Source organism: Posidoniimonas corsicana (assembly GCF_007859765.1).
GTDB classification, from domain to species: domain Bacteria; phylum Planctomycetota; class Planctomycetia; order Pirellulales; family Lacipirellulaceae; genus Posidoniimonas; species Posidoniimonas corsicana.
This window is the reverse complement of the sequence record NZ_SIHJ01000002.1, coordinates 747873-804553: the sequence shown is the minus strand read 5'-3', so window position 1 is coordinate 804553 and position 56681 is coordinate 747873. Positions and strand designations below refer to the sequence as shown.

51 protein-coding genes (2 of these 51 cut by a window edge) are annotated in these 56681 nt (G+C 66.2%); 24 read left to right on the top strand and 27 right to left on the bottom strand.

The features are described 5' to 3' along the window. From KOR34_RS19230 to KOR34_RS19215, 4 genes are all read left to right on the top strand, one after another. Window positions 1–46 carry the end of an MFS transporter gene (locus tag KOR34_RS19230; RefSeq protein WP_146567197.1) on the top strand. It extends 1307 nt beyond the left edge of the window, so the window shows 46 of its 1353 coding nt (coding positions 1308–1353); the start codon falls outside the window, past its left edge; it ends in the stop codon at window positions 44–46. 159 nt (window positions 47–205) lie between these two features. Beyond that, a complete protein-coding gene (lpxB, locus tag KOR34_RS19225; protein ID WP_146567195.1) occupies window positions 206–1417 on the top strand; it encodes a lipid-A-disaccharide synthase in 1212 nt (403 codons plus the stop codon). Window positions 1418–1554: 137 nt separating this feature from the next. Then, entirely contained in the window at window positions 1555–2286 is a 732-nt protein-coding gene (locus KOR34_RS19220; protein ID WP_146567193.1) for a M50 family metallopeptidase, read from the top strand. A gap of 743 nt (window positions 2287–3029) precedes the next feature. Beyond that, window positions 3030–3338: a hypothetical protein gene (locus KOR34_RS19215; RefSeq protein WP_146567191.1), complete on the top strand. Its 309-nt coding sequence runs from the start codon at window positions 3030–3032 to the stop codon at window positions 3336–3338. A gap of 142 nt (window positions 3339–3480) precedes the next feature. Here the strand turns inward: KOR34_RS19215 and KOR34_RS19210 are convergent, their stop codons facing one another. The 6 genes from KOR34_RS19210 to KOR34_RS19185 all read right to left on the bottom strand — a co-directional run bounded on the left by KOR34_RS19210 (window position 3481) and on the right by KOR34_RS19185 (window position 7754). Next, window positions 3481–4554 carry an Mrp/NBP35 family ATP-binding protein gene (locus KOR34_RS19210; RefSeq protein WP_146567189.1) on the bottom strand — a complete coding sequence of 358 codons (1074 nt, stop codon included), beginning with the start codon at window positions 4552–4554 and terminating at the stop codon, window positions 3481–3483. 45 nt (window positions 4555–4599) lie between these two features. Further along, the gene (locus KOR34_RS19205; RefSeq protein ID WP_146567187.1) at window positions 4600–5082 is read right to left on the bottom strand and encodes a hypothetical protein; all 483 of its coding nucleotides are present in this window, start codon (window positions 5080–5082) and stop codon (window positions 4600–4602) included. Further along, entirely contained in the window at window positions 5075–6481 is a 1407-nt protein-coding gene (locus KOR34_RS19200) for a helix-turn-helix domain-containing protein (RefSeq protein ID WP_146567185.1), read from the bottom strand. Before KOR34_RS19200 ends, KOR34_RS19205 begins: the two co-directional genes overlap by 8 nt. A gap of 165 nt (window positions 6482–6646) precedes the next feature. Beyond that, complete coding sequence (locus KOR34_RS19195; RefSeq protein WP_146567183.1) at window positions 6647–6970, bottom strand: calmodulin-binding protein; 324 nt, start codon at window positions 6968–6970, stop codon at window positions 6647–6649. A 143-nt stretch (window positions 6971–7113) separates the two neighbouring features. After that, complete coding sequence (locus tag KOR34_RS19190; RefSeq protein WP_146567182.1) at window positions 7114–7518, bottom strand: cytidine deaminase; 405 nt, start codon at window positions 7516–7518, stop codon at window positions 7114–7116. Window positions 7519–7541: 23 nt separating this feature from the next. Continuing rightward, window positions 7542–7754 carry a zinc ribbon domain-containing protein gene (locus KOR34_RS19185; RefSeq protein ID WP_146567180.1) on the bottom strand — a complete coding sequence of 71 codons (213 nt, stop codon included), beginning with the start codon at window positions 7752–7754 and terminating at the stop codon, window positions 7542–7544. Window positions 7755–7917: 163 nt separating this feature from the next. Here KOR34_RS19185 and KOR34_RS19180 point away from each other — a divergent pair, with 163 nt between their 5' ends. Next, window positions 7918–9402 (top strand): S1C family serine protease, encoded by a 1485-nt coding sequence (locus KOR34_RS19180; RefSeq protein WP_146567178.1) that lies wholly within the window; start codon window positions 7918–7920, stop codon window positions 9400–9402. 9 nt (window positions 9403–9411) lie between these two features. Here the strand turns inward: KOR34_RS19180 and KOR34_RS19175 are convergent, their stop codons facing one another. From KOR34_RS19175 to KOR34_RS19165, 3 genes are all read right to left on the bottom strand, one after another. Beyond that, window positions 9412–10008 (bottom strand): HAD family hydrolase, encoded by a 597-nt coding sequence (locus tag KOR34_RS19175; RefSeq protein ID WP_146567175.1) that lies wholly within the window; start codon window positions 10006–10008, stop codon window positions 9412–9414. Window positions 10009–10126: 118 nt separating this feature from the next. Beyond that, window positions 10127–10909, bottom strand: coding sequence for an MBL fold metallo-hydrolase (locus KOR34_RS19170; RefSeq protein ID WP_146567173.1), 783 nt, complete (start codon window positions 10907–10909; stop codon window positions 10127–10129). 71 nt (window positions 10910–10980) lie between these two features. Then, window positions 10981–11859: an SDR family oxidoreductase gene (locus KOR34_RS19165; RefSeq protein WP_146567172.1), complete on the bottom strand. Its 879-nt coding sequence runs from the start codon at window positions 11857–11859 to the stop codon at window positions 10981–10983. Between the two features lie 129 nt (window positions 11860–11988). On the opposite strand from KOR34_RS19165, the gene KOR34_RS19160 reads away from it, so the two are divergent. Both KOR34_RS19160 and KOR34_RS19155 read left to right on the top strand, forming a co-directional pair. After that, window positions 11989–12438, top strand: coding sequence for an ATP-dependent zinc protease family protein (locus tag KOR34_RS19160; protein ID WP_146567170.1), 450 nt, complete (start codon window positions 11989–11991; stop codon window positions 12436–12438). A gap of 48 nt (window positions 12439–12486) precedes the next feature. Beyond that, window positions 12487–13716: a RimK family alpha-L-glutamate ligase gene (locus KOR34_RS19155; RefSeq protein WP_146567168.1), complete on the top strand. Its 1230-nt coding sequence runs from the start codon at window positions 12487–12489 to the stop codon at window positions 13714–13716. A gap of 57 nt (window positions 13717–13773) precedes the next feature. Here the strand turns inward: KOR34_RS19155 and KOR34_RS19150 are convergent, their stop codons facing one another. From KOR34_RS19150 to KOR34_RS19140, 3 genes are all read right to left on the bottom strand, one after another. Beyond that, window positions 13774–14628, bottom strand: coding sequence for a peptidoglycan-binding protein (locus tag KOR34_RS19150; protein WP_146567166.1), 855 nt, complete (start codon window positions 14626–14628; stop codon window positions 13774–13776). 48 nt (window positions 14629–14676) lie between these two features. Continuing rightward, entirely contained in the window at window positions 14677–16287 is a 1611-nt protein-coding gene (locus KOR34_RS19145; protein ID WP_146567164.1) for an N-acyl-D-amino-acid deacylase family protein, read from the bottom strand. Between the two features lie 187 nt (window positions 16288–16474). Next, window positions 16475–16900 (bottom strand): hypothetical protein, encoded by a 426-nt coding sequence (locus KOR34_RS19140; protein ID WP_146567163.1) that lies wholly within the window; start codon window positions 16898–16900, stop codon window positions 16475–16477. A gap of 368 nt (window positions 16901–17268) precedes the next feature. On the opposite strand from KOR34_RS19140, the gene KOR34_RS19135 reads away from it, so the two are divergent. Together KOR34_RS19135 and KOR34_RS19130 are read left to right on the top strand one after the other, a co-directional pair. Continuing rightward, window positions 17269–18552 (top strand): pectate lyase family protein, encoded by a 1284-nt coding sequence (locus KOR34_RS19135; RefSeq protein ID WP_146567161.1) that lies wholly within the window; start codon window positions 17269–17271, stop codon window positions 18550–18552. 140 nt (window positions 18553–18692) lie between these two features. Next, a complete protein-coding gene (locus KOR34_RS19130; protein ID WP_146567159.1) occupies window positions 18693–21383 on the top strand; it encodes a hypothetical protein in 2691 nt (896 codons plus the stop codon). A 7-nt stretch (window positions 21384–21390) separates the two neighbouring features. On the opposite strand, the gene KOR34_RS19125 is transcribed toward KOR34_RS19130, so the two are convergent. The 4 genes from KOR34_RS19125 to KOR34_RS19110 form a co-directional block, all read right to left on the bottom strand. Then, window positions 21391–22854 (bottom strand): alpha-L-fucosidase, encoded by a 1464-nt coding sequence (locus KOR34_RS19125; protein ID WP_146567157.1) that lies wholly within the window; start codon window positions 22852–22854, stop codon window positions 21391–21393. A gap of 157 nt (window positions 22855–23011) precedes the next feature. Beyond that, complete coding sequence (locus tag KOR34_RS19120; RefSeq protein WP_146567155.1) at window positions 23012–23608, bottom strand: hypothetical protein; 597 nt, start codon at window positions 23606–23608, stop codon at window positions 23012–23014. Window positions 23609–23680: 72 nt separating this feature from the next. Further along, entirely contained in the window at window positions 23681–24190 is a 510-nt protein-coding gene (gene ruvX / locus KOR34_RS19115) for a Holliday junction resolvase RuvX (protein ID WP_146567153.1), read from the bottom strand. Between the two features lie 11 nt (window positions 24191–24201). Further along, window positions 24202–25284 (bottom strand): mannose-1-phosphate guanylyltransferase, encoded by a 1083-nt coding sequence (locus tag KOR34_RS19110; protein WP_146567151.1) that lies wholly within the window; start codon window positions 25282–25284, stop codon window positions 24202–24204. A 689-nt stretch (window positions 25285–25973) separates the two neighbouring features. Here KOR34_RS19110 and KOR34_RS19105 point away from each other — a divergent pair. Beyond that, window positions 25974–26402, top strand: a complete 429-nt coding sequence (locus KOR34_RS19105; protein ID WP_146567149.1) for a hypothetical protein — start codon at window positions 25974–25976, stop codon at window positions 26400–26402. A 141-nt stretch (window positions 26403–26543) separates the two neighbouring features. Here KOR34_RS19105 and KOR34_RS19100 read toward each other — a convergent pair whose 3' ends face one another. Next, complete coding sequence (locus tag KOR34_RS19100) at window positions 26544–27587, bottom strand: thiamine phosphate synthase (protein ID WP_228714699.1); 1044 nt, start codon at window positions 27585–27587, stop codon at window positions 26544–26546. A gap of 21 nt (window positions 27588–27608) precedes the next feature. Further along, entirely contained in the window at window positions 27609–27905 is a 297-nt protein-coding gene (locus KOR34_RS19095) for a hypothetical protein (protein WP_146567146.1), read from the bottom strand. 295 nt (window positions 27906–28200) lie between these two features. On the opposite strand from KOR34_RS19095, the gene KOR34_RS19090 reads away from it, so the two are divergent. From KOR34_RS19090 to KOR34_RS19040, 11 genes are all read left to right on the top strand, one after another. Continuing rightward, complete coding sequence (locus KOR34_RS19090) at window positions 28201–28833, top strand: hypothetical protein (protein ID WP_146567144.1); 633 nt, start codon at window positions 28201–28203, stop codon at window positions 28831–28833. Window positions 28834–29046: 213 nt separating this feature from the next. Continuing rightward, window positions 29047–31620 carry an ATP-dependent Clp protease ATP-binding subunit gene (locus tag KOR34_RS19085; RefSeq protein ID WP_146567142.1) on the top strand — a complete coding sequence of 858 codons (2574 nt, stop codon included), beginning with the start codon at window positions 29047–29049 and terminating at the stop codon, window positions 31618–31620. A 645-nt stretch (window positions 31621–32265) separates the two neighbouring features. After that, window positions 32266–32742 carry a transposase gene (locus KOR34_RS19080; protein WP_228714698.1) on the top strand — a complete coding sequence of 159 codons (477 nt, stop codon included), beginning with the start codon at window positions 32266–32268 and terminating at the stop codon, window positions 32740–32742. 158 nt (window positions 32743–32900) lie between these two features. Continuing rightward, a complete protein-coding gene (locus tag KOR34_RS19075) occupies window positions 32901–33890 on the top strand; it encodes a family 43 glycosylhydrolase (protein ID WP_146567140.1) in 990 nt (329 codons plus the stop codon). Window positions 33891–34133: 243 nt separating this feature from the next. Further along, window positions 34134–35168: a TolB family protein gene (locus KOR34_RS19070; RefSeq protein ID WP_197531589.1), complete on the top strand. Its 1035-nt coding sequence runs from the start codon at window positions 34134–34136 to the stop codon at window positions 35166–35168. A 151-nt stretch (window positions 35169–35319) separates the two neighbouring features. Beyond that, on the top strand, window positions 35320–35931 hold the full coding sequence (locus KOR34_RS19065; RefSeq protein ID WP_146567137.1) for a hypothetical protein: 612 nt from the start codon (window positions 35320–35322) through the stop codon (window positions 35929–35931). Then, window positions 35921–36253, top strand: a complete 333-nt coding sequence (locus KOR34_RS19060) for a hypothetical protein (RefSeq protein ID WP_146567135.1) — start codon at window positions 35921–35923, stop codon at window positions 36251–36253. The genes KOR34_RS19065 and KOR34_RS19060 overlap by 11 nt, the downstream gene beginning before the upstream one ends. A 165-nt stretch (window positions 36254–36418) precedes the next feature. Next, window positions 36419–37282 carry an MlaE family ABC transporter permease gene (locus KOR34_RS19055; protein ID WP_146567133.1) on the top strand — a complete coding sequence of 288 codons (864 nt, stop codon included), beginning with the start codon at window positions 36419–36421 and terminating at the stop codon, window positions 37280–37282. Beyond that, on the top strand, window positions 37282–38094 hold the full coding sequence (locus KOR34_RS19050) for an ABC transporter ATP-binding protein (RefSeq protein WP_146567131.1): 813 nt from the start codon (window positions 37282–37284) through the stop codon (window positions 38092–38094). The genes KOR34_RS19055 and KOR34_RS19050 overlap by 1 nt, the downstream gene beginning before the upstream one ends. Before the next feature lie 39 nt (window positions 38095–38133). Beyond that, window positions 38134–39246, top strand: a complete 1113-nt coding sequence (locus KOR34_RS19045; protein ID WP_146567129.1) for an MlaD family protein — start codon at window positions 38134–38136, stop codon at window positions 39244–39246. 46 nt (window positions 39247–39292) lie between these two features. Beyond that, the gene (locus KOR34_RS19040; protein ID WP_146567127.1) at window positions 39293–40276 is read left to right on the top strand and encodes a hypothetical protein; all 984 of its coding nucleotides are present in this window, start codon (window positions 39293–39295) and stop codon (window positions 40274–40276) included. 107 nt (window positions 40277–40383) lie between these two features. Here KOR34_RS19040 and KOR34_RS19035 read toward each other — a convergent pair whose 3' ends face one another. Beyond that, complete coding sequence (locus tag KOR34_RS19035; RefSeq protein ID WP_146567125.1) at window positions 40384–40704, bottom strand: polyhydroxyalkanoic acid system family protein; 321 nt, start codon at window positions 40702–40704, stop codon at window positions 40384–40386. A 378-nt stretch (window positions 40705–41082) separates the two neighbouring features. Further along, window positions 41083–41724: a PEGA domain-containing protein gene (locus tag KOR34_RS19030; RefSeq protein WP_146567123.1), complete on the bottom strand. Its 642-nt coding sequence runs from the start codon at window positions 41722–41724 to the stop codon at window positions 41083–41085. 298 nt (window positions 41725–42022) lie between these two features. On the opposite strand from KOR34_RS19030, the gene KOR34_RS19025 reads away from it, so the two are divergent. The 3 genes from KOR34_RS19025 to KOR34_RS19015 all read left to right on the top strand — a co-directional run bounded on the left by KOR34_RS19025 (window position 42023) and on the right by KOR34_RS19015 (window position 47399). After that, the gene (locus tag KOR34_RS19025) at window positions 42023–43291 is read left to right on the top strand and encodes a PP2C family protein-serine/threonine phosphatase (protein WP_197531588.1); all 1269 of its coding nucleotides are present in this window, start codon (window positions 42023–42025) and stop codon (window positions 43289–43291) included. A 39-nt stretch (window positions 43292–43330) separates the two neighbouring features. Next, entirely contained in the window at window positions 43331–43660 is a 330-nt protein-coding gene (locus KOR34_RS19020) for a hypothetical protein (protein WP_146567119.1), read from the top strand. Window positions 43661–44069: 409 nt separating this feature from the next. After that, window positions 44070–47399: a S8 family serine peptidase gene (locus KOR34_RS19015; protein ID WP_197531587.1), complete on the top strand. Its 3330-nt coding sequence runs from the start codon at window positions 44070–44072 to the stop codon at window positions 47397–47399. On the opposite strand, the gene KOR34_RS19010 is transcribed toward KOR34_RS19015, so the two are convergent. The 7 genes from KOR34_RS19010 to KOR34_RS18980 form a co-directional block, all read right to left on the bottom strand. Further along, window positions 47382–48665 carry an O-antigen ligase family protein gene (locus KOR34_RS19010; RefSeq protein WP_146567115.1) on the bottom strand — a complete coding sequence of 428 codons (1284 nt, stop codon included), beginning with the start codon at window positions 48663–48665 and terminating at the stop codon, window positions 47382–47384. The genes KOR34_RS19015 and KOR34_RS19010 overlap by 18 nt on opposite strands. A gap of 155 nt (window positions 48666–48820) precedes the next feature. Continuing rightward, a complete protein-coding gene (locus KOR34_RS19005; RefSeq protein ID WP_146567113.1) occupies window positions 48821–50713 on the bottom strand; it encodes a sugar transferase in 1893 nt (630 codons plus the stop codon). Between the two features lie 3 nt (window positions 50714–50716). Continuing rightward, window positions 50717–51865, bottom strand: coding sequence for a DegT/DnrJ/EryC1/StrS family aminotransferase (locus KOR34_RS19000; protein ID WP_146567111.1), 1149 nt, complete (start codon window positions 51863–51865; stop codon window positions 50717–50719). A 48-nt stretch (window positions 51866–51913) separates the two neighbouring features. Beyond that, window positions 51914–52795 carry a sulfotransferase family protein gene (locus KOR34_RS27580; RefSeq protein ID WP_146567109.1) on the bottom strand — a complete coding sequence of 294 codons (882 nt, stop codon included), beginning with the start codon at window positions 52793–52795 and terminating at the stop codon, window positions 51914–51916. A gap of 12 nt (window positions 52796–52807) precedes the next feature. Then, window positions 52808–55063, bottom strand: a complete 2256-nt coding sequence (locus KOR34_RS18990) for a glycosyltransferase (RefSeq protein WP_146567107.1) — start codon at window positions 55061–55063, stop codon at window positions 52808–52810. Window positions 55064–55191: 128 nt separating this feature from the next. Beyond that, window positions 55192–56337 carry a non-hydrolyzing UDP-N-acetylglucosamine 2-epimerase gene (wecB, locus tag KOR34_RS18985; protein ID WP_197531586.1) on the bottom strand — a complete coding sequence of 382 codons (1146 nt, stop codon included), beginning with the start codon at window positions 56335–56337 and terminating at the stop codon, window positions 55192–55194. Window positions 56338–56393: 56 nt separating this feature from the next. Beyond that, on the bottom strand, window positions 56394–56681 hold the final stretch of the coding sequence (locus KOR34_RS18980) for a polysaccharide biosynthesis C-terminal domain-containing protein (protein WP_197531585.1). Its footprint extends 834 nt past the window's final position; only the last 288 of its 1122 coding nucleotides appear in the window; its start codon lies off the right edge, out of view; its stop codon occupies window positions 56394–56396.

The window sequence follows — 56681 nt, the reverse complement described above, 5'->3', positions numbered from 1 at the left end:
GGCGTTCGTCCAGACGCTCCGGCTGCCCGAGCCGCGGCATGGGTAGGTTGGTGGTTGGTGGTTGGTGGTGCGCCTGCTAGCGGCCCTTCCAGCCAACTAGCCGTGTCCAAACTGCCGTTCCGCCGCTGCTTGGTTTCTGGGATACTCCCCGCCCGATCTAGCTTGCCCAGCCCACCACCTACCCGGCAACCGTGTCGCGGCGCGCATGAACATCTTCTTCTCCGTCGGCGAGCCCTCGGGCGACCTGCACGGCGCCAACCTGATCCGCGAGCTCAAACGCCGCCGCCCCGACTGGCGGATGGTCGGCTACGGCGGGCCCAAGATGGAGCAGGCGGGCTGCGACTTGCACACCGACCTCACGCAGTTCGCCGTGATGTGGTTCCTGCAGGTGATCCTCAACTACCACAAGTTCCGCGCGCTAGTCCAACGCGCCGATCGCTACTTCGCGGAGCACCGGCCCGACGCGGTGGTGCTGATCGACTACCCGGGTTTCAACTGGCACATCGCCAAGAAGGCCAAGGCGCACGGCATCCCTGTTTACTACTACGGCGCCCCCCAGTTGTGGGGGTGGGCTGGCTGGCGTGTGAAAAAGATGCGCCGCAACGTGGACCACGTGCTGGTGAAGCTGCCATTTGAGGAGCAGTGGTACCGCGACCGGGGCTGCAACGCGACCTACCTTGGCCACCCGTACTTCGACGAGTTGCGTGCCCAGCATCTCGACGAGCAGTTCGTTGCATCACACCAGGCCAACGGCCCGCTGGTGACCATCCTGCCGGGTTCGCGCACTCAGGAGGTGCGTTCGAACCTGGTGTGGCAGCTCAAGGCGGCGGAGAAGATCCGCGCGCGCTCGCCTGGCGTGCGGTTCGCCATCGCGGTGTTCAAGGAGTCGCAGCGCGCACTGGTCGAGACCGAGCTCGCCAAGTCGGGCGTTGAGGCCGACGTGCACGTGGGGCGGACGCCCGAACTGATCCGCGCCGCGACCTGCTGCCTGGCGGTGTCGGGGTCGGTGTCGCTGGAGCTGCTGTTCCACACCAAGCCGACCGCCATTGTGTACAGCGTCTCGCCGTTGGCCTTCTTCGTGCAGAAGTTCTTCCGCCGGGTCCGCTACATCACACTGGTCAACCTGCTGACCGCCGAGGAGCTGTTCCCCGAGGAGGTAGGCGTGTTCGACCCGCACGACCCGCGCGACGCGCACGTGTTGATGCCGGAGTACCTGACCTGCGAGGACCCGTCCGACGCGCTCGCCGGGCACGCCGCCGGATGGCTAACCGACGAGGCCGCCCGCGAGGAACTGGTCGCGCGGATGGCGGAGCTCAAGGAGCGCATCGGGCAGGGCGGCGCTTCGGTCCGCGCTTCGGAGTACCTGATCGACACGCTCGAACCGGCGGCGCCAGCCGCGGTTAGCGACGCGGCCTAAGCACGCGGCGCCGCATCGTTTATTGTTGTCAGATCGGACAGCCGAACTACGAGAACAGTCTTCCCGTTGTCGGACTCGGTGTCCCCGTTTGTCGGGCTGCCTTAGTCCTCCGTTTCAGGCTCAAGAGAGTCCGCCGCATGATCCTCTCCGAACCGAGCCCCACGCCCGCCGACCTGCATTTCCGCCTGCTAGGCTTCCCGGTGCGCGTGCACCCGTTCTTCTGGATCGTCTGCCTGCTGCTGGGCAGCAACCCCGAGCCACGCTCCGTGGCGATCTGGGTGACGGCCGTGTTCGTGTCGATCCTGGTGCACGAGCTTGGGCACGCACTGCTGCAGCGTCACTACGGTGGGCGGTCGCGGATTGTGCTGTACGGGATGGGTGGGCTGGCCATCAGCGAGGGCGTGCGTGACACGCCTTGGCGGCAGGTGCTGATCTCCCTGGCGGGCCCGTTCGCAGGGTTTGCCTTTGCGGCGCTGTTGGCCGCGGCGCTCGTCGCTACGGGCGTGCCGATAGCCATGCGGTTTGTGCCTTTTCCGATTGTGGCGGTTGCGCCCGTCGACAGCGTGTTCATGAACGAGCTGCTGCGGGACCTGTTCTGGATTAACATCATGTGGGGTGTGCTCAACCTGGCGCCCATCTACCCGCTGGATGGGGGGCGTGTGTCGCGGGAGCTGCTCACCATGTGTCTGCCGGCGCACCGCGGCGTGATCGCATCCTTGTGGCTGTCGTTGGGGTGCGCTGCGGGCATCGCGTTGTACTTCTTGTCGTTGGGGGGAGGCCTGTGGACGGTGTTGATGTTCGGCGTGCTCGCCTACAGCAACTACCAGATGCTTCAGGCGTATCAGCAGTCGCGCGGCAGAGGTTGGTGAGCGCGCGTTGGTTGTCGCGCGTAACGTTGCGCGATGTTTCCGGAGCGTTTCGTCCGGTTCGTCGGCACGCTTAACAAAAAAAGTGCAAAATTTTTTTGTGCTCAAGTAGCGTTGCGTTGCGTGTCCAAGCCCGCTGGCCAAACGACGCGCTGCGACGCTCTTAACAATGGCGGCGACGCCATTCTTTGCTGAACGAGCAAAGCTCTAAGGCGGACCAATCGGCCGCGCATTAGCAACGCAGTGCGTAGTGCGCCGCGCGGTAGGTGACGCACCGAAGCCCTGTTTTTCCAGTGCTTTTTATGTGTTCGCGCGTTGCGCACACGCCGCGCAACCTTGAGCGGGCGTTGCTGCGCGGACTTGTGACCATGGGTGTCGTGATCAGCAGCGACACGTCGTCTTGGTTAGCGCTCGCGATGCGCGCGTCGCGTTGCAGTGGTGTTGCCGCCGCGCGCAACGCGCGGCGCACGTTGGTTGCGCAGCGTTGCGCGGGGCGTTTTTTTAATCAAAACGTGTTGCACTGTAGGCGCTAATTCGTACAACTACCGACAGATGCAATGCCGATGTTTGTCAAGGATAGTTGCCCACAAGTAAACGACGTTTGCGTCGACTGCTAATGGGCGGCTTGGCAGACACCGGCGGGTCGACCTGGAAGGCCGACCCCTTTGTTACGGACGACCGTCGTCCGCGCTAGTACTTGCGCAGCGGGCGGCGGGCCGTTCAGTCTCTTTTATGGAGGAGTTGTTGTGGCCAAGAAGAAGAAGGTCGCCCGTAAGAAGGCGGCGCCCAAGAAGAAGGCGGCTAAGAAGAAGTCTGCCAAGAAGAAGGTAGCGAAGAAGAAGACGGCCAAGAAGAAGGCCGCCAAGAAGAAGACGAAGAAGAAGGCCGCCAAGAAGAAGACGGCCAAGAAGAAGAAGGTAGCGAAGAAGAAGACGGCCAAGAAGAAGGCCGCCAAGAAGAAGACGAAGAAGAAGGCCGCCAAGAAGAAGGCCGCCAAGAAGAAGACGGCCAAGAAAAAGACCGCCAAGAAGAAGGTGCGTCGGAAGAAGAAGTAGGGCGGCGTCGTCCCGGACGCAAAACGCCCGCTGAAACAACGAAAAAAGGCCGGTCCCGCTCAGCGGTTCCGGCCTTTATTCGTTGGTGGAAAGCTCTTCTGGAGCCACCCCGGCTGGGCCGCTCCGCACCGCAGCTGGGCGGTTACAGCACCGGCAGCGAGGGCATCGCCGGGGCCCGCTCGTGCTCGCGGGCGATGTTGCGGACCATCTGCCGGGCGATCTGCTCGAAGTAGCCGGCGGTCTGCGCGTCGTCCAGGTTGCCGGAGGTCTGTCCGTCGTCGCCGCGCTGGCGGATCGCGATGTTGATCGGCAGCTCGCCGAGGAAGGGCGCCGAGAGCTCCTCGGCCTTCGCGCGGGCGCCGCCCGTGCCAAAGATGTCGTAGCGCTTGTTGTTGTCGGGGCAGAGGAAGTAGCTCATGTTCTCCACCACGCCCAGCAACGGGATCTTCACCTTGCGGAACATGGCGATCGCCTTGACCGCGTCCAAGAGCGCAACCTCCTGCGGCGTGCAAACCACCACGGCGCCGGTCAGCGGCAGCAGCTGCGAGAGCGTCAGCGCGATGTCGCCGGTGCCGGGCGGCATGTCGATGATCAGGTAGTCGAGGTCGCCCCAGTCGGTGTCCTTGAGGAACTGCGTGATCGCGCCGTGCAGCATCGGCCCCCGCCAGACCACGGCCTCCTCCTTCGGGACCAGGAAGCCCATGCTCATGAGCCGCAGCCCGTCCTTCTCGATCGGCTGCAGCCGCTTGTCCACCGCGACCGGGCGTTCGTTGGTCCCCAGCAGGTGCGGGACGCTCGGCCCGTAAACGTCTGCGTCCATCAGTCCCACCTTGGACCCGGCTTTGCAAAGAGCCAGCGCAAGCGACGTCGCGACCGTGCTCTTACCGACGCCCCCTTTGCCCGAGCCGACCGCGATCACGCTCTTGGCGCGCAGGCCGATCTGTCCGATCGGTTCGGCCGGCCGCTCGTGCGGAGCGGTCTGCACTTCAATCTTCGCGCCCGCGGGCAGCCGCTCGGCGAGGAAGTCGTGGCAGTGCTGCGTGACCTCGTCGGCCAGGATCGCCGACCAGCTGGTGAGCCCCAGCGTGACCTTCACCGCCTGCCCGTCGACTTTGACCTCCCGAACCTGGTCCATCTTCTGAACGCCGCGGCCGGTCTCGGGGTCCTTGAAGTCGGCCAACAGTTGCAGCACGGATTCGGGCGTCAGGTCAGACATTTCAGGCGGCACAATACGGGGAGCGGTGGGGTGGGGAGCAACAACTCACCCTACCGGCCATGGTTCGGGTTGCCAAGGCAGCCGCCGCCAGACCCGCTCGTGCGGCGGCAGCACGCGGTCGGCCGAACGGCGGGCCGCGTCCAGCGAACGCCCGACGGCGGTCAGCAGCGGAGGTACCGCGCGGGGCGATTCGACCGCCAGGCAGGCGCCCGCCTCAAGGGCCGCGAGCTGCAGCAGCCGGCGGTCCGCCTCGGCGGCGTCGGGGCCGAGCGAGAGCAGAGCCGCACAGCCCACACTTGGCAGCCGGTTCAGCCGCCCCAACTGCTCAAGGGACTCAAAGACGTTGTCGGAGCGAACCTCGAGGGCAACAAACAGCGGCGCGTGGGCGTCCAGCTCCGCGAGCACGGGCAGTGAGTCACGCCGCCGAACGCGAGGCCGCGGGTTGGTGGTGCGGCGCAGGCGGGACTGGATCGCGGCGGTCCACCGCTCGCCCTGCTCGACGATCAGCAGCCAGCCGGAGTCAGTCATCGGCGTCCCCTGGGGAGTTGCCGCCTTGGTTCACCGAGGCATCTTGAGTCTCGCTACTATCGGGTTCTACGAGGCTCTCTAGGCGACGGTAGAAACGCTGGCGGGTGAGCCCCAGCAGGCGGGCGGCTTCGGCCTTGTTGTGGTTGGCCTTGTCGAGCGCCCTCTCGATGAGCTCGCGTTCGATCCGGCGGAGCAGGGCGTCGAGGTCGACCGACTCGGGCCCGTCGGCGCCCAGGCCGGCGGCCAGCGCGGCGTGGCGGACCACCGGCGGCAGGTGCGATGCCTCGATCTCCACGGCGTGCGGGCTGTCGGCCACGCACGCGGCGTGGGCGGCGGCGACCGCCTCGCCGAGCTGCGCCGCGCCGTTCGGCCAGTCGTAGATGGAGAGCAGGTCCACCGCCTCCGGGTTGGCCCGCCCTACCCGCGCGTCGGTCAGTGAGTTGGCCCGCTCCAGGTAGTACTGCACCATGATCGGCAGGTCCGCGTCGCGCTCGGCGAGCGGCGGGCTGTGGAGCGACAGCGTCGCGACCAGCGCCCGCAGCGGCGGCGCCAAGCTATCGGCGCCGGCGGTCGCGGTGGCGAGCAGCCGGTGCGGCCGCGCTTCTAATAGCTGGTCGGCGATCCGGCTCTGGTCGCTGGAGGCAGCGGCGTCGGGGGAAAGGAGCAGCACGGTCGCACGGTCCTGCAGGCGGCCGGCGTGTTGATTGAGCAGCGCCGCGGCCGCGTCGGCGTCGAGACGCGCAAAGTCGATCGGCAGCAGCGGCGCCTGCGGGTCGTGGGCGCCGTAGTGGATGGCGCGGGCCAGGGCGGCGGAGTCCTGGCCGCACGGGCTGGTCACGAGCGCGCCCGCGGCGGACCGGAGCGCCAGGTCGAACTGGCTGCGGAGCAGCCGCGCGGCTGGGCTGTCGCCGAGCAGGAGGGCGGTGGCGTCCGGTTCGTTGCGGCCCCGGCGGAAGCGGCGGATGTCGCGGTGCAGAACGTCCTCGGCCGGCTGCTCGGAGAGCGACGCCGCGAGTTCTTGCGGCGTGAGGTCGCGGTCGTCGAGCACGGCCACCACCGCCCGCCGCGGCGGCTCGGCCTCAAGCTCGAACGACGAGAACACCGCTTGGCGGTGCCGCAGCCGGCCGTCCTGCCCCATTACCGACAGGGCGCCGCCGGCGGTGGGCTGCTGAAACGCGAGCGGCGGCGGGCAGAGCCCGGTAAGCGGCCCGGTCGACGCGCCCGGAGGTCCGCCCTCGGTCGGCTCGCTGTGGTAGGCCACTTTGCGGCCGACGACCGACTCGACCGGCAGGCTGACCCACGCGCACAAAGCCGCGTTGGCGTAGGCGACCACGCCATCGGGCGTGACGGCGTACGCGGGCGCGCGGGACGCGTCGTAGAGTTGTCGGAGGTCGTGCATCCGGGGCCCGCACGCGGAGGGTCGTCAAGGGGCGGCGCCCCGTTTGCCCTCGATTGTAACTACCCGCGCCGCGGGCCGCGCGGAACGCGTCCGGCAACGAAAACAGCCCCGACCTCGCCGAGGTCCGGGGCCGTCTCCTGTGCGGTAGAGGTCTTCAGCCGGAGATCAAAAGACGTCCAGGTTGAAGTGGTGCCCCTGGTGGTACCGGCGGGCGCTCGGGTAGTAGTTGTGCCAGCGGCGGTTGTAGGCCGGGATCCGCATCTCGGGCGGGTACCGGTAGTACAGGCTGTCGGCGCTGCGGTAGTACTCGCTGCCCCAGTAGTTCTGAGGGTAGTACACGTACGGGTAGTGGTAGAACCGCTGCCAGTCGGTGCTGCTGGCGGTGCCGCCCCACGAACGGCCGTAGGCCTGCTGGGCTTCCGCCCGGTCGGACGCCACGCCCGCTAGCACGACCGCGACGAACGCGGCTGCAAAGATCCTGCGGATCATCAGAATGTCCCCCCAATCGATTAACTCGCCCGGACGCGGCGCGCGGCCTTGGCTGTGACAAAGCATCGACCGGCCGGGCGACCGGAATTGAGGGAAAATCCGTCACAACCGTCACAGCCGGCCCGTCGGCCTGAGAGGCGGCGCTACAGGAAGATGTTCCGCCAGTAGTGCGGCTGCAGCTCGCGGAGCGTCTTGGCTTGCCAGCGCGTGGCGTCGCCCGGCGCGGGGACGGCGGCGACTACGTCGGGCCCCCAAGTGGCGAGCCGCTCCTGGCAGACGCCGCACGGCGTGAGGATCAGGAAAGGCGCGTCGGGCGCCTCGCGGCTGACGCACACGCTGGCCGCGACCGTCGCTTTGCGCCGGTAGGCCTCGCAGATGGCGCCGGTTTCGTGGCAGAGGTTGACGGCCTCGTTGGGCGTCTCGAGGCAGACGCTGGTTAGGATCTGGCCGTCCGCCAGCCGCAGGGCCGCCGCGCCGCCGTTGCCGGCAGGGAACCGCGCCGCCGCCTGGGCGATCGCGGCGTCGACAAGCTCCTGATCGAGTGCCATCGGACGCGTCTTCTGGGGGTGGTCTAACCTCCCAGGAAGATATCGAACACGTTGCCCAGCGTCGAGCTGCTGGAGCGGTAGATCTCGGTGTAGCTGCAGTGGGAGCACGTGACTGTGCTGAACTTTTTGTTCTGCACGTCGAACATCTTGGCGAGCCGGCCGCCGGTGGCGCGGAACTCGCCGACCTCGAACTGCTCGTGGTGGCACTTGGGGCACTGCCAGTTGTCGTGGTGCATGGGGGCTCCGGTGGTGGGAGGGTGAGCGGGCAGCAGGGTATTCGTCGGCGGCGGGCGGATCTTCCCTCCCTGCGCCCGCCAAGTTAGACCCGGCTCCGCCGCGTGGGTACACTGGGCGTCGTTGCCGGCCAGACGCGCCCACCGACCACCCTCGAGAAACTCCATGCCACGCACCCCTGGGCTGACCCTGGCCGTCCTGGCCGCCGTTCTGTTGCAGCAGGGCCACGCGGCGGCTGCCGGCGTGCGGGACTCGGTCGTGCGGATCGAGGTCACCAGCCGCGCGCCCGACTTCTACCGGCCGTGGTCCAAGAAGAGCCCCAGCAGCTCGTCTGGGTCGGGCGTGATGATCGAGGGGAACCGGATCCTGACCAACGCGCACGTGGTGCAGCACGCGTCACAGATCCAGGTGCAGCAGCACGGCGCGTCCGACAAGCACGCCGCCCGTGTGGTGGCGGTTGGGCCGGGCATCGACCTCGCGGTGCTGGAGCTGGAGGACGCGTCGGTCGCGGAGTCGATCCCGCCGATCGCGATGTCCGACGAGCTGCCGAAGCTCCGCCAGTCAATCACCGCCTACGGCTACCCCATGGGCGGAGAGGAGCTGTCGATCACCGAGGGAGTTGTCTCGCGGATCGAGTTCACGAGCTTCTACTACGAGGGGCTGGGGCTCAGGATCCAGGTGGACGCGGCGCTTAACCCGGGAAACAGCGGCGGGCCGGCGCTGTCCGACGACAAGCTGATCGGCCTGGTGTTCAGCAAGATCAACGAGGCGGACAACATCGGCTACCTGATCCCGGTCGAGGAGATCCGTGACTTCCTGGCCGACGTCGCCGACGGCTCGTACGACGGCAAGCCCGCCCTGTACGACGACGTCAACACCACCGAGAACCGCGCGCTCCGCGAGCGGCTCGGCCTGGACGGCGACACCACCGGCGTGGTGGTCGAGGCCCCCTACGGCGACGACAGCGTCCTTAAGCGGTGGGACGTCATCACGCACATCGGCCCGCACGAAATCGACAACCAGGGCTACGTCCGCCTGGGCGACGAGCTACGCCTGCGGTACCTGTACCAGGCGCCAAAGTGCGCGGAGGACGGCAAGGTACCACTTACGATCTTCCGCGACGGCGAGTCGCTGGAGGTCCAGGCTGACGTGCACCGCGGGCGGGACCTGGTGCTGCCGATCGTCGGCCACGGCTACCCCGACTACTTCATCTGGGGGCCGCTGGTCTTCACCACCGCGACGCAGGAGGTCGCCGTGCGCGGCGGGCCGAGGATGTGGGCCAGCTTCATGGCGACCGACAACCCGCTGCTCGGCCGGCTCCGCGACCTCAAGCGGTTCCCTGATGAGGAGCTGGTGATGATCCCCAACCGGCTGTTCCCCCACCGCATCACCCGCGGCTACAGCAACGCCACGCTGGCGGTGGTCGAGTCGGTCGACGGCCAGCCGGTCAGGAACCTGCCGCACCTGGTGAGCCTGCTCCGCGACGCGTCGGGCGAGTTCGTCGAGATCGACCTGGCGGGGCGGTACGAGTCGCTGGTCTTCCGCCGCCGCGAGGCGCTCGAAGCGACCGAGGAGATCCTGACCGACGAGGGCATCCGCCGGCAGGGCTCGCCGGAGCTGCTCAAGGTGTGGGAGGCGTCGGACGAGTAGGCCGGCGGACTACACCGAGCTGCTGCCCCACATCGGCTGGCGGACGTCGACCGCGTCCATGCCGGCGCGGCGGGCCGCCTCGAGGCCGAGCTCCGAGTCCTCGAACACCAGGCACTTGTCGGCCGGCACGCCGAGCTGCCGCGCGGCCTCGAGGAACACGTCGGGCTCCGGCTTGTGACGCTCGGTGTCCTCGGCCGTGACGATCGCGTCGAACCAGTCGGCCAGGCCGATGTGCGCGAGCTGGCGGTCGATCACCCAGCGGAAGCCGCCGCTGGCGACCGCGATCTTCCGCCGCCCCTTCTCCTGCTTGGCCACCTCGACCACGGTCTCGAGCGGCGGCACCTGGTGCAGCAGCTCGACGAAGTTCGACTCCTTCTCGTGCGCCACCTCATCGACGTTGAGCTGCTTGCCGTTCTCGGCGCCCATCGTGGCGACGATCTTGTCGCTCGGCATGCCGCCCATGGCGTAGAAGCGTTGTTCGGTGAACTCGATGCCGTGCGCGTCGAACGCCTGCTTCCACGACAGGTAGTGCACCGGCATCGAGTCGGTGAGCGTGCCGTCGCAGTCGAAGATGACGCCGAGGACGTCGTCGGAGATTTCGTACATAGGGAGGGTGGCGGGCAAGGGGGGAATGGGGGAGGGCTGCGAAGCGTCGCGGCTCCGCCGCGCGATCCGATGGTGGGACCGAGCTGCGGCGCATATTCCGCGGCGCCCGCCAACCATCCTACTCCGGATTCTTCCCCGCGGAGAGCTCCCGCTCCCACTCGTCCATCAGCGGCCAGTCGGTCGCGCAGGTGCCGAAGTCGGCCATGTGCAGGTAGCCCTCGAGCCGCTCGATGGTCTTGTCGATCAGCGCGTTGTCCTTGCGGAACGCCGGGCCGTGGCTGGGCAGCAGCCACTTGACGTCGGAGTCGCGGATGCGGGTGAGCGAGCTGATGAAGTCGGGGATGCTGCTGCCGTGGTGGGCGTCGATTGCGCCGACGCAGCCGTCGCGGAACAGGTTGTCGCCGGAGAACAGCAGGTCGCCCATGCGGAACGACAGCTGACCGTCGGTGTGTCCCGGCGTGTGCCAGACCTCCAGCGTCAGGTTGCCGACGGAAAGGATATCGCCGTCGTTGAGTTTGTTCTCACACTTGACCGGCGGCATCGCCAGGTCGATGCCCTGGGCCTCGATCTTAGCGAAGGTGGAGATGACGTCGCCGGCCTCGAGCTTGGCGGCCGCCACGGGGTGGCAACTGACGGTGGTCTTGAGCAGCTGCTTCGCCTTGGCCAGACCCTGGATGTGGTCGACGTCCGCGTGCGAGGCGAGCAGCGTCACACACCGGGAGAACGGGAAGTCGAGCTGTCGGATCAGCTCGATGCAGTCCTCCACCGCGTCCTCGTACCCGATGTCGATCAGGGTCCACGCCTGGTCGTCGTAGATCAGGTAGACGCTGCAGGTGATGCGCTGACGAGCCTGGTGGTTCAGCTCAATGACGTTGGGGAACAGGGGCGTACGCTGGATCATCCGTGGTCGTGGTTGGCGTGATAGCGGGCCGGTGAGGGGCGGCGCGGGGCCGCCGTGGGCAGACTACACTTCTAACCGTTGGGCCGTGGATTGCCAAGGATGCCGGCCAAACCCTCCCGGTAACTCGGGTAGCGGAACGGGGTTTTTAGCTCGGCCACCAGTCGGCGGTTGCTGACCCGCTTGTCCGCCGCGGCCCGCGCCGCGCGGGGCGAATCCGGCTCCGGGGCGACAAACCTCGGGGGATCGGCGCCCACCAGCCGTGCAACCTCGCGGTAGTAGTCGCCACGCTGCACCGGCTGGCCATCGGAAACGCAGTACAGTTGCGACACGTTCTCAACCACCGCGGCCTGTTCCACAATCCGCGCCGCATCGTCGACGTGGATCAGATTCAGCCACCCGTCTGCGGGCGCGGGGATTGGTTCGCCGCCGGAGAGTTGCTGCAAGAACGGAACGCGGCCCGGGCCGTAGATGCCCGCGAGGCGGAGCGCAACGCCGCGATCGGCGAACCGGCTTTCGTGCAGCGTCTGCTCCGCCGCTAGCGACGCGCGGCCGCCGTCGCGTAGCGGATTGGCGGGGGTCTGCTCGTCTACCCAGTCGCCGCCGGCCGGGCCGTAGACGCCGGTCGTGCTGATGTAAACGACGCGGCGGGTCTGAGCGGGCAGCGCCTGGAGCACGTTCCGCAGCCCGTCCGCGTACACCTGCTGGATAGAAGGCGCGGCCGCGCGGTCGTAGCCCACCGCGTACAGCAGGGTGTCAACCGGCGCGTCGCCCAGCGGCGCGAGCGTAGCGGGCTGGGTGACGTCGCCGACGACGGCGCGCAGGCCGAGCGTATCAAACTCTACCTGACGGCCGCTGTCGCGCGTCAACGCGACGACTTCGTGTCCCGCGTCGCGCCACAAAGCCGCCACACGCTGCCCAAGGTAACCGCAGCCAATCACGAGGTGTCTCATGGCGTTACTATAGCGTGGGGAGGCAAGGCGGCGCACGCCGACCGGGCCGGAGGTACCGCTGAGGGTCGTGTAGCGGTAGAATGCGGCTAACGTTGGCGACAATCGAAAACCGTGGGCCGCACCGACGCCTTGCCGAGATCGACGAGAAAACGCGAGCTGTCGCCCGTGGGGTGGCGCGAGTGGGTCCGACTCGACCCGCTTGGCGTCCCGGCGATCAAGGCGAAGGTCGACACCGGCGCCAGGACCTCGTCGCTGCACGCGTTCAAGCTCAAGACGTTTGACGTCGACGGGGCGCCGCACGTACGGTTCCTGGTCCACCCGGTGCAGCGCAAGAGCCAGCCGTCGATCGAGTGCGAGTGCCCGGTGTACGAGTTCCGCAAGGTCCGCAGCTCGTCGGGGCACGAGGCGCTGCGGCCGGTGGTGCTCACGGACGTGTGGGTCGCCGGTCAGGTGTTCGAGATCGAGCTCACGCTCGCCAACCGAGACCAGATGGGCTTCCGGATGCTGCTGGGCCGCGAGGCGCTGCGGCGCCGGTTCCTGGTCGACTCCGGGCGGTCTTACGTCGGCGGCCGCCCCTAGGCCGACGCCCCGCTCCTGCTAATCACGCACCCCCATTGGCGGTCTGACATGAAACTCGCAATCCTCTCCCGCAACCGCAACTGCTACAGCACCAGCCGGCTCCGCGAGGCCGCCGAGCAACGCGGCCACAAGGTGAAGGTGCTGGACTCGCTGAAGTTCTCCATCGACCTGGAGCAGGGCGAGCCCGACCTGTACTTCCGCTCCAAGCAGCTCAGCCACTACGACGCCGTGCTGCCCCGCATCGGCGCGTCGATCACCTACTTCGGCACCGCGCTGGTGCGGCAGCTCGAGCAGATGGACGTGTTCTGCGCGAACTCGTCGGCTGGCATCACCGCGTCGCGCGACAAGCTGCGGACCATGCAGGTGCTCAGCCGCCACCAGCTGGGGATCCCGTCCACCACATTCGTGCGCGACCGCAAGGACATCCTGCCCGCCATCGAGCGGGTGGGCGGCGCGCCGGTGGTGATCAAGCTGCTCGAGGGCACGCAGGGCGTGGGCGTGATCCTGGCCGAGACCGTCAAGGTCGCCGAGGCGATCATCGAGACCCTGCACTCCACCCAGCAGAACGTGCTGGTGCAGAAGTTCGTCAAGGAGAGTAAGGGCAAGGACATCCGCGCGTTTGTCGTGGGCGACCGGGTGGTCGCCGCGATGCGGCGGGTGGCGCAGGGCGCCGAGTTCCGCAGCAACGTGCACCGCGGCGGACGAACCGAGCCGGTGGTGCTCGACGAGACCTACTGCGAGACCGCCGTCCGCGCCGCGCAGATCATCGGCCTGCGGATCGCGGGCGTCGACATGCTGGAAGGCGCCGACGGGCCACAGATCATGGAGGTCAACTCCTCGCCCGGCCTGGAGGGGATCGAGCTCTGCACGCAGCTCGACATCGCCGGCGCCGTGATCGACTACATCGCCGCCCAGGTCGACTTCCGCGAGATCGACCTCCGCCAGCGGCTGACGGTCAGCCGGGGCTACGGCGTGTCGGAGATCCACGTGCCCGAGGGCTCCGACTTTGTCGGCAAGACGATCGACGAGTCCGGCCTGCCCGACCGCGACATCAATGTGCTGACCCTCTACCGCGGCACCACGGTCATCCCCAACCCGCGGCTCAAGCGCACGCTGGAGCCGGGCGACCGGATGCTCTGCTTCGGCAAGCTTGAGCAGATGCGGTCGATGATCCCCGACCGCGTGCGGAAGAAGCGGCGCCCGAAGGTCAAGGAGCTGCCGGAGACCGAGGTCGTCGCGGACGCCGAGCAACGCGCCGCCGATGCGCAGGCGGACTAGCCGCCAGCGGCTTTAGGCCTGCGGCGCCAGGAAGCCGCGCTGGTCCGTCGGAGGGCGTCATTCATTCGGCGCCGGGCCGCGGGGCGGCTTAATATCGACGTGGATGTGGTTGTCGTGCACGCGGCCCTGCCGGTCGGGGATGCAGAGCGGCCGCCGCTGGCCCGCGACGGTGACCGTCTCGGCGGCGAGCACGCGGTCGTTCAGCCGCGCGCGTTCGAACAGCGGCTGCTGGTGCAGCGCGACCAGCATCGCGCGGGCGGCGGCGCGGTCGTACTCCGGCGAGTCGACCGTAATCCCCCCGGCGCGGCCGTCGGTCCTCGGGAGCCGCAGGTCGACCATCGATCCGGTCTCGTGCCCCAGGTGGTCCGGCGTGTCGCGGCCGACGTCGCGGCTGGCGTCGTTCACCACGATCGGCGCCGCCCGCGGGTGGGCGGCGCGGTAGTTGGTCTGGTAGTGGGCGCCGGCGCCGATGAGCGTCTCGGCCAGCCAGTGGACTCCGTGGTCGTGGTCGTCCTGGACCTGCTCGACGAGCTCGTAGTTCTCGAACCCCTCGCCGCGGGCCGGCATGAGTCTCCACTTGGGCGAGTCGGCGTGCTGCAGCCAGGCGTGGGTGGGGCCGTTCACGTTGACCACGCCGTCGGCCCCGTCGCCGCCGACGGTCTCGCGGTTCTGCACGATCGACTGGAACAGCCGGATCGTGTGGATGGTGAGCGTGTCCATCTGATCGCCGGTGGGGACCCACACGTAACCCAGCGACCGCAGCCGGTCCTTCACCGCGGACACGTCCGCCGGGCGATTGGGCGCCGGTGGCGCCCCGACCGCCGCTGACAAGGGAAGCTCGTGCTGCGCGGGGGCAATGCCGGGAAGCCCGCAGCAGGCGGCGGCGATAGCGGTGAGTAGCAGCTGATTCATCGTGAGGTCTAGTGACTTGCGTGGAGCGGCGGTGTCGGCGCGGTTGATTCAGCCCGCCTTGGGCTTCGGAAGTTTGCGGAGCGGCCGGCCTGCCGTGACGTCCTGGACGGCGCCGTCGGCGATGGCGAGCCGCCCGTTCACCAGCAGCCACCGCACGCCGGTGGAGGGCTCGGTGGGCGCCTCGAATGTGGCGTGGTCGCGGAACGACGCGGCGTCCAGCACCACGATGTCCGCCGCCTGCCCGGCGCGGAGGTAGCCGCGGTCGGTCATGCCAAGGATGTCGGCCGGCAGGCCGCTGGAGCTGCGGATCGCCAGTTCCAGCGGGATCACCTCTTCCTCGATCGCGTACCGCCCGATCCGGCGGGAGAACGTGCCGAAGCTGCGGGGGTGGGGCTTGGTCCCGTCGGGCACCTTCACGCTGCCGTCCGACGCAGTGGCGACCCACGGCAGCGTCATCACCCAGCGGACGTCGCGCTCGTCCATGCTGAAGCTCACGCCCGCCTCGTCGCCGGAGCGGACCACGTCGATCGCCACATCGACCGGCTCGCGGCCCTCGTCCTTGGCGATGTCGCGGATCATGCGGCCGACGTACCGCGGCAGGCTGGGGCACTCGGCCACCATGATGCCGCCGCGGGCCTCGAGCAGGTCGGCCATGATGGGCCGCAGGCGGGCGAGCTGTTCGGGGTCGTTGAGCCGCGCGGTGAGGTCGGAGCGGCTCCCCTCGCGCTCCTCGTCCGGCAGCAGCATCGCCGCGACCGACGTGCTGCTGGCCGCGTACGGGTACTGGTCGGCGGTGACTGTCAGCCCTTCCTCCCGCGCCCGCTGCAGGACCGCGGCGGCGGCGCGGACCTTGCCCCAGTTGCGGCGCTTGCTGGCCTTGAAGTGCGACACGTGCACCGCCGCGCCGGACAGGCGGCCGATCCGGACCGCCTCCTCGACGGACTCGACCAGCTCGTCGCCCTCGTCGCGGATGTGGCTGGCGTAGATGCCGTTGTAGTCGGCCACGACCTCGGCCAGCGCGGCGATCTCCTCCGCCTCGGCGTAGGCCGACGGTACGTACTGCAGGCCGGTGCTCATGCCCCACGCGCCCGCCTGCATCCCCTCACGCACGAGCGCCTGCATCCGCTGCAGCTCATCCCCCTCGGGCGGGCGGCGTTTAGTCCCGATCACCTTGCGACGCACCGAACCCTGCGGCACGAGGTGCGCGACGTTCACGCCCGACGGGGTCTCATCGAGTTGGCCGTAGTAGGCCTCGACGTCCCGCTTCCCGCCGCCGCAGTTTCCGGTGACGATGGTCGTGCAGCCCTGCGTCAGGTAGCAGACCGACTCGCGGGTCCGGTCCGCCAGGATCCGGGGGACGCGGCCGGCGTCGCTCTCGGATTCGATGGTCTGGTCGCTGTGGTTGTGCAGGTCGATGAAGCCGGGCGCCACGATCAGCCCGGTGCAGTCGACCGTCTGGCCCACTTCGCCGACCTCGAACTCGCCCACCGCGGCGATCTGGCCATCGCGGACCGCGACATTGCCGACGCGTCCGGGCCCGCCGGCCCCGTCGTAGACCGTGCCGCCCGACAGCAGCAGGTCGGCGTCGACCGACGCGGCGTGGCTAGGGGCGGCGGTCAGCGACAGCAGGACCGCGAGGGTGAGACAACGGATGGTCATCCGAACGACTCCACTTGCTATGGGTTGCATCGCCTGGAAGTGATCCAGGATAGCGGAACCGGCCGGGTGAAGGGTCCGATTGCGCTAGGGCGTTACGATGCTGCGCTGAATCGTGAAGGGCTGCATCCGCCGCAGCGGCGATGCGTGAAGTGGTGGAGCATCGGTTTCAGGGGGCGTTCACGATCGCCTACCGTGTCGGCCGTGTGGCGTCCTTTCTTCTCCAGCACAGGAATTGCCGGTTGTCGGTGCAGCCCATGGCGTCTGAAAATGCCTCGTAGTCAAACCCAGGCAGCTGGAAAAGCTTGTCCAGCAAGGGCGCATCCCCGCTGGCGCCTTGTGGGATTGAGCATGGACTGGCTCCGCCGTCCGGTACAAGCACCCACCAAACATCCATGCCGAAGGGACCTGAATCATTGGTTTGGATTTCAACTTCGGCCAGGTCTTCCCACCGGATCGCTTGTTCGCGACCATCTGGAAGCACGCAGCGTACCTGTTTGGAGTCGACTAACACGGTGAAGAGGGACTCTGGCGTCGCGTGCTCTTTCAATGGCTGGCTGCGAGGTGTTCCCACCCATATGTCGAGCGTGATCAGTCGTCGCAGGTAGGTGAGCATTATTGGTGGGCGCCTGTGGTTGACTGGTCTCCCCGTCAGCATGACATCGTTTTGGGGGCGCCGGTTCAGGCGCGACGGTCGCGTCACGGCGAGGCATTCCCATCATCACGGGCATGGACGCACGCCGCTGCCTCAAATCAGACTCCGCTGATCCGCCCACAGAGAATCGCACTCGCGTGCTGTCGAACGCAGGCAGCGGCGGCGCCTGGGGCTGTTTGCGTCGACGGATGCTTGTTTTGCGTCATCGGAGTCGCCTGAGGCGGCGCTGAGTTTGACCGTCTTTGAACCAGCTTGCTACGCTGGAACCAGACGGGGCAGGCGAGCCGTTTCTGGCCGTCAGAGGTGGAACAGAGCACCTAACGAGATCTATGAAGCACCAGATGGCAACAGGCGGGGTTGCGCGCCTATCACTCATCGCGGCGTTGCTCGCCGCTCAGCCGGCCGCCGGCGTCACCTACCAGGCGTCGGGCTTCGCGTCGGTGGCCGCGTTGGGCCGCGCCGGGACCAACGGCGGCGGCGATGGTCCGGTGGTGGTGGTCGACAACCAGGCCGCGCTCGAGCACTACCTGGCGGGCGACACGCCCCGCACGGTCGCCATCCGCGGCAGCATTGAGATCAGCGAGTTCGGCAAGGAGCTGACCGTCGGCTCCAACAAGACGGTGCTGGGCCTGGGCGACGACGCCGAGTTGGTCTACGGCGGCCTCCGGGTGATCAACGAGTCGAACGTCGTGATCCGCAACCTCACGATCCGCGACAGCTTCGTCGAGGGCGACTGGGACGGCAAGACGCAGGACTTCGACGGCATCCAGGTCGACAACAGCCACCACGTCTGGATCGACCACGTGCACCTCACCCGCATGGGCGACGGGCTGATCGACCTCCGCCAGGGCGGGCTGGACTACGTGACGATCTCCAACAGCATCCTCAGCGAGCACAACAAAGCGCTGGGCGTTGGCTGGACGGATGAGTCCGACCAGCACGTCACGATCCACCACACCTGGATCCACGACACCCACCAGCGGAACCCGTCGTTCGACAATGTTATCGGGCACTTCTACAACAACCTGATGGAGGACGTCACGAGCTACGGCCTCAACCCGCGGAACAACGCGGTGGTGGTGTCGGAGAACAATATCTTCGACAACGTGAACCGCCCGTACAACATCGACGGCGACGCCGAACTCGTCGCGCGGGGCGACGTGCTGACCAACTCGCCCAACGCCGACACGCCGACCGGCGACGCGTTCGACCCCCGCGAATTCTACGACTACACCCTGACCGACACCCGCAGCCTCCGCGACTACGTGATGGCCAACGCCGGCCCGCAGGCGGCCATCGGCGTGCTGCCGCTCTTCGGCGACTACAACGACGACGGCCAGGTCGACGCCGCCGACTACACCGTGTGGCGGGACAGCCTGGGCGCCCAGGCCGGAGCGCTGCCCAACGACCCGCACCTCGGCCCTATCGGCGACGCCCAGTACCAGACCTGGCGCGCTAACTTCGGCCAGACGCGGGAGCCGGCGACTTTCCCATTCGCCCCCACGGCGGCGCCCGAGCCAGCGGCGGCGCTGCTGCTGATGCTGCTGCTCGCGGCGGCCGCGATCCGCTGGACGCGTCGCCCGGTTCGATTGCCCGTGGCGGCTGCCGCGTAGAACGGGGGCGCCGCGTGAGCCACGCGCCAGGGGCTCTCCGCGAGTGTGCCCGGGGACCCCCGCTGCTGCTACAATGGTGGGATGCCGAGTCAGGGCGGTTCCGCCGCGGGTTCGGCCTCTTCTCCTTCTCAACGGTACCGATGCAACGGTTGGCGCTCGTCATTGCCGCGTGGTGCGTGAGTGGTCTCGCGGCGAGTGTTGCGCAGACCGTGATCAACGTGCCTCCGGACGCCGATCCGGGCGCCATCGGCGCCGATACGATCCTGAACCTTGGCGACGGCGGCGTGCTGGCGGATGGTTTCACCGCGGGCGAGGGGAGCCTGCTGAACATCGACGGCGGCGCCACGCAGGGCCTGCTGGTGCTGGACCCTGGCAGTGTGGCGAACTTCCGTGGCGGGGCGTTCGCCGATGGGCTGATCGCGAATCAGGGCAGCTCGGTCGCCCTGTACGGCGGCGACTTCCGCGTCGACGGCGTGCCGGTCCCCACGCCGGACGGGGCGCCGGTGGTGATCCCGGACCAGGGCCTGCTCAGCGGGACGCTGGCTGACGGCGTCCCGTTCGCATTCTCTCGCCAGGAGAACCCATCGCGGCTGAACGCCGACTTTACGTTCGTGCCCACCGAACTCCCGGCGATCGGGCCGACGCTGATCACGGCCTCGACCGACCTGGTCCCGGCCGGCATCCGCGCGGGGCAGACGCTCGTGGTCGACGACGGCGCCGTCGTGGGCGACAACTTCAACGCGGGCTGGGGCAGCACGGTCCACATCCAGCCGGGCGGCCAGGTCGGCCGCAACCTCGAGGCGGTCGGCGCGACGATCAACATGACCGGCGGCGTCACGGCCGGCGCGGTCGAGCTGTTTCACGGCGCCACGCTCAACATGTCCGACGGCCATCTCTCCCCCAGCAACGACGTCTTCTCCGGCGGCCGGGCCAACCTGTCCGGTGGAACGGTGCCGCTCATCTGGGTCTGGCGCGACGGCTACCTGGCGGCGACGGGCGCCGCTCGGGTGGTCAGTCTACGTTACTTCGCAGGGGCGTCGATCGAGGTGGACGGCAACGCCGTGGTCAACTCACTCGAGTTTCAACGCACGAACGAGTGCTGCCGGTCCACAACAGTTGACATCCGTGGCGGGGCGGTCGCATCCCCGGTCGAGTTTGCAGGTCCCGGGGCGATCACGATGTCGGGAGGCGAGGCCCAACTCTTAGGGGTTGGCCCGGGCCAGAGCCTACGCATGTCTGGTGGGTCGACCGGTTCGATCAGCATCCGAGGCGGAGCGGTCGACATCAGCGGAGGTTCGGTAACGCGAGGCCTCAGCATTACGGAGGGCTCCGCCGTCGAGGTCTCGGGCGGCGTCATTGGACCCGATACACTCGTGTGGGACGGCGCAACGCTCTCGGTAACCGGCGGTGAGTTCGATGAGGGCTTCCTGGTCGATCACGGCGGCGCCGCCACCATCACGGGCGGACGATTCGGTGACCGGTTCCGGGCGAACGCGGGCAGCGTCGTCAGCATCCAGAACGCAGAGATCGGCGATCAACTCCGAGTCGAACCCGGGGCGACAGTAACAATCACCGACAGCTCACTGGGCATGAACGCGGATGTGTCGGGCGTGGAGATCGCGCTGCACGGGCAGAGCATCGGCAGTGGGCTCTTCGCGACCGATTCGTCAATCGAGATGCGGGGCGGAAGCCTGGGAGCGGGCGCGTTAATCAGGGAATCGACCGTCTTGATTGAGGACGCTGACGTTGGCGAGCAGTTCGAGGCGAGAGCATCCGATGTGTGGATCGCCAACTCCCGCCTTGGTCGCTGGTTCAGGGCGCCGCAAGGGGGCGAGCTGTCTCTTGTTAGCGTCGAATCGCCTGGCAACCTCATCGCACACACTCAGCGGGCCCGTCTGGCCAACGTGACCATCGGGCCAAACACCGCGATCACGGTTTCCAGTCAGCCGGGGAGCGGTGAGATCACCGACTCAACCTTCGGCGAGAACACGAGCCTGGTCGGCGACATCCATGTCAGTGGCAGCTCGTTCGGCGACGACCTCAACATGCAGTTCGGCCGCATCACACTCAACGGACAGTCGATCGGGGAGGGGGCGCTCATCAGGGCCGAGCTGAACCTGCTGGATGGGGTGATCGGCAGCGGCTTGAGGACGGTCGAAGGCTTCCCCGTTGACATCGCCGGCGGGCGGATCGAGGAGGGCTACGTCGCGGCGAATGGACCGGTCAATCAAACCGGCGGCGAGATCGCGGGCAACGTGTTGTTCTGGTACAACGTGCCGTTCACAATGTCCGGCGGCGCCATCGGCGACGGGCTCAACTTCTACAACGGGGCGCAGCTGAACCTGATCGGCAGCGGCTTTGCATTGGACGGGGCGCCCATCGAAGGCCTCACGCCCGGCGAGCGCGTCGAGATCGACGCGCGGGACGTCACCCTGTCGGGCACGCTCGCGGACGGTTCGCCGGTCGAGTTCCTGTTGGACCCGAATCAGAACAACGGCGGCCACTACATCCCGGCCGGCGCGATGGTCACGGTCACGCTGTTCGAAGGCCTGCCGGGCGACTTCAACGGCGACGCTGTGGTGGACGCGGCCGACTACACCGTGTGGCGGGACTCGCTGGGACAGATTGTCGGGTTTGGCGAGGGCGCCGACCACAACTTCAGCGGCCGCATCGACGACGGCGACCTCTACGTCTGGCGGAACAACTACGGCCGCTCGCTGGCTTCTTCGGCGCCGGTCCCGGAGCCCGCGTCGGCGCTGCTGACGATCGCGGCCGTGCTCGCGGCGCCACGCCGGCGGGCTGTCGGTCGCTTGGTGCGAGGCCCGCTGTAGCCGCCCGCTACGGCGCCGCCTCGTCAGGCATGCGGAACAGCCCCACCTCTGAGATCGCCGGGCACGCGGCGGCGTCGGTGATGCGGATCCGCACGCGGCTGGTTGTGGTGTCGGGCGTCTGCAGCAGTAGCTGGGCGCCGATGCTGGTCGCCCTGCCGACCGTCTGCCACGCGCCGTCGACCCACGCGTCGACCTCCAGGGCATCAACGCGTTGGCCCAGCGGCAGGTGCTCGCGCACCCGCACGACATTGAAGGTCACCGGGGCCGCTAATTCGAGCACGAGCTCGGCGGAGGTGACCGGGTCGTCGGTCGACCAATACGTGTTGCGGCTGGCGTCGAGCACGTTGCCGGGGGCGAACCGCGGGTCGTCGCCGCGGGTGTTGCTGGTTGTGGCCCTGGCGCCGTGGGCCAGGTCGGTAGCGAAGGTCTGGTCGAGCCGGTTCTTCCAGGCGGCAAGCGACTGCACATCCCGCTCGGGGATCTGGCCCCGCCGGTCCGGGCAGAGGTTGAGCAGCAGGTTGGCGCCGCGCCCGACCGACTCGAAGTAGATCTTCATCAGGTCGGCGGGCCGCTTCACCCGGTCGTCCTCGCTGGCGTGGTAGAACCAGCCCGGGCGGATCGACACGTCCACCTCGGCGGGCCGCCAGTGCTCGCCGCCGCGCTCGCCCTGGTTGAGCACCTTCGTGTCGGCGTGGCCCGGCCAAACGCCGTCGCCGCTGACGGTGTGCCAGCAGGGGTCGCCGGCGGCGCCGCGCTCGTTGCCCACCCAGCGGATGTCGGGGCCGGCGTCGCTGAACATGCAGGCGTCGGGCTGCAGCTCGCGGACGATGCTCTGGGTGTTCTCCCAGTCGTAGTAGGTGCGGTTGTCGATCGAGCGTCGCTCGCGTGCGCCGCCGTAGTAGCCGTCGCCGCCGTTGGCGCCGTCGAACCAGACCTCGAAGATCGGGCCGTAGCCGGTTAGCAGCTCGCGGAGCTGGTTGCGGTAGTAGGTCAGGTACTCGGGCCTGCCGTAGTCGGGGTGGTTGCGGTCCCACGGCGAGAGGTACACGCCAAACTCCAGCCCGTGCCGCCGGCACGCGTCGGAGATTTCACGCACCACATCGCCCTCGCCGCCCCGCCACTTGCTCTGCTTCACGCTGTGGGTGGCGTGCTCGCTCGGCCACAGGCAGAAGCCGTCGTGGTGCTTGGCGGTGAGGATCAGACCCCGGAGCCCCGCCCGCTTGGCGGTCTGGACAATCTGGTCGGCGTCGAAGTCGGTGGGGTTGAAGGTGTCGGGCGACTCGTCGCCGTAGCCCCACTCGCGGTCGGTGAACGTGTTGACAGTGAAGTGGACGAAGCCGTAAGTCTCCAGCCCGTGCCAGCGGAGCTGCCGTTCGGTCGGCGTGGCGCCGTAGGGTCGGGGCGGCTCGGTCGCCTGAGAAACGGTGGCTGAAAGGAGCAGCGAGCCGACCAGCAGGAGCGACGGTCTCATGATTGGGCCTAACGTGAGGGCGCTGGGATGCGATGGGCGAGCCCGCTTGGCGGCTCGCCCCGCCATTGTTGACCCTCGCACCGCCGATCACAAGTTTGGCCCTTACGCACGCGACCAAGGCTGTTGCTCCCCGCAGAATTCAATCCGCTCAGGAGGCTCACTCGGGCGGGGCGCGGCGGTCGTTCACCGCCACGCCTCGTTCGGTAAGCAGCGGCAATACGTGTCGCAGCAGTTCGGTGCGGACCGGACCGGACATTCCTACATACTCCACCTCGCCCCCGACGCGGTGGAACTCGACCATCGTGACCAGCCGCCGGCCCTTGCCGGTGCCGCGTCGTCGTCGTCGTCGGGTCTCGTAGATCTCGACCCGCTCCACGTCTGCCAGCGGCACACGCCTGGTGTAGCCCTGGCCCAGCACACCCTCTCCGAAGGCGATCTGCTGGTTGCTGGCGGTGCTCGCTTCAAACGGCCCGGTCACCGCGGCCGCGGCGGACCACAGCAGGCCGATGGCGAGGAGCATCCACGCCGGTCGACGCGCTTTGCCACGGGCGACCCCGCCGAATAGCAGCACGGCCCCTGCCGCCGCTGTCAGAACGCCCAGTGCGATCCCCGGCGACCAGGCGGTCCAGTCGGGGGAGGCGGTAAGCTGATCGCCGGTCGTGGCGAGGCTCACGTTTGCCTTGTTCCACCAGCCGGCGAGCAGGCAGCCCAGCCACGCGATGGCAATCGGGACAAGAAGGTAGGTCGGTTTCATGCGGGCGTTGGAAGGCGTTGGCGAGGCGGAAAGGGAAATGATTCGTCGGCAAGGACGCGATCTTGGTCCCCGCTAGCCGATCGACCCAGGGTCGTCGTTGCCCTGCGCGCCGGACTCCAGGTACGCGGTCAGCATGATCTGTGCGGCCAGCGCGTCGAGGCGGGCCTTGCGTTTCTTCTTGGTCAGGTTGGCCGCCTGCAGGATTTCCTCCGCGTGGGCCGAGGTGTACCGCTCGTCGAAGTAGTCGACCGGCACGCCGGTCAGCTCGGTCAGCCACTTGCCAAACTGGCGGGCCTCGTGGCTCTTCTGACTCTCCTCGCCGCTGAGGTGAACGGGCAGGCCGACGACCCATCTCGCTAGTCGCTCTTCTTGGGCGAGCTGCTTGAAATACTGCGCGTCGAGCCGATCGCTGCGGCGGGTGTAGTTCTCGTACGGCGACGCCATGCGGACCTCCAGGTCGCCGATGGCGATGCCGATCCGCACCGTGCCGTAGTCGATGCCCGCGACGCGTTTCGAAAGGGGAAAGGGGGAAGGCGAAAGGGGAGCGTCAGCTCCGCTATCCTCCCCTTTCGCCTTTCCCATTTCCCCATTGCTCATAGGTGCTCCGCCCAGCCGCGTGACTCGAGCTCTTTCACCACCTTGCGGATGCTCTCCTCGTCGTGCTTGCTGGCCACGAGCGTGGCGTCGGGCGTGTGCACCACGATGCAGTCCTTCAGCCCGAGCGTGACCACCAGGTGGTCGTCCGAGCTGCGGACGATCGACCCCTCGGTGTTGAAACCCAGGTGCTTGCCGACGATGGTGTTGCCGCTCTCGTCGGCGCCCAGCCGGCGGGTGAGCGACTGCCAGCCGCCGAGGTCGTCCCACTCGAAGGGCGCCTCGATCACGGCGACGTCGGTCGCGTGCTCCATCACTGCGTAGTCGATGCTGATCCCCTCGATGGCGGTGAACTCCTGGTCGAACACGGCGTCGCGGTCCGGGGTGTTCCACGCGTCGACGATCAGCTCCAGGTGCTCCAGCATGGCCGGCTGCCGCTCGCGGAGCGCGTCGAGGATGGTCGACGCCCGCCACACGAAGATGCCGCTGTTCCAGTAGAAGTCGCCGGTGTTCACATACTCGGCCGCGGTCTTGGCGTCGGGCTTCTCGACAAACCGGGCGACCTTGAAGGCCGGCGCGCCGCTGTCCGGCAGCCGCTCGCTCCGCTGGATGTAGCCGAAGATCTCCGCCGGGTAAGACGGCTTGATGCCGAACGTGACGATCCGCCCGGGGCTCTCGTTGATCAGCGACTCGGCCTGCTTCACCGCGTCTTGGAACGCGTCGTCATCGGGGATCACGTGGTCCGCGGGGCAGACCAGCATCGTGGCGTCGGGGTCGTTGGCCACGCGGGTCACCAGCAGCGCCGCCAGGCCGATGCACGGCGCGGTGTCACGCTTGCAGGGCTCGCCCACCACCGCGCCGGCGGGCAGATCCGGCAGCTGCTCCCGCACGCCGTCCACCAGCCGGCGGTTGGTGACCACCATCCGCCGCTCCGGCGGGATGAGGGCGCCGAAGCGGCTGCTGGTCTGGCGGATCATGGTCTCGTCGCCGACCAGGCGGAGCATCTGCTTGGGGGTGGCGGAGCGGCTGGCGGGCCAGAAGCGGGTGCCGGAGCCGCCGGCCATGATGATCGCGTGGAGCATTGGGAGAGGTAGTTGGTGGTTGGTGGCCTGAGGTTGGTGAAGGAGATGTAGGATAGCAGGGAACGGTGGAGAGCATCAGTACAGCGGGCGGCAGCAGAGAGGGCAGAGCAGCGATGCGGCCTGTCTCCTCTGCTTTCTCCTGTTCGAGTAGTTCAACTCCCGGCGTAGCAAAACCGTGCGGCAGCGACTTTCGCCCGCGAGAAGGTTCGTCAGCCGACAGAGTTCGATCGGGCGACAGTCGGCGTCGCTTGCGACACTAGGCGATCGAGTCGCAAGCGTACGTCGGCGCCGGGGCGCCTCTTGTGCTGTGCACACCAACTGCCGTTCGAAGGAGCCATCCTGCTGGCCAGCCGTCACGCGAACGAAAGTCGCTGCCACACCGGTGCGCAAGAGTTTCACGCCTGTGCAGGTTTCATAATAGCCGTGACGATTGCGGGGCATCGGTCCGGGCTGGGGCGGAGCGCCGAAAGTAGCCAAGCGGGCTGTCTGTGGCGGTTTCTAGTCAAGATCTGCATTTGGGCGGAGATTGAACCGATTGAAGGGCGGTCTGGGAGGCGTGGAGGGCAGAGACGCTAAAGACACGTGAGACGGGTCCGAAGCGTCTGTGTGATACAATCCTCTTGTGTTGAAACCACAAGCGTTTGCCGATGCCGACTCGAGTCCACAAGAGTAAAGTCAGGCGGCTGTCTATGCCCCAGGAACCTACAAGTACTTCGACTCTGACGCTAATCCAAGACGATCAGGCAGAACTCCAACTCGATCCGGTTGACGCCGCAGATACACCCGAATCCGTGGCATTTGACATTTCTTTCGTGTGGAACATGCCGTTCCAGCAGCATCGCTTCGCAATCCGCAAGTGTTGGTTTCTCAATCAATCACTACGTGCTTTTGAAACGCAGCTCGGAACTCTGTTGAACTCGACGTACGGATTCGCATCATTGAAGAACATGAGCGATCACCCCGTACTTGAAGTTTCGCTTGATGGCGATAACGTCAGTTACATTTTCACGGCCACCGACACGACCAAACTGGGCAAACTGCGGTTCACGATGAACACCTACACACTTGAGATCGAGCATATGTATCGTCAGCTTCGCAACTACCCAAAATGGTGGTGACTCGCCACCGGTTCCTCGCTCCGGATGGTGTGTTAACGGCTAAGCGGCGTTAGCCGCGTCGGCTTCATCGCCCTGCCCACTATCGGTAGTCGCGGAACCGCACGTCCCTAGAACTGCTAGCCCGCTCTCCAATCCGTTAGGTCAGTTCCCAGCTGCGAGCCCAGCGATCAGCTCCCGCGCAGCCGCCCCTGGGTCCGCTGCCGCGGTCACCGCCGAGGCGACCGCGATGCGCGTGGCGCCGGCGTCTAGCACCTGCGGCAGGTTCTCGGCGTCGACGCCGCCAATGGCGAACGTGGGCAGGCTCACCTCGGCCGAGACGGCGCGGAGGTAGTCGAGCCCCGCGAACTCGTCGAACCGCTTGGTCCGCGAGACGAACGTCGGCCCCGCGCCCAGGTAGCTGGCCCCGTCCCGCACCGCCCGCCGCGCGTCGTCCAGGTTGTGGGTCGACACGCCGACCAGCGCGTCCAGCCCGACCGACCGCCTGGCGTCGTAGACCGACAGGTCGTCCAGCCCCAGGTGCACGCCGTCGGCGCCGCTGGCGGCGGCGATGTCCGCCCGGTCGTTGATGATGGCCAGCGTCCCAGACCCGCGGGTCAGCTCCACGAGCGCCCTGGCGTGCCGGGCGAGGTCGCGGTCGGCGAGCGACTTGTCACGCAGCTGCAGCATCCCCACGCCCGCGTCGACCAGCGACCGCGCAAGGCCGAGGAAGCCGTCCTCGTCCGATTGGCCATCGATCAGCACGCACAGCCGCACGCCGGCCAGCCGCTGGCTGCACACGCGGCCCGTGTCGATCGCTTTCTCCAGCGTGTAGGCCTGGTAGCGGAGCCGCTCGGCCTCGGCGCCCAGCCGCGGGTCGACCAGCTTGCCGTACTCCTCGATGCTGCGGAGCGACTGCTCCACCCGCTTCAGGCTGGCGGCGCAGACTTCCCACGCCGACCCGCGGCGGCGCTCGGACTCGGTGTCGATGCGCGTGCCGACATCGCCCGGGGTGTCGCGGGCGGCGTGGCGGCGTTCGCCCGGCAGGTGGGTTTGCCCGAGCTGCGACAGGTCGTGCCGCAGCCCTTTCGCGAGGCCCGACAGGTGCGCGTCGCCGAGCACAAACCGCGTGTAGTCCTCCACCACCCGCAGCCCCTCGGCGGCGCGGTTCAGCGAGGCGTCCAGGATCCGTGCCGTTGCCGCGTCCAACTTTTCTCTCGCTCTCTCGATTTACTGCTGACGTTCGATGAAGTACGCCGCGATCGCCGCCGCCGACGCCAGCGGGACCAGCAGCAGCTCGATGCCGAGCATGATCATCAGCTGCCCGGTCTTGTTGCCCCGCGCGCCGGCGAGCGCCATCGCCCACATCGTGATCACGCTGCTGGTGAAGAACGCGAGCGGCAGCGAGATCAGCAGCGACTGCCGGAGCGACAGGCCCAACCACTGGCTCACCGCGATGCCCAGCACCATGACGCTCAGCACGACAAAGCAGGAGCGGACGATGAAGCTGGCGGTTCGAGGGGTCATCCAGGGGGGATACGGGGTTTGGGTTCTGGCGGGCGGAGGAAGCGATCTCGCCCCGATCGACTCCCTCCGTTATCTTCCGATGGGTTGGCAGGGAAAAGGCGCGAACCTGCCAAACCGCGCAGATTCTCAGCGGCCGCTCAGGGCCGCGGCCAACGGAATTGATGCGCTATGCTATTGTACCTAACTCGTTGCAATGCCAAGGCTTGTCGGCGCCAACCGGCGGGACGCAACCGCGCCGCGGCCGGTTTGGCCCCCGGATTGCAACGGACCTCTTCGGACACAGGAGCCCCGGTCGATGAGTAAGCCGCCGCGCAGACGCCGTGCTCACTGGTTGGCCTACCTGTGGCCCGGGCTGCCGCACCTGTGGATTAGCGGGTCGCTGGCCGGCCTCGCGCTGGCCGTAGCCTTTACGGTGCTGCTGAATGTCCTGATACTGACGACCGTCGTTTGGCCCCAGTGGCTTGCGCCGCAAGTCCAGGCGGCGTGCGGGGTTTCGGTGGCCGTGCTGTGGATCGCCGCGCTCGTTGAGACCCGCGGCGAACTGCGTCGGCTCGCCCTCCAGCGTGAGACCCGCCAGCAGTTCGCGGCCGACCCGGATGCGGGCCTGTCCGAGCTGTCGGAAAACCGGCGTTCGGACGCGCTGCTGCAGCTCGCGCAGCGGCACTACCTGCGCGCCGAATGGTCAGACGCTGAGCGCGTGCTGCGGACCCAGCTGAAGCGGGACGCGCAGGACGCCGACGCCCAATTGCTGCTGGCGGATGTCCACCGGCGGATGGGGCGGAACGCCGACGCGTTGCGACGGTTAAGACGATTGAGCACGAAGGAAGAAGCCGACCGGTGGCGGTTCGAGATCGGGCGAGAAGTGGCCCGTCTGGAATCAGCGTCCGAGGCGGCACAACACGAAGAGGCCCCGCGACCGGCTGCATAAATCCCCCAGATTGGCGAGGTCGGATGGCTCTATCGCCCCCAGCCGCCTAGAATTCCGTATAGCAATTAGAAAGCCACACAAAACCCCAGCCACGCCCGCGGCGCCGCCTGCAGCGCCGCTCATCCCCAGCCCCGTGGGAAACCACTGCGGGGCCGCCAAACCCGGCGGCAGCCGGGCGCGGCTTACGAGCACCGGACACAACGGAGAGACGCAATGTACGAACGCTTCACCGATCGCGCCCGCAAGGTGATGCAGCTGGCCAACCAAGAGGCCCAGCGTTTCAATCACGAATACATCGGCACCGAGCACGTGCTGCTCGGCCTCATCAAGGAAGGCAGCGGCGTCGCGGCCAACGTGCTGAAGAACCTGGACGTCGACCTACGCAAGATCCGCCTGGAAGTCGAGAAGCTGGTCCAGAGCGGCCCCGACATGGTCACCATGGGCAAGCTGCCCCAGACCCCGCGGGCGAAGAAGGTCATCGAGTACTCGATGGAAGAGGCCCGCAACCTCAACCACAACTACGTCGGCACCGAGCACATCCTGCTGGGCCTGCTGCGTGAGCAGGAGGGCGTGGCGGCGCAGGTGCTGATGAACCTCGGCCTGAAGCTCGACGAGGTCCGCGAGGAGGTGCTCAACCTGCTCGGCCACGGCATCGAGGGCGGCGAGAGCGAGCGCGGCGGACGCGGCGGTTCGCCCGGCGAAGAGGGCGAGGAGGAGGGCCGCGAGGGCGGCGGCGGCAAGAAACGCAACAGCCGCACCCCGGCGCTCGACAGCTTCGGCCGCGACCTGACCGAGCTGGCCAAGCAGAAGAAGCTGGACCCGGTGATCGGCCGCGAGAAGGAGATCGAGCGGGCCATCCAGGTGCTCTGCCGCCGCACCAAGAACAACCCGGTGCTGCTCGGCGAGGCGGGCGTCGGCAAGACGGCCATCGTCGAGGGCTTCGCCCAGCGCGTGGTCGACGGCAACGTGCCCGAGCTGCTGCTGGAGCGCCGCATCGTGGTGCTCGACCTGGCGATGATGGTCGCCGGCACCAAGTACCGCGGCCAGTTCGAGGAGCGCATCAAGGCGGTCATGAACGAGGTGCGCCGGGCCAAGAACACCATCCTGTTCATCGACGAGCTGCACACGCTGGTCGGCGCCGGCGGCGCCGAGGGCGCGATCGACGCGTCCAACGTGCTGAAGCCGGCCCTCGCCCGCGGCGAGATCCAGTGCATCGGCGCCACCACGCTCGACGAGTACCGCAAGTACATCGAGAAGGACTCGGCGCTCGCCCGCCGGTTCCAGGAGGTGATGGTCGAGCCGACCACCGCCGACGACACCAAGGAGATCCTCCGCGGGCTCCGCGACCGGTACGAGGAGCACCACCGGGTGCAGATCACTGACGACGCGGTCGAGGCCGCGGTCGACCTGTCGGACCGCTACATCACCGGCCGCTGCCTGCCGGACAAGGCGATCGACGTCATCGACGAGGCCGGCGCCCGCGTGCGGCTGAAGTCGATGAGCAAGCCGCCAAACCTGAAGGAGCTGGACGAGGAGGTCGAGCAGCTCAACCGCGACAAGGAAGAGGCGGTCGCCAGCCAGGACTTCGAGAAGGCCGCCGCGCTGCGTGACCAGGCCGACAAGCTCAAGAAGAAGAAGACGCAGATCACCAAGGAGTGGCGCGAGAAGTCGCGCGAGAACGGCGGCGTCGTCGACGAGGACGTCATCGCCGAGGTGGTCAGCAAGATGACCGGCATCCCGCTCACCCGCATGAGCACCGAGGACAGCCTGCGGCTCATGCAGATGGAGGACGAGCTGCACAAGAAGGTCATCAGCCAGCACGAGGCCATCCACGCCATCGCCAAGGCGGTGCGGCGCAGCCGCTCCGGCCTGCAGGACCCCAAGCGGCCCACCGGCACGTTCGTGTTCGCCGGCCCGACCGGCGTCGGCAAGACGCTGCTGGCCAAGGCGCTGGCTGAGTTCATGTTCGGCGATGAGGAGGCCCTCATCCAGATCGACATGTCCGAGTACATGGAGAAGCACAACGTCAGCCGCCTGATCGGCGCGCCCCCCGGGTACGTCGGCTACGAGGAGGGCGGCCAGCTCACCGAGCAGATCCGCCGCCGCCCGTACGCGGTCGTGCTGCTGGACGAGATCGAGAAGGCCCACCCCGAGGTCTTCAACATGCTGCTGCAGCTGATGGAGGAGGGCCGCCTGACCGACTCGTTCGGACGCAGCGTCGACTTCCGGAACACGATCGTCATCATGACGACCAACGCCGGCGCCGAGGCCATCAAGAACGAGTCCGCGTTCGGCTTCCAGAAGCCCGACGACGACGCCAGCTACGACGGCATGAAGGCCCGCGTGATGGACGAGATCGAGAAGGTCTTCCGCCCCGAGTTCATCAACCGCGTGAACGACGTCATCGTCTTCCGCCACCTGACCGGCGAGGACCTCAAGGAGGTCGTCGACCTGGAGCTGGCCAAGGTCCGCAGCCGCCTGGAGGAGAAGGGGCTCGCGCTGCAGCTCACCGACGAGGCCAAGGAGTTCCTCATCAAGAAGGGCTCGAACACCGACTACGGCGCGCGTCCGCTGCGTCGGGCGATCGAGTCGTTCATCGAGGACCCGCTCTCCGAGGAGCTGCTCAAGGGCGAGTTCGTCGGCAAGGACAACATCAAGGTCGAGGTCAAGAAGGTCGGCGACAAGAAGCAGCTGGTCTTCGAGGGCGAGACCCTCAACCGCGAGGAAGAGGCCGAGCCGGTCGGCGCCGCCGCCGGCGGCGAGTCGGACGACTCGTCCGACGAGTAGGCCAGAACCTCCCGCGACAACGGCAATCCAAACGCCGGGGCGAGCAATCGCCCCGGCGTTTTTTTGTTGGCAGAGCCGCGAGGCCGCCGCGTCTTGTTGGAGCCAATGGGAATGAAGAAAACGAAGGGGCCCCGCCCGTCGCTTCGTTCTCCTCGTTCCCTTCTGTTAATCCACCGGTTCTCTGGCATCCCCAACGGATTGTCGTAGAAACCGGCCACCCGGCGCGGTCCAATGAGGGGTGATCGCACGTCCACACACGCACCGCCGGCCCGCCGCCGGTCGGGCGGTTGCTGCTGCGCGCGTGTCGCCGCCGGCAGATCGCTGGTAAGCGTGTCCGATCTGCGCGCCCAGAATTGGACAAAACCCCCGCGGCCCCTCAGGAGGGGATGGAAGCAAAGGCCGCTTTTCAATGGACTTGCGCAACAACAGGGCCGCATTGCGCCCCGAGTTTTGTCCCCTCCGCGTGTGTTTTTGGACAAAACGACTTCGGGCAGAACCCCCGAGCCACGGACCAACACCGCGCTAACAGACTAACACCCCCAATCGAAACCCGACGCGTAAGCGAGGGATATACAGCAACGACTTCCTCCCCAACGCGTCCGCGAAGCCCCCACCACGCCGCTTCCCGCTGCGAGCACCGCCATGATGGACGACCCCATCGGATTCTTCTTCACCTGGGTAACTTACGGAACGTGGTTACCAGGCGATTCCCGGGGATGGGTCGAGCACCGGCACGGCTGGCGGCCGGCCCAACCGGCGCTCGAGCTCGAATCAGCCGCCAGAATGACTGAGGACGCCTGTTGGTTGAGCCACCAGCAGAGGAAGGCCGTCGAAGACCAAGTCGCCGAAACCTGCTTGCATCGGCGCTGGCGTCTTCATGCGGCCAACTGTCGAACCAATCACCTTCACGCAGTCGTTTCGGCGCCGGGAACGCCCCCGAAAAAGATCCGCGCCGATCTGAAGGCGTGGGCCACGCGTCGCCTGAAGCTGCAGTTCGTCGCCGATCGTAAGAACTGGTGGGCGGAACGCGGGAGCACCCGTTGGCTCTGGGCGGAGGATGACCTCGACGCGGCGGTCCAGTACGTGGCCGAAGGGCAGGGTAGGCGGGGCGGCTGCGGATGAGGCGGAAGCGGCTCGGCTCGCGTGGGGTGAGGCTCCCTCGCTTACGCGTCGGGCTATGATGCGCATGTTGGCTGGGGCGTTCTACGCCTGCCCCATTCGCCAGGCGAAACTCAGTATACTCGTATCATCCGATTGCACGAGCGAAGGAGCCTGACCTGATGTTTGGACGACTTGAACTGCTGCTCTACGTCTTGCTTGCCGGATCGCTCGTGCAGGCGACGGGCGTGCCGGCCTTGGGAGAGAACCCGGTTGTTGATGGCTACTTCGGCGATCCAACGGTTTTGATTCACGAGGGCACGCTGTACCTGATGGCGACGAAGGACCCGTGGGGTGGCGACGACCTGGCTTGCTTCTCAACGACCGACTTGAAGTCGTGGCGGTCACACACCCTCAATTGGCCCACCTACGACGCCTGCATCAGCGAGTCGAAGAACGGCAACCGAGTCTGGGCGCCCGAGGTCATTCGAGGACCCGATGGTCGATTCTACTTGTATGTGTCCGTTGGGTCGGAGATCTACTGCGGCGTGGCGGCGCACCCCTTGGGCCCGTGGGAGAACGTAAGGAAGGACCGCGGTCCGATTGTCCACAGCCAGCGGGGCAGCGCCGTGCACACCATCGACGCCTCGCCGTTCATCGACACCGACGGACGCGTCTACCTGTACTGGGGATCGGGGCACAACTGGGAAAACGGGCAGTGCATGGCCGTTGAGCTCGAGCCCGACATGCACACATTTCGGGGCGCCGCTAAGAACATCACCCCACCGAACTACTTCGAGGGGCCGCACATGGTGAAGAGGAACGGCAAGTACTACCTGATGTACTCAGAAGGCAAGACAATCGACAAGTCGTACCAGGTGCGCTACGCCGTTGGCGACAGTCCGCTGGGGAGTTTCACCAAGGAAGGCCGGAACAGTCCGATCCTCTCAACCGACGAGCAGCTTAGCGTCTGGGGGCCGGGGCACCACTGCGTGTTCTCAATCCATGGGCAGGACTTTATCGCCTACCACCGCCATCGTCGCCCGTACGACCCAGACCCAATGCGTCGACAGATTTGCTTCGACTTTCTCAGCTTCGATCGTGACGGCTGGATCGAGCGTGTCCGGCCCACCGAATCCGGGATCGCACCCTTGGCCGGGCCGCTTGAGTAGCGGCTTGCGGTGGGCGCCGCCGGTCAAGGTTCGGTCGTAAGCCGCGCTTGCATTCTGGGTGGAGAACGAAGGCGTCCTCGCACCGGTGACTGAGTACGTGATCGATGGGCAGGACGAAGTGCACGCGAACGGCGGAGTTTAAACCGATCCGGCTAGCGGGGGTGGTGTGGGGCTACCTCATTGTCGGCCGCGAAGACTCAGTCAAGTGCAGGGCAGATGAGCAGTATGAGACCACGGAAGAGCATGCCTGAACGGGGGCGGCAATTCTACCCGCCGGTCTGTCTCAAGGCGGCAATCGTGGCCGGCTTTGTTTGTTTCCAATGCAATTCTCGGTTGGCGGCGCAGGATGCGATTGCTGGGCTCGAGTTGAAACCGGACTTGCGTGAGCTCATTGTCAGCCATGCCGACTCAAGTAACACGCTGCAACTCTATTCCATGCAGGAGGATAGTACGGCAAAACGCCAGCTCACGGACGGCTCACTTGATTGCATCCATCCAGCCTGGTCTCCAGACGGCGAGAAAGTCGTCTACGTTCAGCAACATGAGAAGGGGATGGGTCTCTGGCTGACTGATCCTCAAGGGCAGGAGTCTAGACTGCTCACGGAAGCGGGGAATAATCTCCTGCCTTCATGGGCGCCCGACTCTAAGCACATCGTCTGGATGTTCACGGAAGGAGGGGAGGACCCTACCAGGAATAGCCAGTTGCGGATCATGAACACGGAGACGCTGGAATCCAGGCGACTCTTTAGTGATCCAGAGCAGATGGCCTTCAGCAACTCGATGCCCGTAGTCTCTCCTAACGGGAGCAAGGTGGCATTCGTCTCGAATCGGAGTGGCGGCTTCAGGATTTGGGTGAGCAACCTAGATGGGAGTCAAGCTAAACCAATCTCGCCGGTCGTGACTGCCTATAGCGAGGCGATCAATGCGCCCATCGAGCAAAAGGTTCCCGCCTGGTCTCCCGACGGCAAATGGATTGCCCACTGGGAAGGGGTTGAGATGGTCCACCTGAGCCGATTCACTGGAGAGCAGAACCCCCAGAGAGATGAGTTGATCTCAGAGTCCTGGCACGTCTGGGTTGTCGGTAGCGACGGGAGGAACAAACGAAGAGCTGGCCGTGGTGATGACCCAACATGGTCTCCCGATGGGTTTGTGACTCGTTCTTTTCCAGATCCAAGCAAGGGGGGCCCGAAGGTTATGCTCGAAACAGAGCAAGGATGGAAGGAACTGGACATCGTCCCTCCAAATACTCGCTACGCTCGCTTCACCTGGAAGCCATGATCCACCCATTATTCGCGGCGACCGCTGTTTCACGCCTTACGCCGGCGCATCCATGCTTGGCAGTGCATCGGCCGCGCCGCCCGGAGCGACCGCCGGGCCGCCAGGCGGTATAATCGGGGCTGAGCCTCTCCGCCCGGTAGACCCGCCCGACATGCCCGACGCCAGCCCGTTTGACGATGACGCCCCCGAGGCCCCGCCGCCCGCCAAACGCGAGCGGCGGCCGTGGTGGCGGTGGAACATCATCACGCTGTTCGTGGTGCTGTTTGTGCTGGCCTGGGTCCGCGAGTTGGGCGGGCTGTCGATGAACGCCACCTGGCTGATGGTGTTCAGCGTGTTCTTCTGCTGGTGGGTGGGGCCGGTGTTCTTGGTGGAGCGGCCGCCGCTCGGCTACACCCCGCCGCCGGGGTTCCGATCGGAAGTGACGCCCGTGATGAGCGAGCCGCACAACGAGTTCCAAGCGGCCGCGCGGCGGCCCGGGCCGCCGCCGCGCGACTACGGGACCAGGCTGATGCTGACCGGCCTCCGCCGGTTTGCGCTGGCGCTGATGCTGGTGGGCGTGGTCTGCGCGATGGGCGTGGTGGTTGCGATCTTCGCCCAGCTTGCGCAGGGGGGAATGCGGATGTACGGCGGCGGGTTTGCCGGTTTTTGGTTTGGGACGCTGAGCGCGATGTCGACCCCAGCGCTGATCACCTTGAACGCCGGTGTGCTGTACACGCTGACCTTGATCGCCGATCGCCTTGGGGAGCGGCGCGATGAGCACTGACGCAAAACCCACCGGCGACACCGCGGCCGAACCTCCCCGCCCGTGGTGGCGGTCGTCGCGGGGGATGATTATCGTCGCGGTGGTGTTTGTGCTGGGCGTGCTGCTGGCTGCGCCGCTGGTCTCGCTGGTGACCAAGGCGGGCTGGCTCATCATCCTGCTGGCGCTCACCGCCTGGCTGGTGGTGCCCGACCTGCTGTGGGCGTGGCGCGAGCACCCCGAGGTGTTCCGCCGCGTGCTCCGCTTCCTGACCAACGGACGCACGGTGCGGGTGCTGCTGTACGTGGCCATCGCCTGGGCGTGGTTCATCACGCTATTCGGCTAGCGGCCCGGGGCTGCTATAGAGGATGCAGGAGACCCGATGCGGGGCCCGACCACGCTGGCAATGCTGGCGCCGGGCGGGCGTTAAGCTTCCCTCAAGCCCCGCAACCGTTAAAGTCGATGCTTGATGACAGGCGCCCGTGCGCGCCGTCCACGACCGGAGCCACGGATGTCGACCGCCGAGAGAGAAACCGCCGCCCACCGCCCGCCGGGCATTGTGCAGGGCGTGCGCGACTCGCTGATCGACCTGGGCGACGTGGTGCTCAACACGGTCGAGAGCGTGGGCGACATCGTGCTGTTCGGCGCTCGGACGGTGCGCTGGACCGTCACCCGGCTGCCCAACGCCGAAACGCTGCTTGTCAGCCTGTACCAGATCGGCGTGCGGAGCCTGCCGGTGGTGGCCCTGACGGGGACCTTCATCGGCATGGTGCTGGCAGTGCAGGCGTATTACCAGTTCCGCACTTTCGGCATGGAGACCCGCCTCGGGGCGATGATCAACCTGTCGATGTACCGCGAGCTGGGCCCGGTGCTGGCGGCCACGATGCTGGCGGGGCGGATCGGCAGCTCGATCGCCGCGGAGCTGGGCACGATGCGCGTGACCGAGCAGATCGACGCGCTCGAGTCGCTCGGCGCCAACCCGCTGCGGTACCTGGTCGCGCCGCGGCTCTTGGCCTGTTTGCTGATGATCCCCGCGCTGACCATCATGGCGATGCTGATGGGCGTGGCGGGCGGCGCCTACTACTGCATCTACGTGTACGACGTCGACTCGTTCTTCTACTTCAACAACGCCAACGAGGCCGCCGGCGCCTGGGACGTGTGGTACGGCGTGATCAAGAGCTTCTTCTTCGGCGGCGCGATCGCCATCATCAGCTGCTACCGCGGCTTCAACTGCGACCCGGGCGCCGAGGGCGTGGGCCGCGCCTCGACCATCGCGTTCGTGCAGTCGTTCGTGGTGATCCTGGTGATGGACCTCGGGCTCAGCATCATGCTGGACAACATCTACTTCCTGGTCTGGCCCGAGGAGGCGATGTGATGGTCGCCGCCACGCAGCCCGCCAAGATCGCCGCGACAAACGTCACCGTGACGTTCGGCCGCCAGACCGTGCTGCGTGACGTCACGGTGGCGGCCGCGCCGGGCGAGACGCTGGCCGTGATTGGCGAGAGCGGCTGCGGCAAGACCGTGCTGCTCAAGACCCTCATCCGGCTGGTGCAGCCCACCCGCGGGGTGGTCTCGTTCGAGGGGGCGCCCATCGCTAGGCTCGGAGAGCGGAAGATCACCGAGCTGCGGCGGCGGCTGGGCTTTGTGTTTCAGAACGCGGCGCTGTTCGACAGCATGTCGATCGCCGACAACGTTGCGTTCCCGCTCCGCGACCAGCACCGCATGGACCGCGAGGAGGCCTACGAGGTGGTCGCCGAGCGGCTGGCCGAGGTGGGCCTGCCCGCCAGTGTGATGCTCAAGAAGCCGGCCGAGCTGTCCGGCGGCATGCGGAAGCGGGTCGGGCTGGCGCGGGCGCTGGCCAACTCGCCCGAGGTGCTGCTGTACGACGAGCCCACCACCGGCCTCGACCCGATCATGAGCGACGTCATCAACGAGCTGATCATGCGGACCCGCGACCGCCGCGGCGTGACCAGCGTGGTCGTCACGCACGACATGCACAGCGCCTGCAAGGTGGCCGACCGGATCGTGATGCTTTACCCGGTGAGCCGGCTGGGGGCCGACGAGCCCCAGATCCTGTTCGACGGGACCCCCGACGAGATCATGCGGTGCGACGACCGCCGCGTCAGCCAGTTTGTCCGCGGCGAGGCGGGCGAGCGGCTCGAAGAGATGCGGGCGGCCCAGGGCTGACCCGCCGCGACCAACACCAACACACCAAGGCCATACGTCATGGACGACCGCCAACTCAAGCTGGGCGTCGGCGCGATCGCGATCGCGGCGCCCATCGTGCTCTTCGTGCTGATCGGCCTGAACACGCCGCTGTCGTTCTCACTGGGCGGCGGGCAGCGGACCGTCAAGATCCAGGCCACCCGCGCGCCGGGCGTCGGCCGCAACACGCCGGTCCGCCGCGACGGCGTGCTGATCGGCCGTGTCGAGAGCGTCGAGCCGGTCCGTGGCGGCGTGCTGATCACCGCCAAGGTCACGCCCGACAACCCGGTGCTGGTGAGCGACGAGGCGCAGATCCGACCGAGCTCGCTGTTCGGCGACGCCGTGATCGACTTCACGCAGGACCCCAACGGCGACCCCACGCCCGTGGTGCCCGAGATGTTCATCCGCGCCGAGTCGGCGCCCGACCCGCTGGCCGCGCTGACCGAGCTGCAGGTGGAGGTCGCGCCGGCCATCCAGTCGCTGGGCCGGGCGGGCGACTCCGTCACGCTGCTTGCCGAGCGGATCAACGGCGCCCTGGGCGATGACCTCAGCGGCGACGAGCTCAGCCAGATGATCACGCACCTCGACGAGGCGGCCATCGCCTTCACCGCCACGATGAACTCGGTCAACGCGGTGGTCGGCGAGGACGACTCGCAGGAGCGGCTCCGTCAGGCGTTGCGGGACTTCCCCGAGCTGATCGCCAACCTGCGGGACGCGGCTTCGACCGCGGACAACACTTTCCGCTCGCTGGACAGCGCCGTGATCAGCGCTACGGCCAACCTCAAGAACATCGAGGCCCTCACCGAGCCGCTCGGCGAGAAGGGCGCCGAGCTGGTGCAGCTGCTGACCAGCAGCCTGGAGAACCTGGACCTGGTGCTGGCCGACGCCCGCCGCTTTGCGGCGTCGCTCAACAACGGCGAGGGGAGCCTCGGCCGGATCGTCAACGAGCGGGAGCTGTACGACAACCTCAACACGACCGTCTACAACGCCAACCAGACGATCGTCCGCATCAACGAGCTCGCCAAGCAGCTCCGCCCGATCCTGAACGACGTGCGCGTCGTGACCGACAAAGTGGCCCGCGAGCCCGGCAGCATCCTCCGCGGGGCTATCAATCCGGGGCCGGGGATCAAGTAGCTGTCCCGCAGGGTTGGGCGGCCGACCCGGAGCAGCGCTGTCATTCATGTCGAGCAGTTCTACAACGCGACCCGAACCGGCCGAAGCCGCCCAGCTCGTGATGCCCCGCTGGTCGCGGTACCGCGGCCAGCAGGCGGCGGACAATGGGCGGCACTCGATCGCGGCGGTGGCCCCGATCGCCGACGACGCGGAGTGCGTTACGTTCGACTACTTCCGGCACGCGGGCGCCTACTGGCGGGCGGTGGTCCCGCTGGCGGGCGTGCGGCAGGTGTGCGGGCAGTCCTACAACTTCTCGGCGCCCAAGACCCGCCGCGGCGAGCGCGGCCCGGAGACCCGGTTCCGCAAGACAGGCCTGCCCAAGCGGACCATCCCGGTGCTCAACCACGTGCAGTGCCGGTTCCTCTTTGCCGAGGATCAGCCGGTGCGCCTTTACCCGAACGGCGGCGACGCCTCGGGCGAGCCGGCCCACCTGACGCACGACCTCGTCTACTCGGTCGAGGCGACCGGCCCGCCGGGCGTGGTGTTCAACCTGCGGGACGCGGTGCTGGGCGAGATGATCTGCGCCCACCGGTTCCTCACCACCGAGGAGATGGTGTTCGAGCGGATCGCGGTCGAGGGGCAGTACGTCGTCGAGTCGGCGCCGCTCGGGCTGCGTCCGGAAGAGGAGCGGAACCTGCTGCTCAAGGCCCTGCAGCGGAGCGACCAGGCCCGCATGACCGAGCCCTACTACATGGTCCGCCTGTGCAGCACGAACAACTGCACCTCAAACCCGCTGGTGATCCTGGACCAGGTGGTCGAGTACGATTGGCGGTGCTGGGTCGCGTCGCAGCTCTACCGGCTGCCGCTCAACCCGCGGGTGTACCTGCGGCTCCGCGGCCTCGACACGGATCCTAGCTACCGCAAGTTCCTTCGCGACGAGTTCGCCGACTACCTGAACGACCCAGCCACCCGCCGCCGCCGCCGCGAGCACGTCAAGCAGGCGATCGCCGAACGCCGTGAGGCCCAGGGCCGGCCGCGGCGGGCCGAGTAGCACGCCGCTCACGGTCGGGCATCCTCGCAAGCAGCGTGCCAGGGTTCGAGGACGCGATAATCGCTCTGAGAAGGCTTCCCACTGTGGGAAGGGCGGCGCGAGGGATATTAACGCTTCTCCAGCAGCTTCTGCCCCGCCTGCCGGAGTTTGGCTGAGATCCGGTCCGCGAGGGCCGCGAGGAGCTCCGGTAGGTCGACCTCGATCCGCACGGCGTCGTCCTGCACGTCGAGCCGGCCGGTGAGCTTCTGACCGAGCGCGCCGGACTCGAAGTGCAGCCGGTCGCCTTCCCACCGCTTCTGCCAGGTGAACATCCCGCCCATGCCGCCGGTCATCTGGCTCTGCAGTTGGTTGAACCCCTCCTCGATTCGACGCCGGGCCTCCGCTTGACCCAACTGGTGGGGCACGCTGACAGTCACGGGTTGCGACACCTGGCTCTCCTCAGATGGCGTGGGGTCAGTGGCGCCGGCGACACGCTGGCCGGCTTTGAATGGTAGGCGGCGCGGGAGACCGAGGCCAGTCGACCAGCGGAGCTCGGTGCGGCGGTGGAGGACAGGGCAGGGCATCGTCAACCGGCGTGCGACCGGCCCCTTGGTACTGGAATCGAGCTACCGATCCCAGCCGCGACTTTTGAGTAGAAACCGGCCACCAAGCGAGGTCAAATAAGGGTGCTGCTGCGGGGGATGAACACCGGTGGTAGGCGCCGGCAACTCCCAATGTGAGCAACCACCGTCGGAGACCGCTGGCCTACGGATCGCCCAATTAGGCCTGATCTCAACCGATCACGCGGCATCGGTTGGCCTTCGCGGCTACATCGCCGGAGGCGGGAAGGCGGGCGGCGGGAACGCAGGCTGCATCGTGGCCGGTTGCCCGGCGGGCGGGCCGATAATGACCGGCTGGCCGGGCGGCGTTGTCACGGTCGGCGCCGTGCTCGGCGGCGCCGGCGAGACTCCTGTCGGATAGGCGGTGGAGCCGGCGAACGGATCGACCGGCGCGCCGATGACCGCGCCGGCCTGGACGACCGGCTGGCTCGCCTGCATCCGCAGCTGCTGCCCTCGTGCCTTGAGCTCTTCGGTCGGGATCATCCGCTGGGGCGACATCGGGATTGTTACCACGCGGTCGTCGCGGATCCGCCAGGGGACCAGGTTCTCGCTGACGAAGTCGATGCCGGGGATCTCGTACCAGGGGGTGGGGATCGGCTGGTTGATGGTCTTGGTTTCGTAGCCAGCTTTCACCACGCGGATCTCGCGGGTGCCGTAGTACGTGAAGTCGACGCCGCAGGGGGTGGTGCCGATCTGCTGGTTGTCGACGTACAGCAGGGCGCCCGGCGGGTTGGTGCGCACCGTCAGCCGTCGCCGGACGCAGCCGGTGGGCAGCAGAACCGCGCCGATCAGCAGAAGGGTGACGGCGGGCTGCAGACGGGGAAGGTGTCGTGGTGGGGCGTAGCCCATGCGGGGTTCCTGTCGCCGCTGGAACAGACAAATGGCGGCGGAGTATAGGCGCCCCCGCCAGGCCGGGCCAGACCGCCTTGGGCCGGACTGGCGATGCTGCAGCGTGCTAGCGGCGGCGCCCGCTGGCGGCGCCCGCTGGCGGCGCCAGCATGGTTGTTGTTTATCTGGGGCCGACCAGGATAGAATGACCCGAGCCCCGCGATTCCCGCCCGATTTCAGCCCATCCTGCCGTTTCGACATGCCCGTCCCCGCTTCTACGAATTACCGTGTCGAGTATGCGGTGAAGTCGGATGTAGGGATGCGGCGCTCGAACAATCAGGACGCGGTGGTCGCCATTGCGGACCCGGACCAGTCGAACGGCCGCGGCAGCCTGTTCATCGTCGCGGACGGGATGGGCGCCCACGCGGCCGGCGAGCTGGCCAGCGAGCTGGCCGTCAAGAACGTGCCGCACGAGTACAAAATGCTCCGCGACCGGTCCGCTCCGGCGGCGTTGCAGCAGGCGGTGCAGAAGGTCAATGGGCTGATCCACGCCAAGGGCCAGAGCAGCCCCGAGTTCCGCGGGATGGGCACCACCTGCGCCAACCTGCTGGTGCTGGGCGACGCGGCGCTGATCGCCCATGTAGGCGACAGCCGTGTCTACCGTCTCCGTGAGCTGGCGCTCGAGCAGCTGACCTTCGACCACAGTCTGGTGTGGGAGCTGGCCAAGGAGAGTAAGACGACCGAGGAAGAGATCCCGTCGTGCATCCCCAAGAACATCATCACCCGCTCGCTCGGCCCACACCCGATTGTGAAGGTGGACCTGGAGGGGCCGTTCGATCTGCGGGCGGGCGACGCCTACCTGATCTGCAGCGACGGCCTGACCGGCGTTGTGGGTGACGAGCTAATCGGCGGCGTGCTCTCCGCGATGCCGCCGGATGACGCCGCTCAGACCCTGGTCGATCTGGCCAACCTGCGGGGCGGTCCGGACAACATCTCCGTGATTGTAGTCCGCGTCGACGAAGCCGCGGGCGCCGCGCCCGAGGCGTCAAAGGCGTCGGGGTCGACCCAGCCGTGCTGCGCATCCTACCAGTCCGACCCGGTGCGCTGGCTGGCGATGGCGGTCACCGGCGTCTGCCTGGCGGTGGTGATCTGGTGCATCCGGGAGCAGCAGACCTGGGGCGCCGTCGCGGCGGCAATCGGCCTGGGCGGCGCCGCTGTGCGGGCGCTCGGCCGGTCGACCCACCCGCGGCAGACGCCTGGGCTGGACACGCTCGGCGGCCCTTACGGAAGCGCTCCGTACCGGCACTGCGACTGCCGCAACGGCGATCAGGTGGTCCAGCACCTGCAGGGCGTGGTGCAGGAACTGTCGGGCCTGCGCTCGGCGACCGCCGGGCACAACGGCGCCGCCAAAGTCGACTGGGCGTCATTCGATGAGGAGTGCCAGACCGCCGCCGATTGCCGCGACTGGCGGGATTCGATCGCCCACTACGGCGCGGCGATCCGGGCGTTGATGAAACAGGTCCGCCAGGCGCCCGAAGCGGTTGAGTCCGCCATCGGCGCTCCGCCCCGCGATAGCGCCATCGGCTGACCGCTGGAAGTCGCACCCCACCCTGCTCGGCGCACCGAGATGCCCAACTCCTCATCGCTCACGGGCGGCGCCAAGATCGGAATGATGAACGTGTCATGGCCGTTCGTCCGGTTGTCGGCCTCGCCGGCGGGCATTGTGATGCGGGCGCCGTTCGGGCGAACCTACGAGTTTCCGACTGACGGAATCACTTGCGTCAGGCCGTGCGGACTACTGCCGCTGGTTGGTTCTGGAGTAAAGATCGAGCACACGATCGACCGGCACCCAACCCGGATGATCTTCTGGTACCCCATGCGTCAGCCTGCCGAGGTGCTGGAGTTCCTGAGGTCGGCGGGCATCCCGGGCGAGAAGCTCTCGACCGAGCGGGCTTAGGGCGCCTAGCTCTGTGTGGCGATTGAACCACACCAAGGTTTGGTTCGCGTTGCGATAGGGCATCGGCCGTCCGGGCGTGGTGATGCCGGTCTGCAACAGCCCCGGCCTTCTTAGCCCTCACAGCCCGCTTGTCAGGCAACCGGGGCCGGCGAGCCGTGAATCTCTTTGCGGCCGCCAGACTGCGCCAAATCCTGACCTAGGGTTTCATAGACCGGCAAAGCGGACGCTCATCGGGCAAGGACTGAGCGGCCGCTACGGGCCACTGGGCGCCGGTCCCCCTTTTCACCCCCAGACGACGGCCGCGATGATCGCGCCGCGTCGCCCCGCTCATCCTCTCGCCCCCGCTCCCCGGCGTGGGCGGCAAGCCCGCTGCCTCGGCACTCGCCTGGCAGGGGAGACGATCGACCCCATGTCGAAGAAGTCACCAAATCAGCAACGCCGCAGCACCGCACGGCGCAGCCAGGTCGAGACCCTCGAGTCGCGCGAAGTGATGTCCGCCGACCCGCTCGGAGGCCTGCTCGGCGGGGCGATCTCGCACCACGCGCTGCAGGAGGACGCGCCGCCGCTCATGCACCACGGCGCCGGCGCGCTGACGCAGCCGGGCGGCGCCGACTACTCGCACCACGCCGACCCCAATGCCGACTTCTGGCTAGACGAGCAACCGGTCGTCTCGCTTGAGGAGCAGCTCGACCAGATCGAGAAGTCGCTGGCCAGCGCCCACCAACAGACCGGCATGGACCAAGTGAAGGCGAGCTACGGCTTCTCTGGCATCGGCCAGACGGTGGCGGTGATCGACTCCGGCATCGCCTACGACCACTACGCCCTGGGGGGCGGGCTGGGCAGCAACTACCGCGTGGTTGGCGGCTACGACTTTACCGAGAGCGACTCCGACCCGTACGACGACGGAACCGAGGGGTCCCACGGCACCCACGTTGCCGGGATCGTCGGCGCCGACGACGGCAACCGCTCCGGAGTCGCGCCTGGGGTCGACCTGGTCGGTCTCCGGGTGTTCGCCGACAACGGCGCCGGCTACTTCAGCTGGGTCGAGAGCGCGCTGCGGTGGGTGCACGAGAACCGCAACGCGTTCGAGAACCCGATCACCGCGGTCAACCTCTCGCTGGGGACCAGCTGGAACTCCAGCTCGATCCCCGCGTGGGGCATGCTGGAGGACGAGTTCGCACAGCTCAAGGCCGACGGGATCTTCGTCTCGGTGTCGGCCGGGAACAGCTACACCTCGTACAACGAGCCCGGGCTCAGCTACCCCGCCGCCAGCCCGCACGTGGTGCCGGTGATGTCGTCGGACGACAGCGGCTTCCTGAGCTATTTCAGCCAGCGGCACGGGCGGGCCATCGCCGCCCCGGGCCGCTACATCTACAGCACCATCCCCGACTACGCGGGCAACAACAACGGGGTAACCGACGACTGGGCCAACTTCTCCGGCACCAGCATGGCGGCGCCGTACGTGGCCGGCGCGAGCGTCATCATCCGCGAGGCGATGGAGTTTGTCGGCATGACCGGCATCACCCAGGACACGATCTTCGACCACATGATGGCCACCGCCGAGTCGTTCTACGACACGGCCTCCGACGCCTGGTACAGCCGGCTGAACGTGCAGGCGGCCATCGACGCCCTGATGCCCGAGGACGACTTTGGGTCCTCGGTGGAAGAGGCCTACAACCTGGGGACGATCAGCGCCGGGCCGCAGGCCAACGCCGCCCCGATGAGCGGCCACATCGAGCGGCTCACCGACTCCGACTACTTCACGTTCACCGCCGGCGCCACCGGCACGGTGACCTTCTACGCCCAGAACACCACGCATCAGCTGGCGGCGGCCTGGGACGGCATGGGCGCCGATGGCTGGAGCAGCGACGGCGGCGCCACCTACACCCTGAACGTCGTGGCCGGCCAGCAGTACACGGTCGCCCTGTCGAGCTCCGACGGGCTGGGGTACTACGACCTGTCGTTCTCGGCCGAGTCGACCTTCACCTACACCGACTGGGGCGCCGCCTCGGTCCAAGAGACCAGGTCCGGGATCAGCATCGCCGGGGAGTCCTTCTTCCGCATTGAGGCCGGCCGGGCGGGCTTCCTGACGGTGCAGGGGGTAAGCGGCGCTGAATCGGTTGGCCTCTCAATCTACGACGCCAGCATGAACCTGATCAAGCAGGGCGGGGCGTCAGACCGCATTGATGTCATTGCGACGGCTGGGCAGGAGTTGTACCTTCGGGTTGATGGTACTAGCAGTGACCTGGATCTGAGACTCACGAATGCACTCAGCGTTGTGAATGGTCAAGCGGCTTTGGTTGGATCCGCGGGAGACGACAATATTGTAGTGCGTCTAGGAGAAACGCTCTCGATAGCATTTAACGGTGTGGGGTACGGGCTCAGCGGGTCCGCCTACCCCGATGTCGCGATCGACGCAGCAAACGGGAACGACTCCGTTACGGTGTATGGAACGAGCGGCGACGAGACGGTCGTCATGTCTAAGCACAGCGCCTCGGTCACAGGAGGGGCGAAGTCGGTTGTCGTGGAGAACTCAGAGAGGATCAACGTGATCGGAAATGGCGGAGCTGACTCCGCCATGTTGCACGACTCGGCTCAGAACGACATCTTCGTCGCATACTCCGACCGAGCCTACCTTTCTGGCATCGGATTCTTCAACTACACCGAGGGGTTTTCTAGCACTGTCGCGGTCTCCACCGGTGGCGCGGACCGAGCCACCTTCTACGACACCGCCGGCGATGAGGTGTTCCACGCGAACGTCGTCTACGCCTCGATGACTGGTGCAGGATACACTAACCGGTCCGAGGGGTTTGTGCGGGCCTACGGGTATGCGTCAGGTGGGACGGACTCCGCGGTGATTGGAGACACATCTGGTAACGACGCGTTCCAGGGCTTCTCAGATCGAGCCTACCTGTCCGGGGGGGCGACCTTCCTGTACTCCGAAGGGTTCGATGCCGTTGACGTCACCTCATCTTCGGGGGCCGACTCATCTTTCTTCCACGGTGACGCCGGTGATGATGTGTTCGTGTCCGATCAAGCCTTTGCCAATCTCACGATGGCTAACACTTCGTTGAACGCATCCGGCTTCACGCGTACGTACGCGTTCGGAAACGGTGGCTCGGACACGGCGGTGTTCAGTGGCGCATCGGGGAGCGTCGACACGTTTACCTCATTCAGCAATCGCGCGTACCTGGCGAACGCGAACCGCTTTCAGTATGCGGAAGGGTTCGGAGAGGTGACGGCGAACGCTAGCGGGGCGAGCGATCTCGCTATCTTCTACGGTACGGTCAGTAACGAGTCCGTCGTAGCGACCCCAACCACTTCTCAGATGACCGGCGGCGGGTTCACACGTACGGCCAATGGTTTCTCGAAGGCGCTCAACTACTCCGGCGGCGGCACGGACTCGATCGTCTTCTACGACTCAGCGGGGAACGACTTTTTCAACGCAAAGCGGGCGACCTCGCACATGTCGGGGGCCGGATACCTGAACTACGCATCTGGCTTTGCCCACTCGCAGGCGTTCAGCCAGTACGGAAGTGACATCGCCTTGCTTACAGACTGGGCAGGCACCGATATGCTGTCGGTATCAGGGGCCGACGCTACGCTCGTGTCGGGCGGTGTCACGCTTCAAGCAAGCGGGTTTGGGAAAGTGGATGCTCGCGGGGAGAATGGCGGCGTCAACTCGGCGACCGTCGGCGCCTACGACGGGGTGTTCAACCTGTTAGGCGACTGGACTTAAACGCCGCCTCGTTTCTGGTGCTTTCTGAAACGAGATCCGTGACCTCCCCGATCGATGTAACTGCGCGAGGCGGTAGGCCGCCCCTAGGACAAAGAAGAGCGGCGTCGCGGTTTGCAGCTGTATGAAGAAGAGTTGGAAGTTGGCCCCGACCGCGGCCGCGGCAAGCGTTCCGAGAGACGCGGATGCCGACGCACGAACCGACGTAGGGATCGTATCGCTTCGTGCGCGGAGTACGGACCACAACCTGCGAGCCGCTTGCACACCAAACGCCACGAGAGCAATCGCGTACAACCATCCCCCCCGCAGCAGCAAGTCCACGTATTGGTTGTGGGCGTGGAACAGGCGAGGCACCGCGTCAGCCGCATGGGACGCGGCGGTGTCTCTAGCTGGAACGAACGCGTCGCCAAAGAGTGGCGCGTTCCAAGACCGCGTTAATCCTTCTAGCAGGTAGTCCCACCGTCGGTAGTCGGAGTCTGCGACGTCGGCAGCGCCGATCGCCTCCATCCGCTCGGTGACCCCCATCGCGGACCAGACAAAAGGGGCCGCGGCGATCGCGCAGAACGCGAGCGAGAGAATGCGTCCGCCCCCGCCGCGCGACGCAAGCGACCTCACTATCGACTGAACAAGGGCGGATGCCGCGAACCCAAGCAGAGCGGTTCTTGACCAGCAAAGGGGGAGGATCAGCCCGTGCGCCGCGAGCACCGTGAGCGTGCGCGACGAACGCTGGCCGTAAAGGTAGTTTGCCAGTGCGAAGTTGAAGCTGATGACCACGCAGAATGGGTAGTAGTTCTGGTACTGGGGTATGAGAACCGCGAGGTCGTGGATCACCCTCATTCGCTCGTGCAGCAATGCCCCGGTTCCGAACTTAGTGATCGCAAACACCCAGATCAACGTAAGCGACGCAACGGTGACGAACGGAGTCAGCCTATTAAGTCGCTGAACGTCGCGTGGCGAGGAAGCGATCCGGTTACCTGCGGCCAGTGCGAAGACGGGGGTCAGCGTCTGAAGATAGAACAAGACGTTCGGCCATCCGGATTCGATTCGGAGTCCGTAAAGGCAGGAGAGAGTCAGCCAGCAGGCTGCGTAGATCGCGAACCATCGCACGCTCCGCTGGACTCCTCCAGCGACGAAGAGAAAGAAGGCACCCAGCCCGCAGACAAGCAGACTGGCGTGGACTGCAAACTCTTCTGCAAGGATTCCACCGCCGCATAAGTAGCCCAGGTTGATCCGTAAAGAGTGTGTTCCCCAGAATACCGGAGCAAACATTAGCGGCACGGCTAACGACGCTAGCGACGGCGCGGAGGTGTGGCTGGCCCCAGTTAGGCGAGCGCTGGGGCCGGCGCCACTATAGATACTAAGGGATCGAGTAGTCCGCCGCCTCAATAGCTTCGTGCCTTGCCGGCGCAGTTGTGCTGTAGAGTTCATGCGGCGGCCCTCGGACTTGAGAGCTCAACCTCCCTTGGCTCGGACTCGCTGCCTCCACAAACGTTGACCGCTAGGAACAGAACTGCAAATTGGAACGTGTAGGCTAGGGTACGCCACATCGCGAGGTCGACGGAGCCCCTGCCAGAAGCGGAGAACCCAAGCACGCAGACCACTGACCACGCTACGGATGCGCCCGCGGCCGTCCAGAGCTGATCGTTGGCTACCGCGACCTTCTCCCACGCTTGGCTGGCAGCGAACGCGAGTGCGGTCAACATCATCCAGCGAACGAGCACATCGAGCGACTGAAACCCGTCTCCCATAACCACAGGCGCCCAGCCCGCCGCTACTGATCCGAGTATCGCGAGAGGCATGCCGACAAACACCGGCGCCATCGCGAGTCGGCGGTGCAATCTTGAGGCGGAGTGCTGGGAGGCCGACATTTCAGACAGCGCAGCCGAGCTCACGGCGGCGATCACTAGGCGACACAGCAGGAAGACCTGATTCGCAGCGACGTAGACGCCGAGCTCGGCGATGTCTGTCGAGGCTGCCATGATTGTCATGCACAGCAAGTCGGTTGGCGCGGCCACCGCGAACAGCAGTGACGCCGGCCCGATCCGCTTCATGAGTGGCCAGAGTTCGGCGAGGGAGTCTGCGGCGTTCGGCCAGCCGCCAAGCCGACGCCGTACGGCGGTGGCCAAACAACCGGCGTACCAGAGAGTTCCCACCGCCATTCCGGAGACAACTCCGGTGACGCCCCACACGGAAGCAAGCACTGGCGTGACGATCACGACCACGCTGGAAGCGAGCAACGCGGAGGATACGAGCGAACGCCCCATGCGGAGGCCGACGAGGGCTCCAGCCATTGCCATGCTAACCGTGGAGCCGATCGCCAGAATCGCGGCGCAACGGAGGACGGGTGTCGCCCCGTCGCTTCCGACGCCAACCTCTGACAGCCAGGGAGCGCCGACGATCAACAGTGCCGACATTAGGCAAGTCAATCCAACTGCCGCAACGCTTGCGCCACCTACCACCGCGAGGCGGCGTCGAGGGCGTCGCGTCTCCGCAAGTAGCTTGGTGAGCACAAGACCTGCGGACGCTCCGAAGAACACGCCGGCTGATCCGGCTGTCGCCTGGACCCACCCAATCAGCCCCAACTGGTCGGCGCCAAGCAGCATACCGGCCGTTACAACCGCCAACGCGACCCCGCCCCGCCAGATTCCGGCTCCCACCAGCACCAGTAGCCCGCTACTCAAAACTGATCTCAGCCCGAGCTGCGTAGGTACTCCCGTCGCCAGCGCCCGAAATGCCACAGCCTTTAGCGTGGAAGCTAGGATCGACAGGTACGCGTAGACGGTTGGATGATCGGTGTAGCGAAAGTTAATAGCAAGCTTCTCTGGCATCACGACGTCGCGGTAGTGCCTCTCGGGATCCGGTGATTCCGCGAGGATCGCCTCCTCGTCAAGGTACTCTAATGATGCCAAGTCGGTGATCCCCGGACGCACTGCGAGGACCCGCCGTTGATTGTCGTCATACAGCTCAACATACCTTGGAACCTCCGGGCGAGGGCCTACGAGGCTCATGTCGCCGCGGACGACATTCCAGAGTTGTGGCAGCTCGTCGATCTTAGTGCGACGAAGGATGGCCCCAACCCGCGTGACTCGCTGATCTCCCGCCACTGTTATCTGAGGAGCCTGATCCCCACGTTGCGTGGAGGTCATCGTTCGGACTTTATAGAGCCAGAACGGCGTTCCATGCTTGCCTATCCGCTGCTGGCGGAAGAACGGACGGCCAGGGCTGTCTGTCCGCACAGCAATGGCCGCCACTGCCAGGAGAGGAGAAAGCACGACCAAGCCGATAGAGGCGAACAAGATGTCCAGCAATCGGACCATCGCCTACGCAGCCGCCTTTCTGGCGCCGGCGATAACGCAGGCGACCTTGTCGGCAACGTACGTCACTTGATCGTCGGTTAACGCCGGCGACAGCGGCAGGCTAACCATCCGTTGATAGCTGTCAAACGCCACAGGAAAGTCGTTTTGCGAGTACCCGTAGCGATCTCGGTAGTACTTGTGGATGTGCACTGGGATGAAGTGCACGGAGGTGCTCACGCTATATTCTCGAAGCCGGTTTACTAGCTCGTCTCGGTCGTTATGGTCTTGCATCCGGAGCACGTAGAGGTGGTGTGCGTGGTCGCAACCCAACCGGAGGACCGGCGTCTGAACACCGTCGACGCGTGCAAATACGTTGTTGTACCTGTTGTAAATCTCGGCGCGGCGGGCCTGCAGGTCGTCCAAGCGTTTGAGCTGCGCGACACCCAATGCGGCCTGAAGGTCGCTCATGTTGTACTTGAAGCCGGGTTCAAGCACGTCGTAGAACCAGTCTCCGTTGGCCCCGTACCGGTTCCAGGCATTGCGGCTCATCCCATGAAGACTAAGAGTCCTGGCACGCTCGAGCAGTTCGGGCGGGCCGGTGAGCATGCCGCCCTCGCCGGTTGCGAGGTTCTTGGTGGCGTAGAAGCTGAACGTGGTCAGATTGCCTGTTCCACCGATAGTCCTGCCGCCGATAGCGGCGGGCAATGCGTGCGCCGCGTCTTCGATCAGCTTCAATCCGTGGCTATCGCATATAGCCTGTAGAGCAGGTATATCGGCCGGGTGCCCAGCGTAGTGAACCGCGATTACCGCTTTGGTGCGACATGTTATGGACCGCTCGACCTGCTCCGGGTCGATGTTGAGCGTGTCGGGGCAGACGTCGACGAGCACGGGCCTGGCGCCTGTGTGTTCGATTACGTTGACCGTCGACGTGAAGGTGAGTGTTGTGGTTATGACTTCGTCCCCAGGCCCGATCTCATGCAGCTTGAGTGCGAGCGCCAGAGCCGCCGTGCAAGAGTTGACAGCGACCGCGGCCTTGGCCCCGACACGCTCGCAAAACGCCTGCTCGAAGACGCGGGTCTTGGGGCCAGTTGTGATCCACCCAGAACTCAGTGTGTCAAGAACTTCTGCGATCTCGACATCGGTGATGCTGGGGGGCGAGAAGGGAACTTGCATAGTGGTTGTTCGCTTGGGAGCGGCGCGTAGGGGAATGGAGGCGGCCTCTCAGGCAGCTATGTCGGAATCGCAAGTGCCGTAGCCGAGACGCTCGAGAGTTGACCCTAGTGCACGAGAAACAGTCGCTTGGTCGTCCGATGAAAGGCGGCGTCGCCCGCCGATGCTTGAGTCGTTCGCGTGCGTTGTCGCGTAGCTCACGACCGTGTGAGCGTCTGGCAGTTGCAGCCACTCAGCGAGCTTCAACGCAGTTTGGGACGGATGGGTCACAAGGTCTTCGTAGCGGATTTCGAGGAGTTTGTCCGGTGAGATTCGCCCTCGTGCCTCGTCGAACGAGTCTAGGCAGCACTGCCACTGACGGGCACAAACCAGAGCCAGTGGGTGGTTAGCATAGTCTTGATCGATGCCGGGATAGCGGGGGCCCCAAGACGATACCGCGTCGGAGAAACCGGCCGCCCGACGTGCTGTACGCAGACCGTGCTTAAGCGCGTAGGGGAGGCAGGAACCTAGGGGGTAGGCCCGGAGCTTCTTCAACAGATAACTCGCACGCGGCGGATCTCGCCAGCACCGCATTGAGGATTCAACGACGTCACGACCGTCACGGATGAGATGGATGAACCGAGCGGCTGGCAACACACGCTGCACATAGGGCGCCCGCAACGTATTGCTGACGGTCTTCTCTACCAGTGATCTGGCATCATCGGTGCGCAAGCCAGCAGCATCGCGCAGCCGATTTCGAATGAAGCTTGCAGACCTTTCAGTCACCCACGCGGCAGGCAGAGCATCGTGCGGACAGCTCTCTGAGCCGTGCCGCCAGACGAAATTCATGTCGTACGGCGTCGCGCCGACCGCTCTCGACGCAGCAATCACCGATCGAAGGAACCTGGTTCCCGATCGAGCGGCGCCGAGGATGACAATTGGTGGTGAGTCCATGGCGGGCGCGGGCTATGCCGCAGATAGGGTTGGCGCAGGCTGTGGGTGGGTCACGAGCGTTTCGACCTTCGCAATGTCGCATTCGTCCGAGAGGCAGACGTCTTCGGCGCCGAACAGCAACGCGACTTTGCTGGCGATAGCGTTCTCATAGATCCGGCGACGTATGTCCGGATCGGCGGGCAGGAGGTCGACACTGAACAGGAGTACGGAGTCGATGCCAGAAGGCGGGTTCTTGGCGTACTTCTGGAGTACGGGTGCGTAGTCGAAGACGACGATTTCAGACTCACTGCCCACGATATCGATGTCGTTGATCCTTGCGTACTCGTTCAAGAACACTAGCTGAGACTTAGCGCTTACCCCTCGGCAGGCGCCTGAATACATGAGCGACCGGCGCCGCGGGCGTCGGGCAATCTCGCCGCAGGCATGGTCGCTCACCGGTGTCGACAGTTGTTCGTATGTGTAGAAGTTGGCCGCGGGCTTCATTCCAATGTCAGTCACGGATTCCGCTATTCGGAAGTCGAATGAAACACGCGACGTTGGAGTTGCGTTGTGGACGGTGCCGTGCACCATGTCGCCATTGAACACGATCAGGTCGCCAAAGGCGGCCTCGACCGGATCGCAAAGCGCGGCCGCCTTGTCGTTTATCTCGTCGAGGTCCATTTGTTCTTCTGCGATCTGACTGAGGAATTGGCGCGACTCATCGATATCTCTCGCCATCTGAAGGCTGTTTGCGCCGGACACGGTCGTGAGGGGCAGCCAGAAGCTGCAAACCCGACTTCCGTGCCCGTACCACGCGTCGGAATGGAAGCTAACCGAGTTTCCACCTGCGAGCTGAATACGCACGGTGGGCGTCTTCTGGATCACCGCTTCCGTCGTGAAGTGATCGTCGATCAGCTGTTTCCCGAACTCGCGGTACAGTCTCTGAAACGCCGGGGTCCGGAATAGTGTGAACAGATGCTGGCGGTGCGCTTCTAGGTGCTGTGCGATACCGTCTACTTTATGCACCTGGCGCAGCTCCTCTACTTGCTGCAATCCGATCGCCCGTTGGTGGCGGTTGATCTCGTCTAGCACGAGCTTGGCGAAGTCAAAGCGGCTGGTGTCGAACTGCAGCCTATCATTAGAGTAGTTCATCGCACTGCCTTGGTGGGATGGGACGCTGAGTTGTGGTATACTGAAGTAGGTGTGGAGGTATGCGTCTCGGGAGTAGAGCCACGACGCCGTTCTAGACAGATCGTGCCTGGTGGATTCGCCACATGTGATACGGCCAACCAGCTTCTCAATCGCAACGGCCGCTTGGTGCGGGTTGGTAGGAGATGCCGTGACGCCGAGCCCCTGTGATTCAATCTCATCGCCTTCGGCCGATCCGGTCTCGGTTAACACTAGCGACGGAAGCCCGGCCAGCGCGTACGAAATCAGCTTGCTTGGGTAGGCTACGCGGAACAGACCAGGTGCTGCCGCCACGATCCCGGCGTCGCAGGCGGCGATTCGGCGCTGAGCCTCGGAACGCGGCAGGGCCCCGGCGAACTCGACATTGTCTAGATGAAACTCGTGTGCGACTTGAGAAAGGCGTGCTCTCTCGCTGCCCCCTCCCAGCATCAGGACGCGGAAAGCGGTGCTCTTCGAGGCAATCTTCACTGAGCGGAGAAAGTGTTCCAAGTTCTGCAGTTGGCCGTGATTGCCGGCAAAAACTAACGTCGGAATAGCTGTTGTTTTGCTGTCGTCGCTCTCTTCAGGCGAGGGAGCATCGACGGCAAAGTTCTGGAGCACCTCGATGGATGCGTCTTGGCAGCCTCGGCTGCGGAGGGTCTGCCGCATTGTCTTGCTCAACGTTATCGTCACCGCCGCTGACCGCACGTTCCATCCGTCGATCCATCTGGTAACTCGCCCTACGCAGCGAGAGGCTCGGCTCGCGCTGCACATAAGCATCTCGGGAACGATGTCCTGGACGTAGTAGGCATAGGCTGCGCCTCGCAGTTGGGATGCGATTCTTACCAGGGCGGCGGCCGCAACCGGTGGATTTGAGGTCGCGATCACAAGGTCGAACCGGCGCCGCGTCAGGATGTACAACAGCCCAAGTAGGAAGCGGAGGAGGTGCAACGACCTGCGGACGGTTGAAAGCCCTCGATCTGCGGGCAGCTCCAACTCAAGCAGCTCAATTCCATGCTCTGCCGCCCACGCGCGACGCGCGACATCGCTGGCTGAAGTCGTCGTGTATACGGTGAGCTTGTCGCCCCGGCGTGCGTGCTCGGCGGCGATGTCCTTGAGCATCGCTGGGAACAGGCTGAGGTTCTCGGGCCAGAAGTATCTGTGCGCAATCAGGACGCGTCGGGGCTGAGAGGCGACCGGTTTTCGGGAGTGTCGGACCACTGTGACAATTCGCCTGCGGCGTGTTCTAGCTACGCTGCGCGGATGCCGTCCCACAGGTGACCGAGCTTGGCCGTGCCAAGGATCAGCTTCAGGACGCGGTGAGAGGTGTTGGTAACCTGGTATTCCGGGGCGATCAGGTGCTCGCGGGAGTGCTGGCTGTTGCGGGTGACGAACTCGACCGACTCGACAACCGTATCCACGTCGATCCCGGTCAGCACGATGTGGCCGGTGTCCATCGCTTCGGGGCGCTCCATTGCGGTGCGGGTGGTGACCGCCGGGAAGCCCAGGATCGAGCTCTCCTCGCTGATGGTGCCGCTGTCGGAGATCGTGCAGAACGCGTCCTGCTGCAGTCGGACGTAGTCGTGGTAGCCGAACGGCTGCAGGAAACGCACCCGGCTGTCGGTGTCGTCGAGCGCCGAGGGCGACAACGCCTCGAGCTTCTGCCGTGTGCGGGGGTGCGTGCTGACGATTAGCGGGCGGTTGTACCGCTGGCAGAGCGTGTTGAGGATCCTCAGCAGTTGTTCAAGATTGTCCTTGGAATCGACGTTCTCGGCCCGGTGGAGGCTTACTACCAGGTACTCGCCGGGCGTAAGCCCAAGCCGGTTGAGGACCGTTGAGGCCGAGATTTCGGGCTTGCAGGAGTCCAGCACTTCGCGCATTGGCGATCCGGTCAGGTAGACCTTCCGGGGGTGAATCCCCTCGGCCAGTAGGTTGCGGCGTGCGTGCTCGGTGTAGACCAGGTTGAAGTCGCTGATATGGTCGACGATGCGGCGGTTGATCTCTTCCGGCACGTTGAAGTCGAAGCAGCGGTTTCCGGCCTCCATGTGGTAGAGCGGGATCTTCATCCGTCGGGCGATAACGCCGGCGAAGGCGCTGTTGGTGTCTCCCAGAATCAATACCGCATCGGGGCGTTCCTCGACGAAGATCTCCTCGGACTTGACCAGCACGTCCCCCAGGATCCGTCCGAGCGAGGAACGATCGACGCCCAGGTAGTAGTCCGGCTGACGCACCTTCAGGTCTTCGAAGAATACCTGGTTGAGCTCGTAGTCTGAGTTTTGACCTGTGTGCACCAGCTTGTGATCCACGTGCTGGTCCAGTAAGGCCATGACACGCGACAGGCGGATGATCTCTGGGCGGGTGCCCAGGACGGTCATAATCTTCAGTGGTGACGCCATGGCGCCCTCCTGGCGGCCGGCGCCGGGCATTGAGCCCGGCACTTAATCGGGGTGTGTTAGGCGACCCGCTCGAAGTAGGTGTCGGGGTCCGACTGGTCGAAGACCTCGTTGCACCAGAACATGGTGAGCAGCTCGTCGTCGCCCACGTTCTCGATGTGGTGGGTGTGAAGCACCGGGATCGAGATGAACTGGGGCTGGTCGCCACTGACACGGAACTGCTTGACCGAGTCGCCGTGCAGCGGACGAAGCCGGATGACCGCCTCTCCCTTAAGCACGCAGAACCACTCGACCTTGCGGGTGTGGAAGTGGTTGCCGCGGATCACGCCGGGCTTGGTGGTCGAAAA

Bases quoted from the DNA above. Each gene is read 5' to 3' on its own strand.
- KOR34_RS19155 (WP_146567168.1), top strand. From the start codon at position 12,487: ATGAAACTCGCAATCCTCTCCCGCAACCGCAACTGCTACAGCACCAGC.
- KOR34_RS19030 (WP_146567123.1), bottom strand. From the start codon at position 41,724: ATGGGCTACGCCCCACCACGACACCTTCCCCGTCTGCAGCCCGCCGTC.
- lpxB (WP_146567195.1), top strand. From the start codon at position 206: ATGAACATCTTCTTCTCCGTCGGCGAGCCCTCGGGCGACCTGCACGGC.
- KOR34_RS19080 (WP_228714698.1), top strand. From the start codon at position 32,266: ATGGACGACCCCATCGGATTCTTCTTCACCTGGGTAACTTACGGAACG.
- KOR34_RS19015 (WP_197531587.1), top strand. From the start codon at position 44,070: ATGTCGAAGAAGTCACCAAATCAGCAACGCCGCAGCACCGCACGGCGC.
- KOR34_RS19045 (WP_146567129.1), top strand. From the start codon at position 38,134: ATGGACGACCGCCAACTCAAGCTGGGCGTCGGCGCGATCGCGATCGCG.
- KOR34_RS19055 (WP_146567133.1), top strand. From the start codon at position 36,419: ATGTCGACCGCCGAGAGAGAAACCGCCGCCCACCGCCCGCCGGGCATT.
- KOR34_RS19120 (WP_146567155.1), bottom strand. From the start codon at position 23,608: ATGAAACCGACCTACCTTCTTGTCCCGATTGCCATCGCGTGGCTGGGC.
- KOR34_RS19065 (WP_146567137.1), top strand. From the start codon at position 35,320: ATGCCCGACGCCAGCCCGTTTGACGATGACGCCCCCGAGGCCCCGCCG.
- KOR34_RS19205 (WP_146567187.1), bottom strand. From the start codon at position 5,082: ATGACTGACTCCGGCTGGCTGCTGATCGTCGAGCAGGGCGAGCGGTGG.
- KOR34_RS19170 (WP_146567173.1), bottom strand. From the start codon at position 10,909: ATGATCCAGCGTACGCCCCTGTTCCCCAACGTCATTGAGCTGAACCAC.
- KOR34_RS19195 (WP_146567183.1), bottom strand. From the start codon at position 6,970: ATGATCCGCAGGATCTTTGCAGCCGCGTTCGTCGCGGTCGTGCTAGCG.
- KOR34_RS19150 (WP_146567166.1), bottom strand. From the start codon at position 14,628: ATGAATCAGCTGCTACTCACCGCTATCGCCGCCGCCTGCTGCGGGCTT.
- KOR34_RS19105 (WP_146567149.1), top strand. From the start codon at position 25,974: ATGCCCCAGGAACCTACAAGTACTTCGACTCTGACGCTAATCCAAGAC.
- KOR34_RS19185 (WP_146567180.1), bottom strand. From the start codon at position 7,754: ATGCACCACGACAACTGGCAGTGCCCCAAGTGCCACCACGAGCAGTTC.
- ruvX (WP_146567153.1), bottom strand. From the start codon at position 24,190: ATGGGAAAGGCGAAAGGGGAGGATAGCGGAGCTGACGCTCCCCTTTCG.
- KOR34_RS19180 (WP_146567178.1), top strand. From the start codon at position 7,918: ATGCCACGCACCCCTGGGCTGACCCTGGCCGTCCTGGCCGCCGTTCTG.
- KOR34_RS19005 (WP_146567113.1), bottom strand. From the start codon at position 50,713: ATGGTCCGATTGCTGGACATCTTGTTCGCCTCTATCGGCTTGGTCGTG.
- KOR34_RS19025 (WP_197531588.1), top strand. From the start codon at position 42,023: ATGCGGCGCTCGAACAATCAGGACGCGGTGGTCGCCATTGCGGACCCG.
- KOR34_RS19125 (WP_146567157.1), bottom strand. From the start codon at position 22,854: ATGAGACCGTCGCTCCTGCTGGTCGGCTCGCTGCTCCTTTCAGCCACC.
- KOR34_RS19090 (WP_146567144.1), top strand. From the start codon at position 28,201: ATGAGTAAGCCGCCGCGCAGACGCCGTGCTCACTGGTTGGCCTACCTG.
- KOR34_RS19075 (WP_146567140.1), top strand. From the start codon at position 32,901: ATGTTTGGACGACTTGAACTGCTGCTCTACGTCTTGCTTGCCGGATCG.
- KOR34_RS19165 (WP_146567172.1), bottom strand. From the start codon at position 11,859: ATGAGACACCTCGTGATTGGCTGCGGTTACCTTGGGCAGCGTGTGGCG.
- KOR34_RS19220 (WP_146567193.1), top strand. From the start codon at position 1,555: ATGATCCTCTCCGAACCGAGCCCCACGCCCGCCGACCTGCATTTCCGC.
- KOR34_RS19020 (WP_146567119.1), top strand. From the start codon at position 43,331: ATGCCCAACTCCTCATCGCTCACGGGCGGCGCCAAGATCGGAATGATG.
- KOR34_RS19190 (WP_146567182.1), bottom strand. From the start codon at position 7,518: ATGGCACTCGATCAGGAGCTTGTCGACGCCGCGATCGCCCAGGCGGCG.
- KOR34_RS19060 (WP_146567135.1), top strand. From the start codon at position 35,921: ATGAGCACTGACGCAAAACCCACCGGCGACACCGCGGCCGAACCTCCC.
- KOR34_RS19135 (WP_146567161.1), top strand. From the start codon at position 17,269: ATGAAGCACCAGATGGCAACAGGCGGGGTTGCGCGCCTATCACTCATC.
- KOR34_RS19140 (WP_146567163.1), bottom strand. From the start codon at position 16,900: ATGCTCACCTACCTGCGACGACTGATCACGCTCGACATATGGGTGGGA.
- KOR34_RS19000 (WP_146567111.1), bottom strand. From the start codon at position 51,865: ATGCAAGTTCCCTTCTCGCCCCCCAGCATCACCGATGTCGAGATCGCA.
- wecB (WP_197531586.1), bottom strand. From the start codon at position 56,337: ATGGCGTCACCACTGAAGATTATGACCGTCCTGGGCACCCGCCCAGAG.
- KOR34_RS19110 (WP_146567151.1), bottom strand. From the start codon at position 25,284: ATGCTCCACGCGATCATCATGGCCGGCGGCTCCGGCACCCGCTTCTGG.
- KOR34_RS19010 (WP_146567115.1), bottom strand. From the start codon at position 48,665: ATGTTTGCTCCGGTATTCTGGGGAACACACTCTTTACGGATCAACCTG.
- KOR34_RS19210 (WP_146567189.1), bottom strand. From the start codon at position 4,554: ATGTCTGACCTGACGCCCGAATCCGTGCTGCAACTGTTGGCCGACTTC.
- KOR34_RS19130 (WP_146567159.1), top strand. From the start codon at position 18,693: ATGCAACGGTTGGCGCTCGTCATTGCCGCGTGGTGCGTGAGTGGTCTC.
- KOR34_RS19095 (WP_146567146.1), bottom strand. From the start codon at position 27,905: ATGACCCCTCGAACCGCCAGCTTCATCGTCCGCTCCTGCTTTGTCGTG.
- KOR34_RS19145 (WP_146567164.1), bottom strand. From the start codon at position 16,287: ATGACCATCCGTTGTCTCACCCTCGCGGTCCTGCTGTCGCTGACCGCC.
- KOR34_RS19050 (WP_146567131.1), top strand. From the start codon at position 37,282: ATGGTCGCCGCCACGCAGCCCGCCAAGATCGCCGCGACAAACGTCACC.
- KOR34_RS19085 (WP_146567142.1), top strand. From the start codon at position 29,047: ATGTACGAACGCTTCACCGATCGCGCCCGCAAGGTGATGCAGCTGGCC.
- KOR34_RS19175 (WP_146567175.1), bottom strand. From the start codon at position 10,008: ATGTACGAAATCTCCGACGACGTCCTCGGCGTCATCTTCGACTGCGAC.
- KOR34_RS19040 (WP_146567127.1), top strand. From the start codon at position 39,293: ATGTCGAGCAGTTCTACAACGCGACCCGAACCGGCCGAAGCCGCCCAG.
- KOR34_RS27580 (WP_146567109.1), bottom strand. From the start codon at position 52,795: ATGGACTCACCACCAATTGTCATCCTCGGCGCCGCTCGATCGGGAACC.
- KOR34_RS18990 (WP_146567107.1), bottom strand. From the start codon at position 55,063: ATGCTCAAGGACATCGCCGCCGAGCACGCACGCCGGGGCGACAAGCTC.
- KOR34_RS19070 (WP_197531589.1), top strand. From the start codon at position 34,134: ATGCCTGAACGGGGGCGGCAATTCTACCCGCCGGTCTGTCTCAAGGCG.
- KOR34_RS19200 (WP_146567185.1), bottom strand. From the start codon at position 6,481: ATGCACGACCTCCGACAACTCTACGACGCGTCCCGCGCGCCCGCGTAC.